The organism is Anaeromassilibacillus sp. SJQ-1, from assembly GCF_046693725.1.
In the GTDB taxonomy this organism is placed as follows: Bacteria; Bacillota; Clostridia; order Oscillospirales; family Acutalibacteraceae; genus Anaeromassilibacillus.
The window spans coordinates 47501-105171 of sequence record NZ_JBKEIV010000009.1; the positions used below are offsets into that span (position 1 = coordinate 47501).

At 48.4% G+C, this 57671-nt stretch carries 42 protein-coding genes, 4 tRNA genes, 3 pseudogenes and 1 riboswitch (1 of these 50 cut by a window edge); of the genes and pseudogenes, 15 read left to right on the top strand and 34 right to left on the bottom strand.

Annotation, left to right across the window (positions count from 1 at the left end):
* Nucleotides 1-474 precede the first annotated feature (474 nt).
* Nucleotides 475-1284, top strand: a complete 810-nt coding sequence (locus tag ACGCCZ_RS02010; protein WP_054324910.1) for an alpha/beta fold hydrolase — start codon at nucleotides 475-477, stop codon at nucleotides 1282-1284.
* A 131-nt stretch (nucleotides 1285-1415) separates the two neighbouring features.
* Here the strand turns inward: ACGCCZ_RS02010 and ACGCCZ_RS02015 are convergent, their stop codons facing one another.
* On the bottom strand, nucleotides 1416-2570 hold the full coding sequence (locus ACGCCZ_RS02015) for a DUF4317 domain-containing protein (protein ID WP_054324909.1): 1155 nt from the start codon (nucleotides 2568-2570) through the stop codon (nucleotides 1416-1418).
* Nucleotides 2571-2938: 368 nt separating this feature from the next.
* Here ACGCCZ_RS02015 and ACGCCZ_RS02020 point away from each other — a divergent pair, with 368 nt between their 5' ends.
* Together ACGCCZ_RS02020 and ACGCCZ_RS02025 are read left to right on the top strand one after the other, a co-directional pair.
* Nucleotides 2939-4306 carry a Na+/H+ antiporter NhaC family protein gene (locus tag ACGCCZ_RS02020; RefSeq protein WP_054324908.1) on the top strand — a complete coding sequence of 456 codons (1368 nt, stop codon included), beginning with the start codon at nucleotides 2939-2941 and terminating at the stop codon, nucleotides 4304-4306.
* A gap of 14 nt (nucleotides 4307-4320) precedes the next feature.
* The gene (locus tag ACGCCZ_RS02025) at nucleotides 4321-4833 is read left to right on the top strand and encodes a macro domain-containing protein (protein WP_085533805.1); all 513 of its coding nucleotides are present in this window, start codon (nucleotides 4321-4323) and stop codon (nucleotides 4831-4833) included.
* 165 nt (nucleotides 4834-4998) lie between these two features.
* Here the strand turns inward: ACGCCZ_RS02025 and ACGCCZ_RS02030 are convergent, their stop codons facing one another.
* From ACGCCZ_RS02030 to ACGCCZ_RS02045, 4 genes are all read right to left on the bottom strand, one after another.
* The gene (locus tag ACGCCZ_RS02030; protein WP_054324907.1) at nucleotides 4999-6300 is read right to left on the bottom strand and encodes a DUF5677 domain-containing protein; all 1302 of its coding nucleotides are present in this window, start codon (nucleotides 6298-6300) and stop codon (nucleotides 4999-5001) included.
* A 194-nt stretch (nucleotides 6301-6494) separates the two neighbouring features.
* A tRNA-Tyr gene (locus ACGCCZ_RS02035) sits at nucleotides 6495-6580 on the bottom strand.
* Nucleotides 6581-6677: 97 nt separating this feature from the next.
* Nucleotides 6678-6753: transfer RNA gene (locus ACGCCZ_RS02040), tRNA-Thr, on the bottom strand.
* Nucleotides 6754-6843: 90 nt separating this feature from the next.
* Nucleotides 6844-7509: an HAD hydrolase-like protein gene (locus tag ACGCCZ_RS02045; RefSeq protein WP_054324906.1), complete on the bottom strand. Its 666-nt coding sequence runs from the start codon at nucleotides 7507-7509 to the stop codon at nucleotides 6844-6846.
* Nucleotides 7510-7965: 456 nt separating this feature from the next.
* Between ACGCCZ_RS02045 and ACGCCZ_RS02050 the strand changes: the two genes are divergently transcribed.
* Nucleotides 7966-8799, top strand: a complete 834-nt coding sequence (locus ACGCCZ_RS02050) for a MerR family transcriptional regulator (protein ID WP_054324905.1) — start codon at nucleotides 7966-7968, stop codon at nucleotides 8797-8799.
* Between the two features lie 105 nt (nucleotides 8800-8904).
* Entirely contained in the window at nucleotides 8905-9324 is a 420-nt protein-coding gene (locus tag ACGCCZ_RS02055; protein WP_054324904.1) for a YjdF family protein, read from the top strand.
* A 560-nt stretch (nucleotides 9325-9884) separates the two neighbouring features.
* On the opposite strand, the gene ACGCCZ_RS02060 is transcribed toward ACGCCZ_RS02055, so the two are convergent.
* The 19 genes and pseudogenes from ACGCCZ_RS02060 to ACGCCZ_RS02150 form a co-directional block, all read right to left on the bottom strand.
* Entirely contained in the window at nucleotides 9885-10610 is a 726-nt protein-coding gene (locus tag ACGCCZ_RS02060; protein WP_054324902.1) for a DNA alkylation repair protein, read from the bottom strand.
* The gene (locus tag ACGCCZ_RS02065) at nucleotides 10597-11070 is read right to left on the bottom strand and encodes a methylated-DNA--[protein]-cysteine S-methyltransferase (protein WP_085533817.1); all 474 of its coding nucleotides are present in this window, start codon (nucleotides 11068-11070) and stop codon (nucleotides 10597-10599) included. The genes ACGCCZ_RS02060 and ACGCCZ_RS02065 overlap by 14 nt, the downstream gene beginning before the upstream one ends.
* Before the next feature lie 285 nt (nucleotides 11071-11355).
* Entirely contained in the window at nucleotides 11356-11778 is a 423-nt protein-coding gene (locus ACGCCZ_RS02070; RefSeq protein WP_054324900.1) for a DUF2000 domain-containing protein, read from the bottom strand.
* Between the two features lie 18 nt (nucleotides 11779-11796).
* Nucleotides 11797-12672, bottom strand: a pseudogene (locus tag ACGCCZ_RS02075) (DMT family transporter); the annotation flags it as partial.
* A complete protein-coding gene (locus ACGCCZ_RS02080; protein WP_152918423.1) occupies nucleotides 12659-13498 on the bottom strand; it encodes a helix-turn-helix domain-containing protein in 840 nt (279 codons plus the stop codon). The gene ACGCCZ_RS02080 and the pseudogene ACGCCZ_RS02075, both read right to left, overlap by 14 nt.
* A 146-nt stretch (nucleotides 13499-13644) precedes the next feature.
* Nucleotides 13645-14406, bottom strand: coding sequence for an ABC transporter ATP-binding protein (locus ACGCCZ_RS02085; RefSeq protein WP_054324897.1), 762 nt, complete (start codon nucleotides 14404-14406; stop codon nucleotides 13645-13647).
* Nucleotides 14403-15560 (bottom strand): FecCD family ABC transporter permease, encoded by a 1158-nt coding sequence (locus tag ACGCCZ_RS02090; protein ID WP_411655163.1) that lies wholly within the window; start codon nucleotides 15558-15560, stop codon nucleotides 14403-14405. Before ACGCCZ_RS02090 ends, ACGCCZ_RS02085 begins: the two co-directional genes overlap by 4 nt.
* The gene (locus ACGCCZ_RS02095) at nucleotides 15560-16612 is read right to left on the bottom strand and encodes an ABC transporter substrate-binding protein (protein ID WP_161803718.1); all 1053 of its coding nucleotides are present in this window, start codon (nucleotides 16610-16612) and stop codon (nucleotides 15560-15562) included. Before ACGCCZ_RS02095 ends, ACGCCZ_RS02090 begins: the two co-directional genes overlap by 1 nt.
* Complete coding sequence (locus ACGCCZ_RS02100) at nucleotides 16609-16782, bottom strand: hypothetical protein (RefSeq protein ID WP_161803717.1); 174 nt, start codon at nucleotides 16780-16782, stop codon at nucleotides 16609-16611. The genes ACGCCZ_RS02095 and ACGCCZ_RS02100 overlap by 4 nt, the downstream gene beginning before the upstream one ends.
* Nucleotides 16766-16957: riboswitch (cobalamin riboswitch) on the bottom strand. It overlaps the preceding gene by 17 nt.
* A gap of 890 nt (nucleotides 16958-17847) precedes the next feature.
* The gene (locus tag ACGCCZ_RS02105) at nucleotides 17848-22113 is read right to left on the bottom strand and encodes a family 43 glycosylhydrolase (RefSeq protein WP_411655164.1); all 4266 of its coding nucleotides are present in this window, start codon (nucleotides 22111-22113) and stop codon (nucleotides 17848-17850) included.
* Between the two features lie 87 nt (nucleotides 22114-22200).
* Nucleotides 22201-23517, bottom strand: a complete 1317-nt coding sequence (locus ACGCCZ_RS02110) for an ABC transporter substrate-binding protein (RefSeq protein ID WP_085534636.1) — start codon at nucleotides 23515-23517, stop codon at nucleotides 22201-22203.
* A 209-nt stretch (nucleotides 23518-23726) separates the two neighbouring features.
* Complete coding sequence (locus ACGCCZ_RS02115; RefSeq protein WP_411655165.1) at nucleotides 23727-25463, bottom strand: cache domain-containing sensor histidine kinase; 1737 nt, start codon at nucleotides 25461-25463, stop codon at nucleotides 23727-23729.
* 23 nt (nucleotides 25464-25486) lie between these two features.
* On the bottom strand, nucleotides 25487-27058 hold the full coding sequence (locus ACGCCZ_RS02120; RefSeq protein ID WP_158089034.1) for a response regulator transcription factor: 1572 nt from the start codon (nucleotides 27056-27058) through the stop codon (nucleotides 25487-25489).
* A gap of 1142 nt (nucleotides 27059-28200) precedes the next feature.
* The gene (locus ACGCCZ_RS02125) at nucleotides 28201-29454 is read right to left on the bottom strand and encodes a hypothetical protein (protein ID WP_411655166.1); all 1254 of its coding nucleotides are present in this window, start codon (nucleotides 29452-29454) and stop codon (nucleotides 28201-28203) included.
* The gene (locus ACGCCZ_RS02130; protein WP_411655167.1) at nucleotides 29408-31771 is read right to left on the bottom strand and encodes a hypothetical protein; all 2364 of its coding nucleotides are present in this window, start codon (nucleotides 31769-31771) and stop codon (nucleotides 29408-29410) included. Before ACGCCZ_RS02130 ends, ACGCCZ_RS02125 begins: the two co-directional genes overlap by 47 nt.
* Before the next feature lie 337 nt (nucleotides 31772-32108).
* Nucleotides 32109-33746, bottom strand: coding sequence for a class I adenylate-forming enzyme family protein (locus ACGCCZ_RS02135; protein ID WP_411655168.1), 1638 nt, complete (start codon nucleotides 33744-33746; stop codon nucleotides 32109-32111).
* Between the two features lie 12 nt (nucleotides 33747-33758).
* A complete protein-coding gene (gene fabF, locus ACGCCZ_RS02140; RefSeq protein ID WP_054323183.1) occupies nucleotides 33759-34994 on the bottom strand; it encodes a beta-ketoacyl-ACP synthase II in 1236 nt (411 codons plus the stop codon).
* A 463-nt stretch (nucleotides 34995-35457) separates the two neighbouring features.
* Entirely contained in the window at nucleotides 35458-35664 is a 207-nt protein-coding gene (locus ACGCCZ_RS02145; protein ID WP_411655257.1) for a tyrosine-type recombinase/integrase, read from the bottom strand.
* A gap of 865 nt (nucleotides 35665-36529) precedes the next feature.
* Entirely contained in the window at nucleotides 36530-37807 is a 1278-nt protein-coding gene (locus tag ACGCCZ_RS02150; protein ID WP_054323184.1) for a PepSY1/2 domain-containing protein, read from the bottom strand.
* A 171-nt stretch (nucleotides 37808-37978) separates the two neighbouring features.
* Between ACGCCZ_RS02150 and murD the strand changes: the two are divergent.
* The 5 genes and pseudogenes from murD to ACGCCZ_RS02175 all read left to right on the top strand — a co-directional run bounded on the left by murD (nucleotide 37979) and on the right by ACGCCZ_RS02175 (nucleotide 42525).
* Nucleotides 37979-39371 (top strand): annotated as a pseudogene (gene murD / locus ACGCCZ_RS02155) (UDP-N-acetylmuramoyl-L-alanine--D-glutamate ligase).
* 179 nt (nucleotides 39372-39550) lie between these two features.
* Entirely contained in the window at nucleotides 39551-40570 is a 1020-nt protein-coding gene (locus tag ACGCCZ_RS02160) for a M42 family metallopeptidase (protein ID WP_411655169.1), read from the top strand.
* Nucleotide 40571: 1 nt separating this feature from the next.
* Complete coding sequence (locus ACGCCZ_RS02165; RefSeq protein WP_411655170.1) at nucleotides 40572-41597, top strand: M42 family metallopeptidase; 1026 nt, start codon at nucleotides 40572-40574, stop codon at nucleotides 41595-41597.
* Nucleotides 41598-41605: 8 nt separating this feature from the next.
* Nucleotides 41606-42343 (top strand): GNAT family N-acetyltransferase, encoded by a 738-nt coding sequence (locus tag ACGCCZ_RS02170; protein WP_411655171.1) that lies wholly within the window; start codon nucleotides 41606-41608, stop codon nucleotides 42341-42343.
* On the top strand, nucleotides 42340-42525 hold the full coding sequence (locus ACGCCZ_RS02175) for a DUF6440 family protein (RefSeq protein ID WP_085533840.1): 186 nt from the start codon (nucleotides 42340-42342) through the stop codon (nucleotides 42523-42525). The genes ACGCCZ_RS02170 and ACGCCZ_RS02175 overlap by 4 nt, the downstream gene beginning before the upstream one ends.
* Here the strand turns inward: ACGCCZ_RS02175 and ACGCCZ_RS02180 are convergent.
* Nucleotides 42494-42895 (bottom strand): hypothetical protein, encoded by a 402-nt coding sequence (locus ACGCCZ_RS02180; RefSeq protein ID WP_411655172.1) that lies wholly within the window; start codon nucleotides 42893-42895, stop codon nucleotides 42494-42496. The genes ACGCCZ_RS02175 and ACGCCZ_RS02180 overlap by 32 nt on opposite strands.
* Nucleotides 42896-43387: 492 nt before the next feature.
* Between ACGCCZ_RS02180 and ACGCCZ_RS02185 the strand changes: the two genes are divergently transcribed.
* On the top strand, nucleotides 43388-44665 hold the full coding sequence (locus ACGCCZ_RS02185) for an aminotransferase class I/II-fold pyridoxal phosphate-dependent enzyme (protein ID WP_411655173.1): 1278 nt from the start codon (nucleotides 43388-43390) through the stop codon (nucleotides 44663-44665).
* A gap of 455 nt (nucleotides 44666-45120) precedes the next feature.
* On the opposite strand, the gene ACGCCZ_RS02190 is transcribed toward ACGCCZ_RS02185, so the two are convergent.
* The 3 genes from ACGCCZ_RS02190 to ACGCCZ_RS02200 all read right to left on the bottom strand — a co-directional run bounded on the left by ACGCCZ_RS02190 (nucleotide 45121) and on the right by ACGCCZ_RS02200 (nucleotide 47907).
* Nucleotides 45121-46407: a collagen-like protein gene (locus ACGCCZ_RS02190; protein ID WP_411655174.1), complete on the bottom strand. Its 1287-nt coding sequence runs from the start codon at nucleotides 46405-46407 to the stop codon at nucleotides 45121-45123.
* Nucleotides 46408-47152: 745 nt separating this feature from the next.
* On the bottom strand, nucleotides 47153-47506 hold the full coding sequence (locus ACGCCZ_RS02195; RefSeq protein ID WP_054323190.1) for a helix-turn-helix domain-containing protein: 354 nt from the start codon (nucleotides 47504-47506) through the stop codon (nucleotides 47153-47155).
* 143 nt (nucleotides 47507-47649) lie between these two features.
* Nucleotides 47650-47907, bottom strand: a complete 258-nt coding sequence (locus ACGCCZ_RS02200) for a helix-turn-helix domain-containing protein (RefSeq protein ID WP_054323191.1) — start codon at nucleotides 47905-47907, stop codon at nucleotides 47650-47652.
* 201 nt (nucleotides 47908-48108) lie between these two features.
* On the opposite strand from ACGCCZ_RS02200, the gene ACGCCZ_RS02205 reads away from it, so the two are divergent.
* Nucleotides 48109-49311, top strand: coding sequence for a hypothetical protein (locus tag ACGCCZ_RS02205; protein WP_054323192.1), 1203 nt, complete (start codon nucleotides 48109-48111; stop codon nucleotides 49309-49311).
* Nucleotides 49312-49600: 289 nt separating this feature from the next.
* Complete coding sequence (locus ACGCCZ_RS02210) at nucleotides 49601-49741, top strand: hypothetical protein (RefSeq protein ID WP_411655175.1); 141 nt, start codon at nucleotides 49601-49603, stop codon at nucleotides 49739-49741.
* A 65-nt stretch (nucleotides 49742-49806) separates the two neighbouring features.
* Here the strand turns inward: ACGCCZ_RS02210 and ACGCCZ_RS02215 are convergent.
* A tRNA-Leu gene (locus ACGCCZ_RS02215) sits at nucleotides 49807-49891 on the bottom strand.
* A gap of 270 nt (nucleotides 49892-50161) precedes the next feature.
* On the opposite strand from ACGCCZ_RS02215, the gene ACGCCZ_RS02220 reads away from it, so the two are divergent.
* Together ACGCCZ_RS02220 and ACGCCZ_RS02225 are read left to right on the top strand one after the other, a co-directional pair.
* Nucleotides 50162-50237, top strand: a tRNA-Pro gene (locus ACGCCZ_RS02220).
* A gap of 112 nt (nucleotides 50238-50349) precedes the next feature.
* Entirely contained in the window at nucleotides 50350-52038 is a 1689-nt protein-coding gene (locus ACGCCZ_RS02225; RefSeq protein ID WP_082402068.1) for a cyclic-di-AMP receptor, read from the top strand.
* 1479 nt (nucleotides 52039-53517) lie between these two features.
* Here ACGCCZ_RS02225 and ACGCCZ_RS02230 read toward each other — a convergent pair.
* The 5 genes and pseudogenes from ACGCCZ_RS02230 to ACGCCZ_RS02250 form a co-directional block, all read right to left on the bottom strand.
* On the bottom strand, nucleotides 53518-54126 hold the full coding sequence (locus ACGCCZ_RS02230) for a recombinase family protein (protein WP_085533964.1): 609 nt from the start codon (nucleotides 54124-54126) through the stop codon (nucleotides 53518-53520).
* 340 nt (nucleotides 54127-54466) lie between these two features.
* Nucleotides 54467-55069: a hypothetical protein gene (locus ACGCCZ_RS02235; RefSeq protein ID WP_054323193.1), complete on the bottom strand. Its 603-nt coding sequence runs from the start codon at nucleotides 55067-55069 to the stop codon at nucleotides 54467-54469.
* 261 nt (nucleotides 55070-55330) lie between these two features.
* Nucleotides 55331-56241, bottom strand: a pseudogene (gene argF / locus ACGCCZ_RS02240) (ornithine carbamoyltransferase).
* Nucleotides 56242-56282: 41 nt separating this feature from the next.
* Nucleotides 56283-57458 carry an aspartate aminotransferase family protein gene (locus ACGCCZ_RS02245; protein ID WP_411655176.1) on the bottom strand — a complete coding sequence of 392 codons (1176 nt, stop codon included), beginning with the start codon at nucleotides 57456-57458 and terminating at the stop codon, nucleotides 56283-56285.
* A gap of 38 nt (nucleotides 57459-57496) precedes the next feature.
* Nucleotides 57497-57671, bottom strand: the 3' portion of a protein-coding gene (locus ACGCCZ_RS02250) for an MGMT family protein (RefSeq protein ID WP_411655177.1). Its footprint extends 5 nt past the window's final position; only the last 175 of its 180 coding nucleotides appear in the window; its start codon lies off the right edge, out of view — the gene reads right to left on this strand; its stop codon occupies nucleotides 57497-57499.

Consider the following 57671-nt stretch of genomic DNA (forward strand, 5'->3'; position numbering starts at 1 on the left):
AATCGCTCCGTAGAGCGTTTAAATCAACTTAGAGTTTTTGAATAGCTCTTTTCGATACACTAACGTGTATTCCAGTTTCTCGAGTCTGGATTCTCGTTTCGTCCGAAAGTTCCGTTCCCATCCTCTCGGATGTTCCCGTCCCTCTCAAAGTCATTACGGGTCCTTTTCATTTCGTAACGTTGTTTAATTTTCAAGGTCCTTCGCAACCTTCAAACCGGCTTCCTCTCTAGGTTTATGGCCTCTCGCCTTGTCCCTTTCGTTTGGGCCGTTTCGTAAGGTGCTCGAATATAATACCAAACCCTACCCCTTTTGTCAACACCTTTTTTGAAAAAATTTCAATCTTTTTTGAAATCCTTTTTATCTCCCGATTTTTCCTATGAAAAAGGCCGGTATAGCGCCTTTTCCGAATCGCTCCTTCCAGAGAACACAAGGCATGTCCAAACAATATTATGAATAGAAAAAGGAGTTTTTACCATGTTTTTTATCCGCACTCGTGATTGTGTGAAGCTTGCAGTCTACGATCCCAATCCTTTGGGAAAGGAAACCATTCTGATGATTCACGGTTGGCCGCTATCGGCCAAGATGTTCGAATACCAGCAGGAACTTCTCATCAAATGCGGCTATCGAGTGATCACAATGGACTTGCGGGGCTTCGGTCATTCCGATGCCCCTGCCTGTTGCTATCATTACGACCAAATGGCATCCGATATCGACCAAGTCGTTCGTGCTTTGCACCTCCATCGATTTACCCTCGTTGGATTCTCCATGGGAGGAGCGATTGTCCTTCGCTATATGAATCGCTGTCGTGGCTATGGTGTAAAAAAGCTTGTCCTTTTGGCAGCAGCAGCTCCCCGCTTTACACAGGCGCCGGACTTCCCTTATGGAATGACACAGGATGCTGTAGATCAAATGATTGAGCAAATTCAAACAGATCGCGCTCAATTCAGCGAAGATTTCAGCCGGAAACTGCTTTATAGCCCCCATAGCGAAGCGATCAAAGACTGGTTCTGCGATCTTTCCCTTTCGGCCTCCAGCATCGGAACGATCGCCACGGGCTACGCCCTCAGGGATGAGGACGGCTGTGCCGACTTGTACAGTGTGCATGTTCCAACGGGAATCTTTCACGGTAAACAAGACCAAATTGTGCCGTTTGAACTGGGGGAACTGCAAAACCAGCGGATCGCCGGCTCTCAGCTCTTCGCCTTCGAAAACAGTGGTCATGGCATCTTCTACGATGAATTGGAACGTTTTAATCAATGTTTCCTTCAATTCCTAAAAAGTTAAGCGAAATATCAAAACCGGCCGCAGTATTTTAGTGCTTTTTTACAACACGAATCTACACTGCATTGCCAGGCATGTTAGCTTATATATTATTAACAAACAAAACGATCGGTTTCTCAACAAGGGCAAGACGACTAAACGTTTTCTTGCCCTTTCCTTTCGGAAATATGGATGGGTACGCCATTGACCTCTACCCCTTCCTCCGCACGGATGAGGATGTATTTCTTTCCATCGATTACGCGGGTTTCCAATAGGTCGCTCCGCTCTGGATTTACGCGGATGGTCACATCCGGGGTACACACTTCAAACTGCCTACTATTGACGATATTGCGCGGCCGGATGGCCATATCCGAACCGAACTCTGTATCATATTTTTCGGAAAAGGCAACCGTTCTCTCCTGCGGAACCCCACAGGATTCCAAAACCTGTTCGACGGTTCCCTTGGAAATGACTAAGGGTTCCACTTCCTTATTTGCCTTATGTTCTTCAATCATCCCGCTCAACTGGTCGTGCACAGACTGTATTACATCATAGCTGCAATCATCTGCCAGTGTCTCTCCCAATATCGATTCAAAGGTTTCTTTTTGCGCAGCAGCTGACATCGGAATGTCACAACGGAACACAGCGTCCACGAATTCCGGATGGATTTCTGCAATATCGCGTGAATAATACAATACACTGTAGATATTGGTACTGCGATCCTCAAAAGCAGGAAACAGGAATCCCAGCTCTGGCGCAGCAACAATCCAATCCTCCCTGCGGTTGTGGAAGGCGTTTTCATTGATATAGTAACTCAAGGCTGGTTTGGTCAGTTTGACCGGGCAAATACTACATAAGAAGTACGAGTATACCTCTGAAGAGGCATCCCCCTGCTGTTCTCCATCCTTAGAACGGTAGGGGACATCGTATGTATCGTGGGCCAATAGGATGACGTAATGCCCTTCGATGGAAAGCGACTGGACAATCCGCTGAAAAAGCTCCTGGATAGCCTCGTCGTTTTCAAGGGCAGAGTTTCGGAGCTCCATCAGCAAACGGTGTTCTTCACTGTCCACCACCTGTTGTGTGGCGAAATCAATGTCGATCAAATTCTTTCCTAGGGTTCCGGACAATGTGCGCTTGAGAATGGTCAACAGTTTTTCAGCTTCCTCCTGCGGGGTCAAAGCCAACGACTGGCGAAATTCCGATACAATCTCATGTTTATCATTTACATAACAGCCTCGGACACAAGTGATATTGCTTTTATCTGGTCGAAAACGCCGGCGAATTTCAGCGACTTCTTTTTCGTTCATGGCAATCTCCTCTCTATTAGTAGTCTATCTGTTGTACCAAACTTTGGGTTCTATTATACCATACGGAGAGGTTTATTGAAAATGTTTCGCCCGATCTCTCCTCTTTCTTCTCTTTAGTAGCACAATCATACGTACTCTGCAAAAAGCACTTTTCATAAAACGACCATACACGCTTTTTCGCTCGCCATTTCGCCCCGTTTCTCAATCGGCTCCACGTCATTTTCTCTTTATATCCATCATGCTAATATGGTCAAATACAAATTTTAACGTGGCCTTAATATGCCCGCGATTTTCTTAATCTCATGTTATTTTGATCCGTGTTATACTCTTGGCACATGGACGCAAGCATATCATGAGGAGGCCTTTGAATGGATGGCTATGGCATATTGACGTTGGTCCCTGTTTTATTGGTTATTGTATTTGCATTAAAGACGAAACGAACTCTGGAATCCCTGATTCTCGGCACCCTATGTACATACATCATTACCGACGGTTGGGGGTTCGCTCAAGGTTGGATGGATGCTTTTTTCCGCGTTGCAACCGATTATAGCCACGAATGGGTATTCATGGTTTGTGGGCTGTTTGGATCGCTGATCGCTTTGGTAGGCGCTTCTCGTGGCACACTCGGATTTTCCCGTCTATTGGAAAGGCTCTGCAAAGGTCCCCGCTCCAGTATGCTGCTGACCTGGGTTATGGGGATTCTCATTTTTGTTGACGACTATTTGAACATTATGACATTAAGCACCTGCATGCGGCAAATCTCCGATCGCAAAAAGGTTCCGCGTGAAGCATTGTCCTATATCATCGACTCTACCGGCGCCCCTGTATGCGCATTGCTTCCTTTCTCCACATGGGCGATCTTTTTCTCCGCTCTATTCTTCTCTGAACCCGGTGTAGCAGAACTGGGCTATGGCAACGCCCTGCAAACCTTCTACCACATTATTCCCTTTATCTTCTACGCGATTGCTGCCGTTCTCATTGTCCCGCTCTTTATCAGTGGAATCATCCCCAAAATAGGGCGGATGCGTAAGGCGTATGACCGCGTAAAAGCAACCGGACAAGTGTATTCATCGGAGAGCGAATCTCTGAATTTTGAGGATGACGAAGGGGCTGAGGGAACCGAGGGCAGTTTGCTGGACTTTGTACTGCCGATCGGTGTGCTGATTTTTCTTGCCATCTTCACCGGGGAATTATTTCTCGCTGTAACCGCAGCTATCGGCGTTTGCTTTATATTGTACCTTCCCCGCCGCCGTATGACTTTTTCCGGCTTCTGCGATTTGGCCATGCATGGATTTTGTAATATGATTCCTACCGTTGCAATTATTTTCTTCGCTTTTGTGATGCAGGAGGCCATGTCTGACATCGGCATCGCAGAATACGTCATTCACGCCATCAGCCCCTATATGACTGCTTCGATTTTACCGGCAGTGGTGTTTGTCGCTGTGGCCATCCTCAATTTCAGCACGGGCAGCGTGTGGGGAGTGCCTGCGATTATTGTCCCAATTATTATGCCTCTGGCCAACATGCTGGGAGCTAATCTCGTATTGGTCATGGCAGCGGTCGTCTCCGGCGCAACATTGGGGAGTCATGCTTGTTTCTATTCGGATGCCACCGTATTGACTTCCAGCTGCTGCAAAATGCAGAATATGGACCACGCCTTTTCACAAATGCCTTACGCCGCCATGGCCGCCGGTGTCAGTTTCTTTGGCTATCTGGCCTGTGGATTTCTGATGTAAAAGGAGAGGATTCTATGCCGTTCCACATCGTATACGGAGATATTACACAAATGCAGGTGGATGCGATCGTCAACGCCGCCAGCGTATCTTTGAAAAAGCGGCCGGGCATCTGTGCAGCCATTTTCCATGCGGCGGGAGAACACCTGTTACAAAAAGCCTGCCGCGACGTGGGATATTGTCCGCCGGGGAAAGCAGTGATTACGCCAGGGTTTCATCTGCCTGCTCGTTTTATCATCCATACGGCTAGTCCGGGCTGGTTCGGTTCCATTCACAATGCACGTCGAATTCTAAAGCTTTGTTATTTCCATTCTATGGGATTAGCAGCGGCCTATCGCTGTAAAAGTTTAGCTTTTCCTTTGATTTTCTCCGGCGATTACGCCATTCCAAGACAGGAAGCTTTAAAGACCGCTGTAGCCAGTATTCAGCTTTTTTTGCAGCAGCACCCTTCCATGGAAATCTATCTGGTGTTGTACCGACGCAGCATTTATGAGTACGCCATTCGGACGTATGGCTGTGGAGAACCATAAGTATCTAAAAAACCGTTCTTTCAAGAGAAAAAGAGAGCCCATTCTCCGATAGGTTGAGAATGGGCTCTCTTTTTATTTTATATCAAAAAGTCACCTCCGCAATCCGTATAAAGCGGAAGGGATTCAAGCAGAAATGTAGCCTTTAATTTGGAAAGAACGAACGCTTTAGATGCCCGTTATCTCCTCTAAAACACTATCAGACAGTTCACTATATAAAGTTTGTAATCTTTTAAGCAGAGTAGAAAAAATAGGTTGCTTATGTTTGGAATCGCAATTTACTAATTCTATTGCCGCAAGGAGATCTTTTGTTAATTGCCTAATGAGATAGGAACCATCTTGATAAAATCGAGAACTAACAAGTCGATTATGAATAAGTGCATTATATAGCAATATGGAAATTGATGCTGTAGTAATTGCCGCTTGGAAAGAGGGATTCAATTCGTCATAAGGATCATAGGTAGAAAAATAATTTGTTGCACTCAGTACATCAACATGAATATATTGGCAGGAATTACTATAATACAAATCATACAAAACTTGGTCCTCGAAATTTTTAAATGACTTTTTTAATTCAGCTATAACAACATGAATATTATATATATCGCCTGTCTCAATATGGAAAACCTTATTATGGTCTATCGTTTTATCTTTTTTTGTTACAAACTGAAAATGCTCCTTATCAACCTTTGGAAGCAATTTCATCTTAAAAAAGCTTGGATCGCAGTTAATTTTATTTAGGTACATATAGTTTTCAAAAAGGCTTCTACCCAGAGAGTGTATACATTCTGGGATCTGCTCATTGATTAGCAACGCGATACCCTTCATTGTCTTAATGGTCTTTATAGCAGAAAATAAAAGGTAGTCTGCCTCACTTTGCATTTCATAATTATAAATGCCATTGGGTTCGGTGCTATGACGATGAATAAAATCATTTAAAGATCCTATCAGCCTCTCCTGCACTTTATCAAAAGTAGAACTCAAAAGCTCATTACCATATGCCGTAAGTTGTATGGTGTTAATTGTATCAGCAAGCGGTTCATTAATAGCTTTACAATATTCATCCCGATAGTTCATATAATCTTTTTTGTCTTTCTCAGATATGAACTGATCGTTGACACTACATGCAAGTAATCCATCTGTTTTATAATAAGCGTAAATGTCTTCAGGAGGAATCCCGGACAATTGCAATGCTTCCATAACTTTAAAAAGCAATTCGTCCTGATAAATAGGAGTAAAGGAAAAAACATAATCCTCTTTATCTGGCTTTCTTCCGTAATATTGCTCAAACAGATGATCGGCTGCCTTCAGCTCCTCTTCGGTTTCAAGAGACATGGGCAGCTGTTTGACCAATGCGCCGCTCTCATCGAATCCCCATCTAATCGACTTTAACTTGCAGCATATATTATATGTTTTTTGACTTCCACATGGACATGGCTTAACATCGTCATATTCGATAAACGTCTTCATAGATTCTCCTTTCGCTAGATTAAATAGTGTTGTTGTATTGTAACATAGAAAACCCGACATGTTTTGCATGTCGGGTTCTCGTTTGAGAGATGTGGAGGACTAGATGCCACCTTTATTTCATAGCGAAGCTATTTCATTTGTCCGAAGGGCAAATTTTATTAAAAAAGCGACTTGTCGAAACAAGTCGCTTTTTCTGGTGGAGGAGGATGGATTCGGACCATCGAAGCTGAAAAGCAACAGATTTACAGTCTGCCCCCTTTGGCCACTCGGGAACTCCTCCATATGTGCCGCTTCTTTTGGAAGCAAGCTTGTTTCTGGTTCTGACAGGGAATTCTTCCCAAAATAAACTCCGCGTCAGCAGAAAGCAGGAATCCTGCTGGAGCTGGTGAACGGACTTGAACCCCTGACCTGCTGATTACAAATCAGCTGCTCTACCAACTGAGCTACACCAGCATTTGTATCACTCAAGAGTGCTTGATTAATATACCATACACTTTACGGGTTTGTCAAGCCCGAAAAGAAAAGATTTTTGAAAAATTTGGTTTAATTTTCATCGATAAACAGATATGGGCGCAAAGCCTCCACGGAATCCGCAAAGTGTGCTGCTCCTGCAGCTGCAAGTTCCTCCTTGGTTCCATAGCCATATGACGCGGCTAAAAAATCCACTCCGGCCTCCACTGCTCCATTTGCATCAAAATGTGTATCTCCAATCATGACAACTTCCTGCTTTTGCGCACCTCCACAATCCCGGATTGCCTGTTCAATCATTTCCGGCTTGCTGGAATGGAATCCATCCGGCCCTGCTGCTACCAATGCATCAAAATATTCGAGAATCCCAAAATGCTGTACAATCCGCTCCAAAGCGGGCTTGGGTTTGGAAGAAGCGGTAGACAGCTTGGCCCCCGAAGCTTTTAAATCCTTCAAAAGCTCTTGAATTCCAGGATACAAACGATTTTCTATCCAGCCGATACGGTTATACCGTTCCCGATAAATCGCTACCGCCTTTTCGGCCAGCTCCTTGTCCATTCCACAGAAATTTTGAAGACTTTGTCCCATGGGTGGACCGATAAACTTGCGCATAATTTCCGGCGGAGGAACGGGAAAACCCACGGCCTGAATCGCATGCTTAGCACTATTGAGAATGCCTTCTCCGGATTCGCACAGAGTTCCATCCAAATCGAAGAGAACAATTTTATATCTGCTTATCATCGCCTAGCCCTCCACTGTTTCCATATCCTGTGGTACCGATATTTCTTGACAATCGTCTGAATCGCATCCGGCAAGACACATGCCCCTAGTATGTCCATTTACGCAAAAAAACCGTTCTTTTACCCGGTACTTTATATAAAAAGAATTGATAAAAAATATTGCATCATAGTCAAAATAAATGACCATATATAGAGGTATGATTAAAATTTTTTAATATAAGATTTTCTAAGAAGAACATCCATTTTCAAGACAACTTCCAAGTATAATATTCGATGTTCCCAGCTCTTTCGCTTTTTGCACGCCATTTTTATTTTTTACATACTTTAATCCATTGTGCCAAATGTTGTCAAGTGAAACCAACAAAATATCAAGAAAATACTTGACTTTATCACTATGACAAGGTGTATGCTCATTTCAGAACCGGTTCTTAATTTCTACAAAAAGGAGCATGGCTATATGTTATCCATTGGCGAATTTTCAAAGCTGGCGCATATTTCCACCCGTATGCTGCGCCACTATGACCGCATTGGTTTACTACATCCTTCACATGTTGGAAATGAAAATGGTTACCGGTACTATGAGCAAACACAACTGGATACATTGGCAAAAATTGAGACATTAAAAGGATTTGGGTTTACGCTTGCGGAGATCGCTGCTCTGCTTCCCCTTCCACAGGAAGTCCTCGCCCTACACATACGGGCACAAATAACGCATACTAGCCAGGCGATGGAAAAGATGCGCAAGTCCATTCGCCTTATGGAACAAGCCATTGCTCAAATGGAGGGAATCGAACCCATGAATGAGCCCTATTCCGTTCGGATCATGCATTGTCCGGAACAAAATGTCATTTCTATTCGCAAAACCATTCCACCCGAACAGATACACGCACTCTTTGCCGAACTTCACGCCGAGATGAACCGTCGTGGCCTTCAGCGCACGGGGCCAACACAACTGCGCTTTTTGGGGGAGGAATTTTCCTATGAGGCGATGGAGGTAGAAGCACAGGCCGTTGTATCCGCCCACGGACCCAATATTACCACCATTCCCGCATGTCTCTGCGCGGCTGTCGTGCACACCGGCCCCTATGAGACCATCCGATCCGCTTATGACGCTCTAGGAACGTGGCTAGCAAAGCATCTGGAATATCAAGTCTGTGGTCCTGTTATCGAACGGTTTCTCTGTGATGAGGAAATGGTGCAAAATCCCGAAGAGCAGAAAACCGCGGTTCTTTTTCCAGTCACACCCTTGCAAGGAACTGGAAAAGGCGATATGATGAAACAGCAAGGATAAAAACACAGTGCGGTTGGTAGTCCGTGCGCTGGAATTTCCAGTCAGTAACCCTCCCTCCCATGGGTCGTCCGTTCTTTGCAGGATTCAACAATGGGAGGAATTCAAATGGACACAACAGCAGCCACATTCACCATCTATTTTGAGGGACCATTCTGGGTGGGCATCTATGAGCGCACGCAAAATGGCAGCCTGGAAGTATGTCGCGTCGTCTTTGGTGCAGAACCAAAGGATTATGAGGTATACGACTTTCTTCTCAAATACTGGGGATGCATGCAGTTTAGTCCGCCCGTGGCAGCAGGACAAGCCCCAGCAGAGATTCGGAACCCCAAGCGGGCACGGCGTACGGCAAAACAATCGATGACCCACAAGGGAACCGGCACGAAAGCACAGCAGGCCTTGCAGATGCAGCGGGAATTGGGCAAACAGGAGCGGAAAGAAAATCGGAAAAAGAAATCCGAAGAGGAAAAGGCTCGACGGTTTGCCCTGCGTCAACAACGTAAGAAGGAAAAGCACAGGGGCAGGTAAGGGGCTTACCTGCCCCTGTGTTCTTTTTGTGCGCCGTCTCTATGCTGGTCCTTTCGCAAAATCCGCCCTCCAGAATGGGGGGCGGATTGAAATTCTTGTGGTGGGGTGTTCGTAAGCTGCTTTCGACGTGCCACTCTCCATGCGAAGGGTGTGGATTGAAATCTACATATTTAAAGTTATTATATCCCAACAAGTTAGTCACCCTCCATACGGAGGGTATGGATTGAAATTCTTGAGACGCCTCGTTGTTGGCCTCATAGAGGTAATAGCCACCCCCATACAGAGGACGTGGATTGAAATCACCAGATCATGGCCAGATTTTGTCAGGGGCTCAATCCCCCTCCATGCGGAAGGTGCGGGTTGGAATGTGCCCATTATCATCATGCCCATTCATTCGATATGCCGCCCTCCGCCGAAAAGATATGGGTTGAAATATGCGTCCGAATTTGTTAGACGGAACAAATCCTGAATCAGTTTCTCCTTCGAAACAGGATTCCAGCAAACGGCTTACATTGACCTGGGGGCCCCGAAGATCCGGATATCAGGCGTTTTGCTGCACCTTATTCTGTTTCCTTCGGTCGCCGCATCGCGCGAAGGCGTTCTTTGTCCGCCGCTGGCACGCGGAAAGATTCTGTCATTTTCTGAATCGCCTTGTTGAATGTAAAGGCATCCAAACGGCTTTCTTTCAGATACCCCATGGTTTGCTGCGGGTCATGCGCATAACATTCCGCGAGTGCCCAGGCAACTGCCATCTGCGCATAGTACCCCGGGTGCTGAATACGATCCAAAATATCCAAGACTCGGTCAAAATATGCCTCTTGGATAAAATGATCCAAAAGCATCACCACGCCAAAACGCACCTCAAATTCCCGCTCCGAGGAAAAATAGGGTTGCAAAAAATCCCACGCCTGTTCGGGAACCTTCCGGACAAATTTTAACGTATTGCAAAAACTATCGCAAGTGGACCAGTCGTTGATTTCCGGCACAAAATGCGCCACATGGACGAACAATTCCCCGGCATCTGCCTTTGCATAACCGATCACCATCCCTCGTAGGAGAGTCTCTTCAAAGGATTCATCCATCTGTAGGGAAAGAAATGCGCGCCAGTCACTGCGTGCAATCCGTTTCGCCAGGCTTCGCAATGCAGGCAAACGCACTCCTAGCATCGGTTTCCCGCCGGGAATGAGACCGGAGGCAAACGTTTGATAGTCCGGTTCGGCCATCTCCAGCAATGCCCGCTGAACCGTCTTCCTGTCCCAGTGGACAGACTCTTCAGCACATCGCATGGTTATGCTCCAATCGTAATAGGACTTTTTTGCAGTCTAAACCGCCGCCGTATCCGGTCAAGCTGCCGTCGGCGCCAATCACGCGATGGCAGGGGATAAAAATCGGAATGGGGTTGCGGTGATTTGCCATTCCAACCGCACGGCATGCCTTTGCGTTCCCTACCTGAGCAGCGATCTGTCCATAGCTCCGTGTTTCCCCGTAAGGGATTTTTTCGAGTTCTGCCCAAACAGCCTTCTGAAAAGCAGTGCCTTCGGGAGCAAGAGGAAGGTCAAATGTCCTCCGTTCACCGCTCAGATACTCCCGAAGTTGTTCCGACGCTCGCCGGAGCAATTCGGTTTCACAAACCGGTACATCCTTCGGAACTTCCTCCCCAGGAAGCCCCAAGAATACGATTGCCCCTTTCTTTTCGCCGATGGAAACCCGGCCTAGTTCCGTATCGTAAAAAAACAGACAGTCCATCTTGTTTCTACTCCTTTTTCCAGTTTTGTTTGTACATCGCAAATCAGCTAACACTCTTTCGCTGATGTTGGTGACTGATTTTCAATCGATCACAGCATGAGAAGGGTGTCTTCTCTTTTATTATAGGGGTAGTTCCTCTTATTCGCAAATCCTTTTGTGATTTGTCAAAATCTTGCATCACTGCTACAAAAAACGGACGGATGTTCATATCCGTCCGTTTTTTCGATTTCGTAAGGTTTTTCCGACTATTGCATAATGGGGGTATAGGATCAAGCTGGCAGTGTACTACCGGAGTAGGGGTAGATTTCCTGTAAGACGGTTCACCTGCTTGACCGGCCCGCAAATCGCCAATCCTAAGTAACGCAGGTCCTCCTCTGGAATCGTGGCAGCCTTGTCCATCCATTCAGAGTAGGTACGGCAACCCTGTGCTACATCGGAAAAATCCACCATAATGACATCCGCGTATTCTGAGCAATTGAACTTCTCTCGCAGTTTTCGCAACGATTCCGGGTTTCCCTGCAATACGGGTACAGGCTTTTCAATGATTCCACGGTGTTGTGTTCCAGAGGCGTCCTTCACATCTTTTCCCACCTGTTCTGGAAGTTCCTTTCCCACGGTGATCCCAAGAATGCCTGCTGTATTGGCGATCACCCCAACTGGTAGCTCTTTATCAATCACCATGACGCATTTCCATTCATCTGCCTGCATGTTTTTCGCCCCCTTTCCCCGATATTCCGATAGAAACAAGCCTGCCAACGTCAATCCCATCCCTATCAAAGCCATCCAGGTGACCGGCTCCTTCAGAACAAGAGCAGAGGTCACCACTGTAACCACCGGAACCAAATAAATATATACGCTTGTCTTAACCGCACCGAGCACTTTGACAGCCACATTCCATGTGACAAAGCAGAGAGCAGACGCCCCCAAACCCAGGTAAAGTAAATTCAGTGTATGGACCGGTTGGAGCAATTGTTCCCACTCCGGATGGAAGTCCAAAAAGAATAGGGCTGGAATCATAAATAATAAGCCGTAAAAGAATACGCGGCGGGTAGTCTGGATCGTGGGATAATGAAATTGGCTGATCTTTCTCGTCAGTACGGAATAAAGCGCCCATACCACAGCCGCTAAGACGGCCAAAAGATCCCCGGTAGGATTGAGCTTCAACACAGTACTTCCATTAAACGTAATCAAACAAATTCCTGCGATTGCCGCAAAAAATCCGATGAAAAATGGCGCTTGTAATGGTTCTCCGTCCAAAAACCAATGGGCAAATAGAGCGGTAAAAAACGGCGCCACGGAAATAATAATGCCAACGTTGGAGGCCAAGGTATAGGTAAGCGCTATGTTTTCCAACAAAAAATATAGTGTTACTCCACAGATGCCCGCGCCTATAAAATATTTTTCTTGTTTGCGGTCCGTCACTTTGAGGCGGTGCGGGCAAGCGATACAGAGAGCAATTGTCCCCAGTAGGAACCGGAATACCAATATTTCCACCGGACTGAATGCACGCAAAAGTACCTTTGTAGAAATAAAGGTGGTTCCCCATATCAAGATCGTCAATACGGAAAGCAGATGCCCCGCCGCTATTTTAGTTTCCTTCATCTTTGATGCTCCCTTTTAAAAAGATATTGCCGTATTGGCGAGGAGTCAAACCAATCAGGGTTTTAAAAAAATTGGTAAAATGACTCTGATCGGAGAATCCTGTCCGAAAAGCCGCTTCCGCCGGAGACGTTCCCTCTTCCAACAGTTTTTTAGCCTTTCCGATGCGAACGGTTTCCAGGTAGCGATACGGGGAAATCCCTTTCTGTCTTGTAAAAGTGCGCAACAAATGATATTTGCTTCGGTTGGCAATCGCGGCCAATTCATTGAGTGCGATCGTTTCCGCATAGTGCTCCTCCAAATAGGCGCAAACTGCCTCAATCGCTCCGTCAAATGCCTGTTCTTCCGGCGATATGGAGGGTTCTGCATATGTGTGGATCAGCTGCTCCATCAGGAAGAAGAACAATTCCTCTTTTCGAAAACTCGCATCCCCCTGAGCAATCCGGTCGTGTAGCTCACATAAAACCGCTGTGTGTTCACTTTGCAACAATACATTCGGTTGGAAATAGGGCAGATACTCTCGTCCTGTAATTTCCCCCGCCATTTGGCTCATCACTTCTGGTCGGATATTCAGACAGCGCCAATCCAAAGGTACCTCCGACACCTGCGTGCAGGCGTGCGTGTCTCGTGGATTGAATACCAGAAGGTCACCCGCCTGAACAAGATATTCACGGTTGTTGCACCGTAGCTGCCGGAGGCCGCTTTCCAAGAATCCAATCACGTACTCCTCATGGAAATGGTTGGGAAAATCTTGGACAATTCCCTGCAAAAAGTATGCCTCAATATGTAATTGGGTGTCAAAACAAATCGTTCGATTTTCAATAGACAATGATGTTCCCTTCTCTCCCCTGTCTCTGCACATCAGTTTACCATGAATGCTTGTGGTTTGTCTTGTAGGATATTGCTCTTTTTGGATGGAATCAATAGGAAAACCCGCTGCCGAAAGAACTTCTCTCAGCAGCGGGTTTGTATCGACTATTGAGCCCGATAGATAATGGACAACTGCCCATGCTCATCGGTGCGAACTTCTGCCCGTACACCGTAGACCTCGGCAATCATCTGCTCTGTAAGAACCTCACGGGGCCTTCCATAGCCATAGATTGCGCCATCCTTGACAACATAAAGGATATCGCTGTACATTGCAGCTAAGTTCAAATCGTGAAAGGCAGACAAGACCGTCTTATGCATCGACTTGACGATGTTTAATAGCTGAAGCTGATATTTAATGTCCAGATGATTGGTCGGCTCATCCAAAATTAACGCTTCTGTATCCTGTGCCAGAGCACGAGCCAAAATAACACGCTGTTGTTCTCCTCCAGAAAGGCTGGAAAAAGAACGGTTTTCAAACCTCTCCATACCTACTTGCCGTAGTGCATCCCGCATCATTGCGTAATCTTCCGCCGTATCGCGATCCATCGTACGTTTATGAGGGGAACGCCCCATCAGCACGATATCCTTTACAAGAAAATCAAAATCATAGGCATTGTGCTGCGCAACCACTCCTAGGCGGCGTGCGGTTTCCTTATAACCCATGTGCGTAATTTCTTTTCCATCCAGTAAAATGCATCCCATCTTAGGCTGTAATACCCGGTAAACACATTTTAAAAAAGTGCTCTTGCCGCTACCATTTGGGCCAATGAGCCCCACAAAACAGCCGTCCTCTGCATGTAGGGATACATCCTTTAAAATCTGTGTGCTGCCCCAAGAAAAGGAAAGGTTCTCTGCGTCAATCCTCATGCTGCCTTCCCTCCGAACGAATACGTCTTTTTGATTAACAGTAGGACAAACGCCGGAGCGCCCACAATGGAAATCAAGATTCCGATCGGTAATTCTGCATTCGGAATGATCGTGCGGGCCACCACGTCCGCCCACACCAAGAAAATTCCACCTGCCAGTGCAGAGAGTGGCAAGAGTTTTCGGTGATCCACCCCGAACAACACGCGAATTACATGTGGAATAATGAGCCCGACAAAACCGATCACGCCGGAAGCATATACAACAAACCCAACAACCAGCGACGCGGCCACAAGATAAACCTGCCTGTATCGGTGCAAATTTGTCCCCAACGTAATCGCTGTATCGTCTCCCAACAACATAAGATTTAGCGTCCGGCTTTGTGTCAGGAAAAAAGCCAAGGCCAACAGCACCACCAAGAAGATCACACCATTGCTCTCCCATTCGGCGCCCGCTAAGCTCCCCATCAACCAAAAGGTCACCGTCATAAAGCGTCCGGGATCATCCGCTACATAGACAATAAAGTTTGAAACGGCAGAACAAACGGAACTGAGTGCGACACCGGCTAACACCAGTTTGACCGAGGTGGCACGCCCTCCCAGGTGTGAAATCCAAATGACCGCAAAAGAAACCCCCAATGCCCCCAAAAAAGCACATGCCCCCACACTGTTGGAACCAAACGCCCCGATTCCCAGGAGAATGGCTGCTGTCGCACCAAGGGATGCTCCCGAAGAAATTCCTAGAATATATGGATCTGCCAATGGATTCTGCACCACCGCCTGCATGACAACGCCAACCGTCGCCAGTCCCATGCCCACAGCGACTCCCAACACAATGCGCGGCAGACGAATGAACCAGACGATGTCATGGACAGCACCCTGGGCCAGTACGGCAGGATCACCAATATGAAACCATTCAAACAGGATGATGTCGTACACCTCCTGAACCGTCAGATCGGCCGAACCTACCGTCACGGCAAAAAGTACAGAAAGCACCAGTACTGCCAATAGAACGACGATGGCGCAAACATATGCCGGGATTCCACGGAACACGCCGGTGGCAAGCCGAGAAGCTTCACCCGCAACCGATTGTGGTTTTCCATGCGAAGATATAACTTCCGTTGCCTCTGAATCCTTACGCCGCATGTTCATTCCCATTATTCATCGATCCCATAGAGGCACTTGAGGAACAACTTTACGGTGTCCTTCGTACGGACTCCCGGCGCATAGGCGAGGCTGTATTCCACCGGATAGATGCGTCCGTTCTTTACTGCATCTACGCTGGCCAAGGCAGGATTCTCCGTATAAAGGGCAATCGCTTCCTCATCAGAAACAGAACCAACATGTACCGCAAAGATGGCCTCTGGGTTAGCCTCTACGATCTCTTCATCGGTCCAGCCTGCCTGACCAAGCGGCTCCGCCCCCATCTGTGCCGCAATATCGCCGGCCGCAGTCTTTGCATGGTAGATGTCATACTCGCCTTCCCATTTTTCAGCAATCAAGATTCTCTGTGGTTCCCCGCCTTCTGCAGCCTGCTTGCCCTGATCGACAAATTTTTCGATATCTGCAATGATCTCTTCCGCCTTGTCCTGCCGGTTATAGATCTTTGCCAAATTGCGAATATCCTGATACTCATTTTCCAGGGATTCATCGCCGCGCAACACACTGTTGATGGTCGTATAGGTGCCAATTCCACGGTCATGCCAGAAATCCACATCTCCCATACGGTCCTCCATATTGAACAGGGAATACCAGCCAATCACCATATCCGGCTCCAAGCTTAAAGCATACTCTTTGACAAAATATCCGACGTCTTGATGATTTTTCAGAAGGTCCAACTTGGCAAACTCCTCTGCGTATTCGGGCATGACACTGCTACAATCGGCCACCATCTCAATCTTATCGCCTAAGCCAAGCGCCAAAAGAATTTCTACATTGTTCCGTCCATAAACCAGCGTTTTTTCTGGACATTTTTCAAACGTATAAGGGACCAATTCCCTTGCATTATTATAAACTTCAACCGTCACCGGATAGTAATCGGTATCCTCCGGGGAAGCTTCCTGTGAAGAAGCTTCCGAAGAAACTGTCTGGCCCACATCCGATGACGTATTTTCCGACTCGGAGGATACCTGCGAGGCATTTCTACAGGCCGCCAAGCTCAGTAGCATCGAAATCGCCAATAGGGCTGCGAGAATTCTTGTTTTCATCATTCTTCCACTCCTTTTCGATCTGTAAAGCATGCTTTTGCGACAAAAGACAACAAAAACGCCCGCAACAATTGTTGCGGGCGGGGCTTCCAGATCGTCAAAAGGGCGCACGTCCCCCTTGGACGTTTTCTGGCAACCGGCTCCGTCGTCCGCAGAATGGTTACCGAGTTCATGGCAGGTCTTCTGACTCATGCATCATCGCCATATTCCGCCTTCTCAACAGAAAATTCTGTCAATGGCATTGGGAACTGGCTCCGCAAACACAGCAACGGGATTGTACAAGATTCGCACTTGTTTCCCTTTTCATCAAACCACTCTATGGTTTGAACCATAAACCCTATTCGATTCTTTTGTCGTTTTAAAGTATAGAACATCCTTTAAAGAATGTCAATCGACCGCTGCCTATTCCACCACCCCTGCTAATGCCTCTCTCCCCTTTCAAACTATATCCCACAAAAACGAAGCCCCTGCACCGGATTACTCGGTACAGGGGCTTTTGTCTGATATGGAGGACCTGCTGTAAAGAGGATTGCCTCCTCAACTTCTGTTATGGGAATCTTTCTCCTTACAGATTTTCACGGATTCGCCAAAAGTTTTTTCACCCTCTATCACAAGAGGTTCTCCCCCTACTCTTTCGATTTCTGCCTGAGATAACGTTGTCCGGCCTATGGTTATCGTGCAATGCGGGCATTACATTCTGAAAGATCTGGTAATGTCGTATAGATACTCCTATTCCATCCCAATTCGTGCGTACTTTCGCCCGGCGATGTATAACGTCTCGTTCCCCTACAGTGTGTCCTTTGGAAATTTTCTACTGTTGGCCGCCAGGCATGTAGCGCCTGCATATCTACGTCTTTCTCTGCGCTAATGTTTTGCTGTTGACCGTCCAACTTTTGCCAAATACGGACGGATGTCTTTCCCGAGTTATACAGTATTAAGTCAACCACCCGGACTCATAACGTCTTTCTCATCTAAGGTGTTTCCTTCGGAAGTTTCCTACTATTAAAGCCGCAAAACCCCCGCTCCGGGAAACCGGAGCGGGGATTCTGCTTTTTGCGAAAGGGGCTCCCCTTCGCTCAATTTACTAAGATGTCCGCCAAGGATGGCTGGGCCATGCTCCTGTGGACGCACAGCGTCTTCCGCGCCTGCGGCGTCTCCTACGCAAACTTTCTGCTATCGGCTGCCGGGTGCTTGATCGAATATGTACACGTTTATACCTTATACAAATTGCCCGGCGTTCAGCCAATGGTTACCGTGCAATGCAGTTTCGCATTCTGGCCCGGCAGGGTAGTGTAAACGCCTGTGCTCTGGCCCGGTGTGCCAACTGCATAAACTCTGTAGTAGTAGTCATTGCCGATCTGGGACACAAACTGCGTCTTCAGAACGCTTCCGTTGCCCACTGTGAAGCTCGGCGCCAGTCCGTTTCCATTGACCACAGTCATCTTGAAGGTGTACATGCTTCCTCTGTTCAGCGTGATGGCATTTGCCGCATCGCTGCGCACGCTTGCCACTGCACTCTGGCTTGCGGAAACTACACCCGCTGCTCCATATGTGTTGCTTACATTTCTCGATGTGGAGCCGCTCTTCTTCGCTGTCGCCGTCTTTGTCTCCAGGTTCTGGATGCTTGCTTCCAGTGCTTCTACGGCACTCTTGACCTCTTCTTCGGTCGCTGCTTCATTGTTCAACACAACCTTTGCGTTGCTCAATGCCTTCTGCATCGCTGCCACGCTCTTTGCTGTGTATTTGCTGGTGTTCACTGCCTCTGCTTTTCCAATCAGGTCTTTCAAAGCGTCCTTGTTCGGGATCATACGCAGTGCTGTAATCGCATTGAGCAGTTCTTCGGCCTTCTCGTCCACTGCCTCCTGGGTTGCATTGTCATTTTCCAACAGAGTTTCTGCATCGCCCAGGATGGTTTTAAAAGTAGCCCATGTTTCATCCTGGATGTACTTCGAAGCATTCTCTACTATTTTCTTGCCTTCTGCTACCAAAGCTTCCAGATCCGTCCTATCTGCACGGAAGACCAGGTTGTCAAGCGCTTCATACAGTGCTTCTGCCGCTGCCTGAATGTCTGCTTCCAGTACTTCCTCGTCGTCCATCAGGTCCTCTGCCGCCTTGTAGGCGTCGTCCAGCGCCTGTACGCTCTCCGGCGTGAAGTTCTCTCGATTGATGCTCTCTGCAATCTCCATCGGGATTTCCAGCTGGCTCTTGTCGCCCGCTGTAAAGCTCAGATACTGCAATGCCTCGATCAGCTCAAACATCGCGTTGTTGATCTCGTCCTGGCTTGCGGTCTTCTTTTCTTCGATCGCTTTCGCTGCCTGCAACGCTTCCTTGTACTTCTTCTGTACCGACGGGACTGCCGCCTCTACCTGCGCTTTCACGTCCTCGCTCTCTGCGATTGTGATCACTTCGCGCAGATTTTCCTTATCCACGATCGTGAAGCCCAGTTCAATCGTGGTGTCTGCATTCGGCATTGCCAGGCTGTATACATACTCATTGACATCAAACGCCTCTACCGGCTCGCCATTGACTGTCACGCCTGCGATCTCTCTTCCTTCGACTCTCGGCTCAAAAGTCAGGTCGAGATTCGTGTTTGCCATTACGACGTCTTTATATGCACCGATCAGGTTTGCAATCGTCTGCTCTTCCCCATCGATCGACAGCTTCACCGTTGTCGGGTAGCTTACCGTCAGCATGTGTTCCGCTGGTTCTTCTTCAACTTCGCCAGTCACAGCAATCCAACTTAAAACCGGATCCGGATTGTTCGAATTCTGTCTCTGTACACTGATGGTGACATCGGCGTCATTTTCTACCGTAAACGGGAACAAATAGGCTTTTTCTCCGGAATTGGTAAACTGGCCGATGGTCGTTTCAATCTTCTGACCATCTTCCCCCTCATAGGAGACAACAATTTTCATCGGGCGGGATGTGCTCCACCACTCCTGGAAGCCAGCGGAAAGTTGATACTCGCCAGCCTTTAACGGCAGCTTATAATCAATATTCTTTCCGCTCTTTGCCCAGAAACCGCTCGTATATGCATCGAGACTTGTAGGATTCTTCGGCGCAATATCCTCATCCGTTCCGGTGTAGCCCCAGCTTCCTTCCATATAAGCCTGATCGTAGGCCTCTGTATTGACCAGATTCGGGGCCATTTCCTTAATTACGTCATATAGCTCGGAACCGCTAGATGCACCGCTGTCAATAAAATACAGCAAGTTGTCGGGAATGTCTACTACATTAGCGGTCACTGTCAAATCGTCCAATCCTTCCAGTGTACCGACTACATCTCTTTCTGCACCGGGAATCAGCGTGCTGAAGTCCCATGTGACGTTGACATCTTTCGTCTCCCAATGATCGTTCTCACGAATGCTGACATTTACCTTTTCGGGTAGGTTTTCAACGCCGTAGTAAACATCGTCCATTTCTGTGTTCAGCTTGATATTGTTGATGGAATCAAATACGCTCAGATCCCAATCATTGTATTCTTCGAGGCTGATATTTCCTCTGGCGTCGATCTGTACCGGCAGCCAAACGTAGCGGGAATCTGCAAGGGCTTCTGCACTAAAGTCCTGCGTTTTACCATAGCCCCAACGGTCGCCCATATAGATGAACTTGCCGTTCTCCGGGTCTACCGGAATCACATTGGTGCTCTGGGTCCAGAAGGTTTTTCCATCGGTATCTCCGATACACGGATCGCCCATATCCGTCCACTCGCCCAGGATCTCATCCGCCTTCCAATAACGGGCCGGGTTCGGGCTCCAACCGGTTGCTCCGGAGGTAATCATATAGTAGGTTCCGTCATACTTGAACAGCGCAGGCGCCTCACGCTGGCCGCCTGGGAATAGACGGACAAAGTCCACGCCATTTTTGGCGAGGCCGACTGGCTCCTGCGGAACATCGAGATCCGTGTATTCGTCGTTCAAACGGGAGATAAACATCGTGCGGTTCTCTTCGCTGGAATAGATGATGTAAGCCGTGCCGTCATCGTCAATAAACAAATTCATGTCGCGGGCAAAACCGCGGTTCTGCGGCTCCTCATACCAATCGAGTACGCCGTTGTCCTCTAAGTACTCTTCATCTGTCAGCTGGTGCAGGCGGGAACGGCGGATAAAGGTAAACGGTCCATTCGGCGTATCACTGATCGCCATACCTGCGGCAGCAGCAGCATAGCTACTATCGGATTCTTCGGTAGGTCCGTCCGCATGGAACCAGATGATATACTTCTTGGTTTCCTCATTGTAGATCATCTTCGGACGTTCAATGATGGCATTGGTCTTGTTGATACAGAGGTAGACATAGTCCTTCTCTTCCTCTGTCAGATCGCCGTACAGAGCGGTGAAATAAGGATCGGTGTCCAGCGCCTCGCGGCTCGGGACAGAACGCATCACATAGCCTTCAAAAGTCCAGTTGTACAGGTCGTCCGAAGAATAGGCGCTAATGCCGTTGCTGTGGCTTCCAGTCGTCTTATCTTCGCCGACCCACCACCATTTTTCCGTTCCATCCGGCATGGGCAGCTTCTGCACCTGGCCGCCATGCGCCTGAATCGGCTTGCCGTTGGTGTCCTTCCATACATCGCCATTGACGCCAGAGAAGGAATCATAGGTTTCAAGGGAGCGCAGGTCGGAATATACCGTATCCAAATGCTCACATGTTTCCTTTACTTTCGAAGGGCTCAGCTGATCCTGCTCCGCCAGCTCTTTGGCAGAAGCAAGGGCGGCATTCAGCGCTGTAAGATTGTCTTCTTTGTTTTCTTCGCCCACATAGAGCTCTCCCAGAGGCTCTTCTGCATAGACAACGCCTGCGGCTTGGTCAGCAGTCACTTTCTCTTCGATTTCCGCAATTTTATCCGTCAAGGTCGTCTTATCGTACGTCTGGCCGCGTTTGACCAGAATGTAACTGAGAATCGGGTCGCCATTTTGATCTGCGCGTTGTGAATTGTGAATAAACACATTCAGCTCGCCATCTTCTACGATGACCTCAGACTTGCTCTCAAAGGTGGCATTGCTTGCAGCTCCACCCGGCACGCTGGCCTGACTGGTGGTACGAACTCCTTCCAGATCAATGTCAACCTTTCTCGCGCTCCACCAACCAGGGATCTTGATTCCGACGGTCACTTCATAGCTACCATCTTCTACAGCAAAATTGTAACGGAATCCACTGGTTTCCGAGTCATAATCGATACCATCTCTGGTATACCAATAGGTATCGGTCTTGACCACACTGTCCGCATTACCGCCGCGAACCATGTCGTCATCTTGGACATACCCCCAGGTATATCCGGTTTCGGCATCCTCCCCATAGGGCTGGTCTGTCACAGACTGATACTCGCCCATGGCATCTCCAGACGCCACTTCCTTCGTTTTGGTCGCGGCGCAGTTGACGAAGTAGAGTAAGTCTCCGGGGGCTCCATCCTTCGTTGCGGCCAGTGCCGGTGCTGCCATAAATGTTTGCAACAGCAGGCACAGGCAGAGCATTAAAGAAAGCCCTCTGCGTTTGGTTTTCTTCATGGTTTACGTTTCTCCTTCCTATAATCTCTCTTCTATCCTGGCTTTTCGCCTTCTACAGACCGCTTTGTAAGCGGTTGTATCCAAAAGTTATGAGTGGAGAACCGATGCACGCGCTTGTGTCTGCGCGTTTTTCAGCGTCTCATCCATATCTGCCCCCTGCATGATGGATTGCAGGCTCTGGGCGATGATGTCCTCCATCGTATAGGTATACAAACCATAGTTCACAGGAGGCGTTTGCTCCGCCCATGTAGCAAAGTCCTCGTAAATACGCTGGCCACCAAAAAAGGCATTTGGTTCTCCGCAATGCTTTAAGTCCTTTGCTGATTTCATCGTGCTTACCAGACTGATTTCCTTCACAAGGTCGTCAATCAGCTGTTCATTGGAAGCAAATGTTTTTCCCAAAAAGTCCACTGCCAAATCCGCGCCAGGAACCTTATCAATGACATACCAGCTTCCACCGCCGATGCTCGAAGCATTGATCGACTGTGGAATATCATCCAGCCGCGGGATTGGCGCCACTGCCCATTTTCCACTCTGTTCCTCCGCCTTGACAATGTTGGACATTGCCCAACAGCCGGTGGGAACGCTGGCTACTTCTCCCTCCTGAAACGCCTTTACAAATGGGTCCCAACCGGAAACCTGTAGCGCAATGCCTGCGTTGACCATCCGTTCGTAAGTGGACAACGCCGCTTTGAGTACCTCATTTTCAGCGATGTCAACGGTTTCTCCATCTTCTTTCATATACCAAGCGCCCGCGGACTGCATCATGATTCGGATCTGTCCCAAGTCGCTGGGATCGAGCGTCAGCATATATTTTCCGGTAGCCTCTTTGACGTCTTTTCCAATTTCTATGTATTCATTCCAAGTCAGATTCTGCATGTCCTGCTCGGTATATCCCGCTTCCCGCAGATAATCCCTGCGATAAAACAAGGCGGCTGCACCACTGTCGAACGGCACTCCGTAGATCTTTCCTTCCTCCGTCATGACACGGAGTTTATACTCCATAAATCTGTCGGGATCTACAATGGAGGAAAGGTCCCGAAGCTCGCCCGGATACGATTTCAAAAAATTCTGAATACGGTAATCCTCAATCAAAACAATGTTGGGAAGCCCTTCATAATTAGACGAAGAAAATGCCGTATTGAGCTTTGTGATAATATCCGTTTGCGCCATGCTGACTACATTGACCTGAATTTCCGGGTTGATATTCGCATAATACGCCTTGGCCAAGTTGGCCGCTTTTACATTGAAGGTGTCGTCCCATGCCCATATGGTCAGAACATTGTCACTTGTTTCTACGGTTGCCTGTGTATGCGGCTGCTCTTCGGTTTGATTCGAGCAAGCGGTTAGCCCCCATAACAAACAAATACTCAACAGCAGGGCCAACACCCGAAGACTACGCACGCCCATCCCTCCTAAGTCGATTTCACCTGCATCTTACGATGCTCATTTGGGTCCGTGCAGTTTTAAGTGAATTTTTCTCTCCTGTCCACTTTATTTTACTAAAAACGCAGGCCAAAGTATTAGCAATTTCTTTCTCTCATTTTGTACTTTTTTTGGATGTTTTTTCACCGATAATGGTACTTTTTTTATAAATTGGTAGGATTTTTAGGTCAATCCATCCTTTGTATGGGAATGGTCACAGTGACCGCGGTTCCTTTCCCTGGCGCGCTGGAAATGGTAACTCCATACGGCGCCCCGTAAAGAAGTTTGATTCGGTCGTCCACGTTATTGATGCCAATTCCGGTAAAATGATCTGCTTTTCCCCCTTTGGAAAGGGTACGTCCCACTTCTTCCTTCTTCATTCCAGAACCGTTATCAATGATTTCACTCACCAGATCATTTCCCCTGCGCCGAATGCAGACAAAAATACTTCCCTCCTCAGCCCCGCTGAAAGCATGGAAAAAAGCATTTTCGACAAACGGCTGTAGGGTCAATTTCGGCATCAAACAATCCTGGCAATCTTCCGCCAGTGAAAAGCGAACCTGAATCTGTTCTCCAAACCGTAGATGTTGTAAAAAGACATAGTCTTTTAAATTATCGATCTCCTCTGCTGCGGTAATCCGTTCCTCCCGTTTGCTAATCGTCCCTCGCAACAGACGGCTAAACGAATCGATCGCCTGCACAGCGCTCTCTGAATTCCCCTGCCAGATCATCCACTTCAAGGATGCAAGCGTATTATAGATAAAATGTGGATTAATCTGCATTTGTAACGCCCGAATCTCTGCTTCCCGCTTCTCGTCCTCCATGGTCATAATCTGTTCCATATAGCTGTCGAGTCCATCCAACATATAATTAAACGCGGTTGCAAGTTCCCGCACTTCATAGTTGCCCTTTACAGGAATATGGCGGCTAAAATCGCCCTGCGTCACTTTTTTCATCTCATTGACGAGGGAATTGATCGGCCGTGTCGTCTTTCTTACCACAAAAAACATGATGGCAAATACGCACAACACGACTAAAAGGGTCATAATTTCAATGGATTTATGGCGGTCGACTGCACGCAGGATACTCTCCCGATCGATCAAACCTACGAGATGGAACTCCCAATGGGGAATTTTCTGCGCCACCACCGCCATCTGACGATCCGACTGGACCGTCTCGCCGTAGGGCAAATCCTCCTGTTCTACCTGTTGTGCGATGCTCAAAAGATCCAAATCCTTAAATCCAATGATTTCCTTTTGCGTGGAGGAAATAATGCGTCCATCGCTGTCCAATAGCATCAAACTATTGGCATCACTGCTGAAACTGCTGTAAAAATTGCGCAGAACCTCCTGCGGGATGATGACATATGCGTAACCATAGTTGGATTGCCCACCCGCATAATTTAAACCCGTACTGGCAACGATGGCGCTATCCCCCTGAGTCAGCGTAGTGAATCCATCGTCGACAAACTGATATAGGATGCGATTGGGCTGGCGTCGTGTCTCTTCTGTGACGCGGCTGTTCAAAAGCTCTTCCACCGGGATCGTCAAACCCGCATCACTGCTCAGGTAGGTACTTCCATTGACTCCTACCAATACAATGCTCATTTTTTCAAAGTAATCCGGTGGCAACGCATGTTCCAAGTTCCACACCATGCTGTATTGCGTATAAGAAGCCGTCGCGGAACTGCGGTCATCACTGGTGAGGTAACTTCGGAACGCCCAGTTGTTTTTGACCACGCTCATGATCTCTGAAATTTCGTCGTTAAACCGGCTCATGTTTTCCCGAATCTGTCCAATAATCTGGGAATTTGACTGCGTAAAGGTATCCACATAGACATCCTCAGACGCCCGAATAGAAATACTGAGCGTCAACGTAGCAACGCATACGACGCTCAGCAGCATAACGGATAATATCTTTATCAATAAACTATTGGACCGCAGTTTATCTAGGAATTTTTCCATCGTTTCCCTCCGATCGGCGAAACAGCGCCGTACTGCCGGCGGAATTCGCTCGGCGTCTTCCCGGTAAATTTCTTAAATACTTTACAGAAATAGCTATGATCGCCATAACCAACCATTCCACATACCTCGGAGACCGGAATATCTCCCTTTCGCAGAAGTTCCTCTGCCCGGCGAATCCGTGCGCGGTTCAAGTATTCGCTAAATCCTTCGCGACTGTTTGCACTGAAATACGAGGATAAATAGGAATAATTAAAGTTAAAGGTCTTTGCAACATCGTTCAAGGTCAGGGGTTCCGCACAGTGTTCCTCCACATAATCGAGAATCTCCTGGACCGAACGCCGGCCCTGTCGCGGCGTCTGCTCCTCGAAGAGCTTGACAAATTCTACTTGAATACAATGAAACGCCTCTAAAAGATCCTGGGCAAACTTCGCCTCGCTGATCTGGATAAAACAGTCTCGCTTGAGGGAACTGATTCGTTCTGCATCCATGCCATTTTCTTCCCAAGAAGAAAGAACTTGATACAACGCATCTTGAACCAAAGATTTTAACTCAAATTCGCCGGGCGCTTGCCGCTCAACCGCCCGCTGTAACCACGCTTCCAACTGTGTCAAAGCGCCTGTGATGTCAGAGCTATGCACTTGTGTATTAAACGATGCAAGGTCGAAGGGTTCCGCGGGGACTGGGGTAAACGCATCCTCGCCCTGAATAAATTCATCGCGGCAATAAAAGCGCTGCCGGGAGAGCGCAGTCAGCCGGTTGTATGTCTCTTTCAGCATCCCCAACCCCTGAAATTCATTGCTATACACATAAAAAATACGCGGTGTCTTTACCCGGAGAGAAGCAACCAGTTTTTTGGCACGCTCTGTCAAAGAGCGGTAAGGTTCTGCAGCATAGTTGACAATCATCAAAAGAAATTTCCGATCAACCGTCACCACTCGTGCTGTTACCCCGGGTAAAAATTCCTCTGCACCCGCGGCCAAGGCGCCTGCCTCACGGTTTAAGTTGGCTGCATTGCCCAATACATAGGGGACGTTCATCCCCATCAAGAAAAAGCGCGGATAGGGAAACACCTTGTGCAGCTTATCCAGGGCATCCGGCGCAGGAAACCCCGACAGGGCCTGATTGAGGATACTTTCGAAGGAATCCCCGCCTCCGCGGGTAAGCACAAAATCCGGGATCTGCCCGGCGGCCTTTCGAAGCGTTGCCAACAGCTCGTCTTGGTTTAAGGTAGGCTTCAAAATGTAATCCACAGCGCCATGTTGAAAGGTAGATTTTACATACTCAAAGTCGCTGTACCCACTCAATACGATCACGCGTGTTTCGGGATAGCGCTCCTGAATTGCCTGCGTCAAAGCGATTCCATCCATCACAGGCATCACCACGTCTGTCAATACAATATGTGGTTTCAATTCCTCAATCTGTGCCAAAGCTTCCGCACCATTGGATGCTTCCCCAACAATCTGGAACCCTTCCTGCTCCCAATGAATCAGCCCCTTGACCCCCTGACGGGTAAGATATTCGTCCTCCACAATCAGGATGCGGCAATAGGTACACATAATGTTCCCCCTCCCCACCATCCGGCGGTTTTTCTGTCCCTATTATAGCGTATTCGCGCTTTTCCAACAAGCGCCGAAGTTTCTCCACTTTTATCAAAAGATCTATACAAATCTTCCGGATGGCAACGTATCAGATGTCTTGGCGCCAATCATGTGCCTGTACGAGATCCTCTCTGTCTGGAATATTGCTTACATACCATTCCACACAATGATTTTCTGTAAACAAGTATAAATGTACCATGTTTTAACATTTTCCTATTAATTAAAATAGAAGGACTTTCCTTACAAAATCTGAGCCAATTTAAAAATCATTAGAGTTCCAATGGCCACACAGCATTTTTATACCTACGGCATGGGCCATATAAAGAATCCGTACAAATTTTGCTTTTCGTTCCACATGGAAATTCTGGATAGGCAAATGAAGAGCGCTCAAAAAGCAGAACCCCCCGGCTCTGTCTCACACATTCAGAAATAGAAGGGCAAAACACAGAAGACCCAACCTTGGGGAAATCCCCAGGGTTGGGTCTTTACTGTTTATCGGGCAAAATCCTTCCCTTTTATCTTGGCTTCCATGAGTCAATCATCACTGGACACGCAGTGTCTTCCCTCCCTACAGTATTTTCTACGGAAGCAAAGCGCAAAAATTTTTTGTTTTGATCCATAAGGGAGAGGCCCTAGGTGGTTTAGATAATCGTTCCTGTATAGTGCTCCACTAAATGTGCAACGCCTTACATGCCTATGGCGGACGTACAGTGTCTTTTCGCGCCTACGGTGTTCCCTAAGAAAACAAACTGCTAGGAATTTGCTTTCCACTCCACGGGAGAAGTCTTACAGAAGCAGGCAAAAATTTTCATGAAGAAAAAAGCACAACCTTATCACATGCAAAAAGCGGGTGAATAACACATAGAAGGACCTGATCCTGGAGATCTCCAGGATCAGGTCCTTCGTTTATTGAGAAGAAGAGAAGCCTTTTCTTTTATTTTGCCATTTCCGACTTAGCCAACCTTCCCTGTACAGTGCTTTACCGGACGTGCAATGTCTTACGCGGACCTCCGGTCCGGGCGCGCCTACGGCGGCAACCACGGAAGCAAACCGCGATTGGTTTGCTTCCGTGCTCCACGTAGGAAGTCCTCCGAAAACACTCAGCCAATCGTCACTACACTATGTTTGACTGGAGCATTGCCCGGCAGGGTGGTGTACACGCCCGTACTCTGGCCCGGCGTGCCAATCGCATAGACTCTATAGTAGTAGTCGTTGCCAATCTTCGCCACAAACTGTGTCTTTAACACATCTCCATTGCCGACGGTGAAGCTTGGCATCTGGTTCGCGCCATCGACCACCGTCATCTTAAAGCAGTATGCCTGGCCGTGTTTCAGCGCAAAGTTCACTGTCGTGTCGGAAACCACATGCGCCTGCTGGCTGGTCACGCCCTGAGTTGCAGAGACAATACCCGATTTGCCGTATGCGTTGCCCACGTTGGCAGACGTGCTGCCCTTGCTGCTTCCGCTGCTGCCCGCGCCCGGCTTCTCCTCCTTGACCAGGCCGTTTGCAGCCTCTTCCAGATTGACATATGCCTTTGTAACCGCCTGTTTGTCTGCATTCGTGTCCACCGCAACCGCCTTCGCAACGCTCAATGCTGCCTTAAAGGCTGCCACACTGCGGTCGGTATAGCCAACCAGATCCTTTTGCTCCATCTCAGCGATCAACTTGTTCAACTCGTCCTTGTTCGGAATCTTCCGCAGGGCTGTCATTGCTTTCATCAGCTCTAACGCCTTCGCATCCACATCCGCTTGGTCTGCGTTTGTGTTTAGAAGCAGCTCTTCCGCTTCTGCCAATACCTTGGTAAAGGTATTGAATGCCTCATCCTGTATGTAGCTATCCAGATCGAAGGTGTTCGCCTCGTCTACCACCCCCTGCAGTTCGCTTGCATCCGCACGGTTTTCCAACTTCTCAATCGCTGCCTGTAAGTTGCCATATGCCTCATCGACATCCACCTTCAGCGGATTCTCCTCGCCATAGACCTCCTTCGCCGCCTCGAGTGCTTCCTCGAAGCCCGCCGTTGTACTTGGCTTGAACTCGTCCAGGCGCTCCGCCAGCTGCTCTGCAATGTTGATCAACGGCAGCAGTATTTCCTGATCGCCTGCTTCGAATTTCAGCAAATGCATCGCGTCCAGCAGATCACTCCATGCCTTGTTGACCTCTTCCTGGGTAGCGCCCACATTGTCATAAACCGTCTGTGCATCTGTCCGGGCCTTCGTAAAGAATTCCTTCACCTCGGGCACCAGGCGGTCAATCACATTCTGTGGCACGGCGTTGGCCTGCTCCAGAACCACTTCCAGGATGCTCTTGTTAACTTTGGCAAATATAAAACGCAGGCTCGTACTCTCGTTTGGCATTGTAAAGGTATATGTGCAACCATCCGCTCCAAACTCGATGTCCTCGCCGTTGAGCTGTGCGCTTGAAAATACACCTTCGGTCGGGGTAAAGGTGAAGGTCAGCTCTTCGCCCGGCTGCACTTTTGCGCCGTAGATCGCGTCCGTGGATCAGGATCTCTTCCGCATTACCCTCGATTCTCATCGATGCGTTACCGCTCCACTGCACCGTCAGAAGCTGGGATTCCACCTCTTCGCCCGCGTCGAGATAAATTTCAAGCGCTTGGAGCGCCGCCTGAATGCGCTCTAAAGAACCGCCGTCCACACGCAATTCCGTCTGCAAAGCGGTTACCTTTTCCTGCAAACCTTGATACCATGCTTCCGAACAATCCTCTGGAGAAATTGCCTGCGCACGCTGCAAAGCACTCAAGTCGATGGACGTATCCAGCGCAATCAAACGACCCTCGCTCCCCACTGCATTGTAATAATGGTAGACAACCCCATTCTTTTTCACAACACAGGGCTTATGGGCATAGGTAGAGCTGTAGGTATTGTTGCGCTCCGTCAACGGAATATACGATTTTTCCCAATGAACCATGTCCTTTGAAACAGCGAACGAGTCGATAATACCGCCGGGAGAGCTGGTAAAGTAGAACATCACCCAGTAATCCCCAATTTTTACAACATCCGCGTCGGCATTGTGGCTGTCTCCCCAAATCGCGCCGCTGGGAGAAATATCCTGATTCAGCACGGGATTGGTTGCCTCACGTTCCCAGTGAAGCAAATCTTGGGAATACGCTTGGCACATAACCTCAGGACCGCCCGCTGCGTTGTAAAATCCCACATAGCGGCTGTTTTCTGCGTCCCAAATGGCTTGTAACTTCCAAATAATTCCCTTTTCATAAGGATAAGCGCCGTCATTCGCATCCAGCACTGGATCTGGAGCGCGTTCCCACTGGGAGAGCGACCCATCCGGCTGGAAAATGCTGTCTGCAAACGCCACGCCAGCGCGTTTGATGCCCGCCTCATAACCAGGGGTATCCGATGCCAAATAGGTCATCGCCAGCCGGCCATCCTCTGTCACATGTGGAGTGGGAAGTTCGCCCCATTCGTGGTCGCGGACGATATAACCCGCTGCATTGTATTCGTCCCAAGCGCCGGGTTCACCATTCTCCAAAATCTTCCCGACTTTCTCCCAATGAAGCATGTCCATACTGCGGGCCAGGCCCGTGCGGTATCCGGTCCCATCGTGCCCAACATATGTCATATAGACATAAGTGTCGTCGCCCGGAATGGCAAAGACATTGGGATTGTCGATCAGGTCGCTGTCAAAAGTGTCCGTCCCGACTCCCGAATAGGAGAGCACAATTCCATATTCGTACGGCGTTTTGACTTCCTCATAGATCGATTGGAAAAGATCCTCGGACAAACGTTTTGTCAAGAAAACGGTCCTTCCTTCCGAAAAATCCTCCTGCAAAGAAACCGTCAGTTGGATGCGGCCCTCCACGGCCTCTGTCAGATCCAAGGAAAAATCCGCAGTCTGCTTATTTGCCGGGATCTCCTCCATAAAGACCTGTTCGGCACCCGCGCTGTCCACCATCTTGATGTAGACCGGTTGGCTCTGCTCTTTAGCCTCCTCCAGCATGACGGAAAGCGGCAACTGGTTGTCTCCCGGTACCATTTCCGGCACAGTTATTTCAAAACCATGCAGCATCTCTCGGACGCCCCATACACGCAGTTCGGATGCACCGACCGACTTTCCGTCCTGGGGGATCATAGTCACCCGTACATTGGCGGTACGGAACACATCGAAGTTGATCGTGAAAGGCACAATCCAGGTGTCGTTCTCATAGGTCCCCACCGTGACCTCTTGATTTGCTGCTTCCTGCCACTGGCTCCCGTCCCAATATTGAACGCTCACAGCTTTGGGGGTCGGCACGCCTCCAAAATCGTTGTATGCGAACAGTTCTACCTGGTGGACATCCTGTTCGGTTTCAAACTGCACCTCGACAAACGCTGTCTCCTGTCTGTCATAATTGGTCCAGCGGTTCCGCGGCCCTTCGTCAATCGGCGGCCCCTGTTTACTAGAAATGATCCCATCTGCTAAATCTTTAAGATTGTCGCCTGCGTTGGTGTACTCGGTAAACAGTTTTGGAAAGCCCACCCCTGTCGGATTCAGTGCCAGATTGACAAGCCCTTTCGATGCTGTCCGGTCAAGAATATGTTCGGAAAAAGCCAAGGCAGACCTTTCGTGTTCTACGGGGACGGCAGCCCATGCCGTCGTGACCCCTGAACATAAAATAGTAGCACTGAGTAAATACGCAGCCAGTTTCTTTTTCATATCGCTCCTCCTTTTACTTGGTTTTCAAAATCCGCCGCTTAAAAACGTTCCCCCTTTCCTGGACCTATCCCTCTGCTTCTGTCGAGTTCATTGTATCACTCCGGTTACTCAGTGTATTTATAAAAATTCGTGTAAATAATACAATTTTTTAACCAAAATAGCGCATATTTCTAGCGGTTTAAATACCAATATGGAACAAAAAAATCGCCGCCCAACTTGGACGGCGATAAACTTCTAAATGGTTATTCAGAATCCATACATATCCAAAAGATGCGTATAAATTCCTTTTTTGACTGGACTCCTTTTTTAAAAGGAAAGGAGTCCATCCATTCCAAAACTACTTTTGGGCCTGCTGGCGCAACTTGTAATGCATCAGCTTTCCCGTCGCAGTATGCGGTAGTTCGTTCACGATATGGTACTCGCGAGGCCATTTGTACGAAGATAACATGGGACTATGCATACAGTAGTCCTTTAACTCTGCCACGCTCAGGCTGTCATCCGACGGGACAACATAAGCCGCTACAACTTCGCCGCGCAGTTTATCCGGAATTCCAATTACCGCACTCTCAGCAACCTTAGGATGCTCGTTCAGTACAGCTTCGATCTGCGTCGGATAGATGTTCTCCCCCGCCGACACAATCATATCGTCCTTGCGCCCGGACACGGTAACAAATTCATTTTCATCCCAAGTTCCCACATCGCCGGTGTACAACCACCCCTTATAGAATTTTTGGGCAGTCATTTCCGGATTGTTAAAGTAACAGAACGCACTCTTTGCAGGCGAGGAAATAATGATCTCCCCAGCGGTCATTCCGTCGCGCGGAACCATTTCATCCGGTTCCGCATGGGTGCCGTCCTCATGCAGGGCAACAAGACGTACGTCGTCGTCCGTGCAGGAACGGCCGGCAGACCCCGCCATATCCGGCAAATCGAACGGCCGCAGGAAGGTGTTCCAGAAGGTCTCCGTCGTGCCATAACCGTTGAAAATATTGGGAGTTAAGAGCTGCAGGTATCTTTCGCACGCGGCCTTTTCAAAGGGCGCCCCCATCGTAACGATGCCGCGCAGAGCGGACAAGTCCGCATGCGCGCGCTCTTGGGCGCGGGCAAGCATCGCGATAATCGTCGGGACACCGATCAAAAAGGAGATCTTATATTTTTCCGCATATTCCAAGCATCTCTTCGGGCTGAAATCGCGCAGGATCACCACTTCGCCGCCCGCATACAGCGTGGGGCAGGGTCCTCCCGAGTGAATACCGCCGCGATGGAACCACGGGGTCATATTCATGGTTCGGTCTGTCGGACCGAGCGGGAAGTGCATCATCACATCGTGCGCTGAAAGCACCTCGTTTACATTGTTGACCGGAACCCCTTTGGGGCGGCTGGTTGTCCCCGATGTATACAACCGGGTCGTTTCATCGTAAATATGCGGATGAAAATCGACCGGGGGATCGTCTTCGGATTGGCCGGATACATAATCCTTGTAAAGGATGTGCCCCTTTGGCACCTGTGCGCCGCCCTTATAATCCACCATCACGACTGCACCCGGCTTATGCTGGCACATATTCAATGCACCGGCGGAAAGCTCGCCAAACTCTGCATCGTATAAAAACGCTTTCGGACAACTATCATCAATAACAAGCGCAATTTCACCTGCTCCCTGCCGGTAATTGACCGGGCAGGCGATGGCTCCGACCTTGTGCGCTGCAAGGTAACAAAATACGAATTCAGGGGAGTTCAGCAGCGTGAACATCACAACATCATTTTTTCCCACACCGCTTGCCCGCAGGGCGTGAGCCAAGCGGTTGGCCTCAATGTTTAGCTCCTCATAGGTCCAGCGGCGTCCAGAAAGCGGATCGGTCATCGCTGGACGGGTTTTAAAGCGCGATACATTGCGCATAAAACCATTCAAATAAGTAAACCGCGTCTCAAATGTATCGCGGAACATGGCGACGTCATACGTATAATTGTTCTGCAATAGGTTCTCGCCTCATTTCTCATATCTGGAAAGAATAATACTGGAATTTTGCCCGCCAAAACCAAGCGAATTGGACATGGCCGCATGGATCTCCACCTTGCGGGCTACATTTGGCACATAGTCGAGATCACAGTCGGGGTCAGGAACATCCAAATGTAGGGTGGGTGGCAAAATCCCCTCTTGTATTGCCTTGATACAGGCAATCGCTTCCGTCAAGCCACCCGCCCCCATCAGATGGCCCGTCGCAGATTTCGTGGAAGAAACCGGAGGAGCTGCTTCACGCCCTCCGAATACCGATTTGACCGCAAGCGTTTCAGCCTTATCGCCGAGTAAGGTCGAGGTTCCGTGGGCATTGATGTAACCGATGTCGGATGGCTGCATTCCAGCACGCTTCAGCGCGCGCTGCATGCAGACAGCCGCGCCTGCACCATCCGGGCAAGGGGCGGTAACGTGATGCGCGTCCGACGTATTCGCCCATCCCGCCAGCACCGCATGAATCATCGCGCCGCGTGCTTGCGCATGTTCCTCCGTTTCAAGCAACAGGGCCCCTCCGCCTTCACCGATGACAAACCCATCCCGGTTCTGGTCAAAGGGGCGGCACGCATGGATCGGATCATCGTTACAGCGGGAGAGCGCCTTTGCCTGCGATAGGCCGGACACCACAATCGGGCAGAGGATGCTCTCGCCGCCAACAGCCAAAATAGCGTCCGCCTCACCGGAACGCAACAGCATAGCAGCCGTCATCAGCGCGTCCCCACCCGCCGAGCAAGCGGTATTGAGCGTCATACTGGGACCACGAATCCCCTCTGCAATCGCAATCTGTGCGGCTGCAATATTCCCGATCGCCATGGGTACAAAGCGCGGTCCTACGCGGTGGCCCGCATCGAAAGACGCCTGTGTCTGCGCCACCGTGGTCACTCCAGCCATCGCCGTTCCCATCACAATGCCGACCCGGTCGGGTTCGGTCTCCACGCGCAGGCCACTGTCTCGCAACGCCTCTTGTGCAGCGACAAAAGCAAACTGCATGAATGGGTCCATTGTACGGGCAAGCGTTTTGGGCATGTAATCTGCGGGGGCAAAATCCTTGAGTTCTGCCGCGATCCGCACGGGGAGGTTGGATGCATCGAAGCGCGTGATCGGGCCAACGCCGCAACGGCCGGCGACCAGCGCATCCCAGTAGGCAGGTACACCCACTCCAACCGGTGTTACCGCCCCCATACCGGTGATTACCAATTTCTTCTCTTTCATGCCGGTTCCCCATTCTTTGAAAGTTTCCGCAGCCCGCCTCAAAGGCAGATGTCCCGCCGTTCACCAGCAGTACTGCGATCGAAGAAGCATATTGCAGCCTTCCTGCGGTTCATCCCCCCTCAACGGTATGTATGAATAAAGAAAGCACCCCGCATAGGGCGCCGCAGGCAGTAAGCTGATAAATAATACTCTTTGGTTATTATACCAGAAAAGTATAAAAAAGGAAAGGATGAATGTCGAATAGCCTCCACAAAACAAAAAACCTTCCCGGAAACCAAAAAACTACTTCACTTTTTATAGGAAAGATAAAATAAATATTTGATAAATATTTGAGAAATTTCTAAAATTCTCTTAAAAGTCCTTAAACCCTTATTTTATGCGACCTTAAGACTTTTGCGTACGGTAGATAGTATTTTAAACAGCCTTAAACTTCCTTAATCTTTCCTCATCTAAAGTAGTATGATTATACCATCAATCTTTGCATTTCTGCTTGTGCCGACTGATAACTGCGATGTGCATAATAGCCAAGTGTCATCGTGACATTTTTATGCCCCATTCCGTATCGAAGGTTGTTCGATGTTATTTCCCTGTTTGCCATGTTCGTGCAAAAGGTGTGTCTTAAAAGATTGCGGTGTGATGTTCGGCAATTCCTTTTGCATAACTTTTCTATATTTCTTCACAAGATTTCTGAATGAAGTTGTATAACAAGCGTTATATATGGGTCGTCTTGCTTATTGAGAAAATAAAATTCTATTTCCAGAGATTTTTTACTCCTTCCTTAAGAACGCGGCTCCACTCCCCGACGGTTGTGAAATCCAGCGCCACTTCATTTGTAATGATACATTGTCACACCAAAATTGCAGCATTCGGGTATCCGCTTCTATTGCTTTCTGAATGTTGAATCCCCGGCCGGCTTGACCTTCCTACAGCAGACTGGATAAATAACACCGAATTTCCGGCTGAATCCAGCCATATCAAAAATGAAATGGAAAATATCTTAGGCAGAAAATTCTCACACGGTTTTGGCGCACTTGCCAAAACCATTTCGAACGATTGACCTGGAAAAACAGCCAAGCTTTTTGTTGATTGGTTGGGGTGTACCCTTTTATAGAAGGAATATCCCCGCTGTCATCCCCAAAGGACCTATAAATTGTTTCTTGTATCGGGGTTGGTCTATTGTGGTTGTCCTAGTATTGTGTCTCAAAAATTTCTTACAGCCAAATTGGGCAGTCCTACCTTCTCCTTTCCTTTATATTCCTTGACATACGTTTATCCGTGGGCCGGTGAATCCACTTCTCTGCGTGCTGTAATGGTTCTATTTTTAAATGTGTCGTCAAATAGCTCTAAGCGGGGCTTCCAAATGTATCCTCCATAAACCTCTGGCTGTTTGTCTAAACACAAGAACACAATGGGAGTGATCAAACCGGATCGGGCAAGCAACACACTTATTCATAACCTGTCACGTTCCATCTTTTGGAAGATCGAATCCAGAAAAGAGAAGGAGCGCGTACAAGGTCTTGCACGCGCTCCTCCACTCATTTTACCAAGACTCCAGAATCCGATTGTAGCAAGATGAAAATCTGCTCCTCCATCCCTGTGGAGGCGTTGATATAGACCAATACGCGGTCGCCGTTTTCCCCGGTGCACTGAAACTCATAGCACAACACTTCATTGAGCCCCGGTGTCGGGATCAACGCCAAAGAACCGCCCTCCACTTTCAGACGGGGGCTGACGGACTTCTGCGCTTCTTCCTGTGTAATCTTCGGCGTTAGGGTTCCACGATCGGTATGGTTCATAATATAGCCGGTTGCGTTGTATTCCACAACCCCTCCTGTGTCCAAAGCCACGGCGACTTTCACCAGGTCGGGATAACAGGTCACACCATCCTGTGAATATGCGTAGTTGATGGTACAAATGCCATCGTTGATGACATAGTAGCTCTCCTTCATATTGTAAATGCCCTTTGCTTCCAAAAAGCCTTGCGCCGCAGTGCGGGCGCCATCTGCATCCAAGCGCGTACCGCCGATTTCCCGGCCATCCGTCATGGCGCTTACAATCCCGCCCGCTTTGGTCACAGAAATTCGTATGGTTCCGCAGTCAAAGTTGTAGGTGGGAAGGCCGCCCTCGCTATCCTGGGTGTGGGTCAGTTTGTCCTGGGTAACCCCCAAAAACGACGCTGCATTGTTCTGTGCGTTTCCTTGGGGTACTTCGGCCTGTCCCTGCAAAAGTTTCGGTTCCTGTTGCCCAATATGATCGGAAAACGGGCCGTCATAGATCAAGGACGGATAATCCGTAAAATCGTCCGCCGCCTGCTGGAAACTGGCATTCACCGGTCCAGCATCAAAATCCGGTTGAATTCCGTTCAGCCCCTCTTTGAGTTTTTTGGCATACTGTTCCAGATTTGCCATAGAGGCATACTCCTCCTCGCTGATGCTGCCGCCTGCGGAAATTTTATTCGACAGCGCCATTGAGAAATCGCCCACCTGCGAGATAAACTTATTTACGTTGGCAAGGTCGCCGCCCTCCAGCGGCAATACGCCCAGCGCTGCTTTTGCCATACTGGTTTCGCGCATCAACTTCGCCGCCAGGCCGTTCTGTTGAGTAGGCGTATTGGCATAGATACTCTTGTTCAGCGTACTTTCAATATTGTCCACACAATCGCCCAAATCTGTCACGGCACGCTGATAATTGTAATTCAGGTTCATCTTGTATTTCGACGCCTGTACATAGCCGCTGACCGTGGTTCCTCCGAGCACCAGGATCACTGCAACCAACGCCAGGGACAAAAATAGCACTTTTCGGTTCTTTGTCATAAAATTCGACCGCCCTTCCTGTTTTGTGGTCATGGGATGTGGTTATTTTTAGCAACGTCTCGCCCGATTATACGGAATTTGGATTGCGAAACGATTTGCCGCGCGCTATAATACTACTGCTGAACGATTTCTGGATAAAACGGTGCAAAATGATAAGACGGGGGCGGTTTGATGGACAGCAGAGTGGAAGCATTTTTTCAATCGGTCAAAGGAAAACGTGTGACGTTTTGCGGTATTGGCGGCAGCAATCTGCCGTTGATCGCATTATTTCAGGAAAAAGGGGCGGTCGTATCCGCGCGGGACCGGCGTACCAGAGAAGCGCTCGGCAAGACGGGCGACAGCTGGAGGCCCGCGGTGTGACGCTGCATCTGGGCGAAACCTACCTGCAAAACCTGGATGAAGACGTCATCTTCCGAACACCGGGCATGAAATTCACCTTGCCAGAGCTGGAAGCAGCGCGTGCACGCGGAGCAGCTGTCACTTCTGAAATGGAGATCTTTTTTGATCTGTGCCCCTGTATAATTTATGCCGTGACAGGCAGCGACGGCAAGACCACCACTACCACCATTATTTCGGAATTTTTAAAAGCGGCGGGGAAAAACGTCCATTTGGGGGGAATATCGGCCGGCCGCTTCTTCCGGAAATTGAGCGCGTTGCCGCAGACGATGTGGCGGTTGTAGAACTCTCCAGCTTCCAATTGATTTCAATGCGCAAAAGCCCAGACGTGGCGGTTGTGACCAATCTGTCCCCCAACCATCTGGATATCCACAAGGATATGCAGGAATACATTGATGCAAAGAAGAATATCTTCTTGCACCAGAATGCCTTTGGGCGCACAATCCTGAATATGGACAACGCCATTACCGCGGGATTTTCCTCCGAAGTCCGCGGGCAGCTCTATACATTTAGCCGCCGCGGGCGCTGCGCTTATGGCGCTTGGGTTGACGAATCTGGACGTATTATGCTTTCCAGAGGAGCGGAGGACACCTATGTGATGGATACGTCAGAAATTAAGATTCCAGGCGCCATTAATGTAGAAAATTATCTGGCGGCTATCTGTGCTGTCTGGGGAGACGTGGATGTTGAAACCATCCGCATCGTGGCCCGCAACTTTGGCGGTGTAGAACACCGTGCAGAACTGGTGCGCGAGTTGGACGGCGTTAAGTGGTACAACGATTCCATCGGAACGAGCCCGACACGCACGGCGCGCGGCACCCTGTCCCTATATGACCACAAGATCATTCTGATCGCCGGCGGTTATGACAAAAAGATTCCATACGATGACCTCGGCCCGGTGATCGTGGGGAAGGTCAAAACTCTGGTCCTTATGGGAGCAACCGGTCCAAAAATTGAAGCGGCGGTGAAGGCTGCCCCTGCCTATGAAGAAGGCTGCCCAAAAATTCTTCACGCGCGCTCGATGGAACAAGCGGTGGAGATCTGCCGTGCTGAAGCCCAAGAAGGCGATATTGTATCGTTATCTCCGGCGAGCGCAAGTTTTGATCTATACGCCAATTTCGCAGAGCGAGGGAACCATTTCAAACGCCTTGTGAACGCTTTAAAATAATACTTGTTGGATTATTTTTTTATTTTATACAATTCGTTGTCAATCAATATAACAATTCGAACTTTGTCTTCTTGTGACAAACCGAATCGATTTCGCTGTATATATTGTCAATATATACAAATCGTTGTTTTGTTTTTAAATTATACTAATCGTGTTTTGATAATTTGAGGAGGAACGCTATGATAGAGGATTTTCAAGAATTACTCTTTGCGCTCTGTGCAGAACCGGGTACGCCGGGCGATGAATCGGAGGCAGCCCGACGCGCGGCGCGGGAGCTTTCGGATTGCGGCGAAACCGAAATCGATCGAATGGGAAACGTCATATGCCGTATGGGAAACCGCGGCGCTCAACGGCAGATACTTCTGGATGCTCATTTAGATCAGGTGGGTTTGATTGTTACCCAAATCGAAAAGGATGGTTTTCTCCGCATCGACCGTTGTGGCGGAACGGACCGGCGGGTTCTTCCCGGTAGCCCTGTCACTGTATATGGCAGAGAACCGTTGACAGGCGTTATGTGCTGTATGCCTCCGCACCTCGTCGAGGGAGGAGAGGACAAAGTGGAATCCATCGATCGGATGGCTGTGGATGTTGGCCTCTCAAAAGAGGAAGCGGAAGCGCTCGTTTCTCCCGGAGACCGAGCCTTGATCCGTGCGCCACAAAAACGTCTGTTAGGAAGCCGCATTGCATCCCCTGCATTGGATGACCGTGCCGGATGCGCAGCCTTAATCCGTTGTGCGCAACTTCTGCACGGTGAGAATCTCTCCTGTGGACTTACCGTTCTGTTGAGCAGCCGTGAAGAGGTGGGCGGACAAGGGGCGCAGACGGGAACTTTCTCTTTGGAACCCACAGAGGCCATCGTGGTGGATGTCAGTTTTGCTGCACAGCCTGGGGTTGACCCGGCAAAATGCGGTAAACTCGGCGGTGGGCCGATGATCGGCATGGCGCCCATTCTCAACCGTCCGATGGTTCATCGCCTGAAAGAGCTCGCCAAGAAGAACGAGATTCCTTTTACAATGGAGATCATGGGCGGAGAGACTGGTACGAATGCGGATGGAATCGCTGTGTCACGCGCCGGCGTACACACAGCGATGGTTTCGATCCCTCTGCGTTATATGCATACGCCTGTCGAGGTCATCGATGTCCAGGACGTGGAATACACTGCACGCCTCCTGGCGGAATATGTGAAAGGGGTGGAATGAGATGGCGGATATTGAATTGTTAGAGCGCCTCTGTTGTGCCCGTGGAATTTCTGGCTTTGAGGAAGCGGTCCGTGAGATTATCCTGAAAGAAATCCGTCCATACGCCGACTGTGTGGAAATCACGCCGCTCGGCAACATCCTGGCCTTTAAAAAGGGGAAAAGGCGCGCCAAAACAAAGCTGATGCTCAATGCCCATATGGACGAGGTGGGGATGACGGTCACATACATCGAAGAAAACGGTTTGCTCCGCTTCTCTACGGTCGGCGGAATTGACCGCCGGGTTTTGTGTGGAAAACCGGTCACTGTGGGGGAACATATCCCCGGCGTGATCGGAGCAAAACCGATTCACCTGCTCACAAGTGAAGAGCGCGAGAAAGCTGTACCGGTCAAAGACCTCTACATCGATATTGGCGCGCTAACCCGTCAAGAGGCGGAAGCGGTTGTGTCGCCGGGAGATCCTGTGACATTTGACTCTCTCTTTGATACTACTCACGGTATTATAAAAAGTCGTGCTCTGGATGATCGCGCCGGATGTGTCATCCTGATCGATCTGATCAAAAAGTCTTTGCCCTATGACATGCTGTTTGCATTTGTCGTACAAGAGGAAACCGGACTAAACGGCTCCAAAACAGCTGCCTATATTGCAGACCCGGAAGCCGCTATTGTGGTGGAAAGTACGACCGCTGCGGACATAGCGGGCGTTCCCGAGGACAAGCGGGTTTGCCATGTCGGCGCCGGACCGGTGATCTCCTTCATGGATCGCCGGACCATCTATGACCGTGCATACTACCAGATGGCTTTTGACGCTGCTCAGGAGACTGGCGTCTCCTGCCAGACCAAACAGGCCGTGGCCGGCGGCAACGATGCAGGTGCAATCCATGTTGCGCGGGGAGGGGTGCGTACTGTAGCGGTGTCCTTGCCCTGCCGGTATCTACACTCCGCTGTCAGTATCATTTCCCAAAAGGATTTCCACGAGGCGGAGACGCTGATTGAGCGTCTAGCGGAAAAGATTGCAGGCGGCGAATGATCCGGTCTGTGGAATGTAAAGATGCGCTCGTTCCCTTCACAGGAAACGCTTTTGCCTGTCGGATTCGTGCTACAGCCAATGCCTATGGCTTCATACATCCTTTCGCGCGTTTCTGGGTCCAAGCAAGACAAGCGGCAATGTGCCTCTTGGACGATGCCATGATCCTGGATGCGCATCCGGATGCAGACTTTGACGAGCTGGCCGAATTCTTTCCCGCTGTGGGCGCACGAATTCTTCTCTGTTCTGAGGCTGCTGCACACTCGCTGCCCTTTCCGTGGAAACAGACCGGAGAGGTCATGACGCTCCATGCACCACAGCCTTTCAAAGGTGAAGGGATTGTCTGGAATCCCAGCCCGCGCCTGCTGTATCCTTTGTTGTGTGCATGTCAGGCAGCGCAGTTCCAGCCCCCCGCGTTTGAACCCTTTTATCTCGACCTGTCCCATCGCACCCGCCATGGTACCGCCTGTTCCGCTGCTATCCAGGAGGGGAACTCCCTCGTTGCATGTGCAATCTGTTCTGCTTGGACCGAAGATGCGGCTGTGTTGTCTGCTGTCGCCGTCCAACCAGAAGCTAGGCGCCGCGGATTGGGAACGAATATTGTACGTACATTGGCTACAAGCCTTCCGGCCAAAACCTTTTATATTTTCCGGGCTGCTGGCGAAAACGAAGAATTTTATCAATCGCTCGGCTTTACAAGGCACTGTGGGTTTGCCGAATTATCTTTACAAGAAAGGGATGCTCTATGAAAGAAAAACGTTTCGAAGTCATTTATTCACAAGGAACGATGGATATTGTCCGCATCCTTGTGGACCAAAGGACCGGTGTGAACTATTTGCAGGTCTGTGACGGATATGCAGGCGGCCTGACACCCCTGCTCGACCGCGAAGGAAAACCCGTCATTTCGCCGGTAAAGCCATTTCCGGGTTGATTGAAAGGGTATTGCGAACGAAGTCAAAATTTTGGGAAGGCCCGGTTTCATCCCCATCCAACGATCGTGTCCCTCTGATTTTCAGGACAATGGATTGGTAATCCAAAAAGGCAAGTTTCTCCCGTGCCTTTTGGGGATATGGCAGGATGTTTGAGCGGCAGCTGTCTAAAATCTTCTTGGGCAGCCCCCTGACGCAGAGCGTATGAATCAAAGCGCTTAGGATTTCGAACGAGTTAATGGTGCTGATATGCCCCTGCATGAAGTGCTCTCCCAATAGATGCAAAAGCATCCCTACACAGGCACTTCTGCGCTTATCCACACTGGTGGCCGCATGAACCCATTCTACGCTGTATAGGGACAAGCGCCCCATCGATGGGACTTGGCGGCGCCTTGTTTTCTCGACCGTGTATTCCATCCAAAATTCGCAGATGGTGAGGTTCTAAAATCATCCAATCGCGGCGAAGTGTTTTTTGTGTGAAACAATCAGATGGCTACCCGCCATTGCAACCTATAAAAAGTGAATGAGCATTTTCCCCGTTTGTACGTTCTTCATCGGAACGCATTCCGTCCTATTATTCGCGATGTCTAAACGGTCTGTAACTTATGTTGTTTCAAGTAAAGCGGCAGTCCGTCTTATCTTTACGTCCCAGGTAACGGATGGGCCCTGGTAATGGGCCATACGAGTCCACCTATAGCCTGTTATTTGGCGCACAAAGGTCCATAAAAATGCAAAGCTTACAGTCGATTATAGAATCTTTTTCAATCAACGATCGACTATACATCTATAAAAGGTGCACTTACAACGGAATTCACGAAAACAACTTGTAGTGTGCCGGGAACTGGAAAAAGGAGAACAAATCCCATGATATACCCCGCATTTCAAATTGATGAACGAATCCAAAGAGCAGCTCGGCATGCTATGGAGGAGATCGCTCCTGTGCTCAAGCACATTGACGAAATCACCGATTACAACCAGCAAAAGATGTTGGCTGCATTTATTGATTCCGGTGTAAGCGAGAGTCACTTTGCCGCTTCTACCGGCTATGGTTATGGAGACCGCGGGCGCGAGGTGCTCGACCAGGTGTATGCGAAAGCGCTTGGTGCGGAAGATGCGTTGGTGCGCTACAACTTTGTGAGTGGTACCCACGCGCTTACTGTCGCGCTTTTTGGCGTTTTGCGCCCGGGAGATACCATGCTCAGTGTTACCGGTTTGCCTTATGATACTCTACGCGGGGTGATCGGGCTGACCGGAGATGGAAATGGTTCCTTAAAGGAGTTTGGGATACAATACCAGCAAGTGGATCTATTGCCGGATGGGACGCCAGACTACGAAACGATTGCCCAACGTATAACTCCTGCGATCAAAATGGTTTACATTCAACGTTCGCGCGGATACAGTTTGCGTCCCTCCCTTTTCGTAGAGGACATTGAGCGCATAGCCAAAATCGCAAAGGAAAAGGCGCCCGATTGTATCGTTATGGTGGACAACTGCTATGGGGAATTTGTTCAGCGCGACGAGCCGACCAGCCATGGTGCTGATCTGATGGCGGGATCTCTGATTAAGAATCCCGGAGGCGGTGTGGCCCCGACAGGTGGTTACATTGCAGGGCGTAAGAATTTGGTCGAAAGCTGTTCTTACCGCCTGACCACGCCGGGAACTGGAAAGGAGATCGGTTGTACACTTGGAAACAATCGGGAACTATTCATGGGCGCGTTCCATGCCCCCCATGTCACAGGGGAAGCGCTCAAAACGGCGGCATTTACAGCGGCACTTTTCCATTCGTTTGGCTATGATGTGACGCCTAAGCCAGATGAACCGCGTGCGGACATCATTCAAGCGGTTCTGCTCCGCCAGGAGGAAGCATTGGTTGCCTTTTGCCAAGGCGTCCAAAAGGGAGCTCCGGTGGACGCATTTGTCACTCCGGAACCTTGGGATATGCCCGGTTATGACTGTAAAGTCATTATGGCTGCCGGTGCTTTCACTTTGGGTGCTAGCATTGAGCTGTCTGCTGATGCGCCTCTGCGTGAACCATATGCTGCCTGGATGCAGGGAGGGTTAAACTTCCATAGCGGCCGGTTAGGCGCCATGTTGGCTGCACAATCCATGCTAGAACGTGGCATTTTGGACATCACGCTTTGATACATTTTAAATACCACCAATGAGTTCTTTCCTGTCCAACGGAATAATGGATGGGATCTGTAACTGCCGTAAGGAAAGCTTTCTGACCGATCAAAGGCCATTCTCAACAAAAGTGGTACGTTAAAACAAAGAAGACCATCTTTTGATCGAATTATAAGAGGCATAGTAGACGGATTCTTACGGTGATGTACGAAGAAAAAGCCAAGGATTTCATATCCTTGGCTTTTTCTATGATAGTCTTTTAAGAGTAAATCTAAAACTCTTTTCATGAAAAGGCGTCCTTACAAGGAAAAAATACAACCTAGTTGATTCCCATTTCTGGACTCGAAACGATTCGAAGCATGCCAACTCTTTCAATAAAGTCTTTCGAATGAATGATCTTACAGTATAAGTTTGTCTTAAAATATACAAGAGTCTTTTTCATACATGCGTTCGCGCGTGATTTAATGGTTGAATCATGCGTCGTTTGGTATAGAATCCAGCTTTTTAACCGTCAATGTTGCATTTGCATTTCCATTGATTATTGCATCCAAATTATCGGGCAAGGTACGCAAAACCGAAATCACCAGGTCCAGTGTATCTCCGGCATTTAGGTGTACAATGGTCGAACAAACTAGGCGCCCATCGTAGGATATCCCGGTTGTATCATCGGTAGCTAATGTCTGTGATCCTCTAGTTTGTTGCACCATAGTACCGTTTTGACGCACTCCAATCGAGACAGTGACCGGCTTGGATGTATTTAATAGAATATTATAGTTGATTTCGTAGTCCCCCTCGGTTTCTACGACCAGCGTATTGGCCGCTGGATAAGAAACACCTTTTGCAGGCATTGCTGTATTGAGGGACACAGGAATATACATATCTGCCTGAGTAAAGAAAAGCAGCTGTGTATTGGTATTATACAGGCCACCATATGCTGCTAAGCCACTGGATGTAGAGCCAGCTGGACCCGTCGCCCCCTGGGGACCGGTCGGGCCTGTGCCTCCTGTCGCCCCCTGGGGACCAGTCGGGCCTGTGCCTCCTGTCGCTCCCTGGGGGCCGGTCGGACCTGTGCCTCCTGTCGCTCCCTGGGGACCAGTCGGGCCTGTACCTCCTGTTGCCCCCTGGGGGCCGGTCGGACCTGTACCTCCTGTTGCACCCTGGGGGCCGGTCGGGCCTGTGCTACCTGGTACTCCCTGTGGACCAGTCGGACCTGTGCCTCCTGTCGCTCCCTGGGGACCGGTCGGACCTGTACCTCCTGTCGCACCCTGAGGGCCAGTCGGGCCTGTGCCTCCTGTCGCTCCCTGGGGACCGGTCGGACCTGTGCCTCCTGTCGCTCCCTGGGGACCGGCCGGACCTGTGCCTCCTGTCGCTCCCTGGGGACCGGTCGGACCTGTACCTCCTGTTGCACCCTGGGGGCCGGTCGGACCTGTGCCTCCTGTTGCACCCTGGGGACCGGCCGGACCTGCACTACCTGGTACCCCTTGTGGGCCGACTGGACCAGTACTCCCCGGTAATCCCTGAATACCCGTTTGTCCTCTTGGGATAACAAAATCTAACACATGCTGTGGGCCCCCAGTAATATCATACACCCGTGCTTCTGTTCCAGGTTCCCCTGTAATGGTATTTCGGATAGCAATGGTTTCACCCATACCAGTAGGACCTTGTGGTCCCCGCGGTCCAGGAATACAACAGTAATACGGAAGTGGCACAGGACAGCCACAATCCTGGTGTTGTAAATCTTGATTCGGATATATTTTCATGAGTCTCTCTCCATCAATTGTAATTAGGCGGAAAGGCCTATCCCAATCTATGTTTTATTACGTCGGCCCGTGCGTAGCTCTGAGCCTAAATCACTCGACTTGGACATCGATTGAAAACTACCCACTTCCTATACTTCAAAAAAGACTTTGGCAGGCTGCAAAAGATTTTCTCTATTTAATTTAAAAATTTTTGTAACACCTTCCGTTCACGCATATACAGTCTATCTTGTTTGGCTGTTCCCGTTACATTTGTTATCTTAGGCATCTGCTTTTCAATGACCTCTTCCTGCATTCCTTAAAATAGTTTCTCAAATTATTTCTTTCAAGTAAACATGCCAAAGCCAAATGGTGTCTCAAATCGAACCAAACGAACTCTTACAAGGTCTATCCTCTTATATTTGAATATCTCTCCTTATTTGTCCTCTGATGGGTACTGATCCGGTATGGGCTGTCCTTTCGAAATTTTGTCTCATAACCCTTTTCTCTCTTCACCTCTGCTTAATCTTCTCCATTACAGCAGCGTCTCCATAATTGTGCCTAAAAGTCGATGCAACAGAGATTAGGACATAAAAAAGCTACGTTCAGGCATGTATAACAGGCCTAAAACGTAGCTTTCTTGGTTGGTGCAGTTGAGCAATCCAAATCCGAACCTGTTTTTCCTTTATCCAGCGCCGCTTTCAAGTCGTCAAAGGTGATGGTGTCCGTCCCGTCCTTAATTCTATATTCCGCAACCGATTAGACGCTATTACAAAACATCTGGTCCGTCTTGAGATACAGCACAATCAATAGCCGCCTCAATAACTTTAATAACATATTTTCTTTTTTCCTGCGGTACAGCGTTCAATTTATCGAAAAGAAATTCAAAGCTTTCTGATACACCGCCAAAAAGTAAGCTATCAGATGAAACTTTAAGTGCGATGGCGAAAGCACGCATAGATTCAGAAGATAACCCAGAGCGGCCACGCTCTATTTCCTGAATAAAGTTAGCGCTATATCCTGAAAGCTGTGCCAACTGCTCACGAGTTAAATTCTGAGCAAGCCTTTGTTGCTTGATTCTGTTACCAACTTCAATGTTTATATTTTTCAATATTCTTGGCATAGCATTACACCGCCTCTATATAAGAGTGTAGCCCCCAACACTCTCACGAAGAATATATACAAGCCGCTGATAAAAGCCGTAGTAATACACCTAGATTTATGGTAAAAAAGAAAGACAGGCAACATCAACCAATGTGCCCGTCCTCAATCATCAGATAAATCTTCAAAAGAATAGTCATTTAAGGTTTGAAAATCCAAAAATTCGGCTACCGTCATGCTGAATGCAAGAGCAATTCGGTGAAGTGTCCGAATTCTGGGATTAAATGTCTTACCATTTACCAAATTATCAAGAGTTGACTGACTAACTCCACTCATTTCCGACAGTTTATTAATCGATATTTCTTTGGACTTACAGAGTGACAAAATTCGGTCAACAAGAATTCGTGCATACCCATAATCCATTACTGCTATCTGAAGTCCCTCCTTAGCCTAAGGATAGTGTCTTCATGATAGCAATAATCATACCCTCAATTACCCGAATTCGGGTAATTGAGGGAGAGAAAATTCATCTGTTAGTACCAATCGATATTCCCTATTTCATCTACTGAAGTACCAAAAGAAGAAATGATTTTATTGACAGGCGAAAAACGGAGGTGGACTGATGTGTGTGCAAAATCCAAACAGGGTATGACAGAACACGAGAAAGAAAAACAGCCAATAGCGGTTTGCTCATTCATAGGACATGAGGAAGTGTACGATGCAGACCTTGAACATAGGCTGCAAACGGTGGTCGAGCAAATCATAGAGTACCATGAGACGGTAGAATTTTTGATTTATCCGAGGGGTAGATTTTACTATCTTTGTATGTTGGCAGCATTGAGAGCCAGAACCTGCTTTCCTCAAAAAGTCACGATTACTCTGGTGCTTCTGGAGGATAATGCGAAATATACAAAAGTTCCTATTTTTATTCCCAATAAAGTAGTTACACTTCAATTTAGTCCCACAAAGAAATATGATGTTACCATACCTCGTAAGAAGCTATTGAAGTGGTCAGTGCAAAAATCCACGCACCTTATCAGTTACAACTATGGCAAGTTATACGATGCTGAAAGCCATATCCCCAAAGGACAAGCCGCACTGAACATCATCAGCTTGACAAGCCCCGAAACAGAGGAAGCCATTTTAGAGACTGCTCCGCTTATGACAGAAAAAGAACAAATTGTTTTTCAAAGCATGAACGAAGGCTGCTCACTGATAGAAGCTGGCACAGCACTGGAGGTTGGCCGGGAACGGGCACGGCAGCTCCTGCAACATGGATGCAGAACAATCCGTAAGCATCTGTCCCTGCGTTACAACAAAGCGATGGCCGCAGAACAGAAGCAAAGAGAGCATACCTGTGGCCTCTTTATTTTGGGTGAGGCTACATACGGCTCGCTAAGCCGCTTCAAAGGTATTTTTGATTTTCTGACCTCGGCATATGGGATAAAGTGCATCCATGTGGAACAGTCATATATTCACTCCAGTTTTATGTTTGTATTGACCACCTCATACCACAACACACTCCATATCACAGGAATGATAGTCGGCAAGTCACTGGCCGAAAGCAACGGCGATTTAGACCATATGCTGGAACGGTTTTGCCCACCCTGCCATGCTGTGGGATGTGTAAGCCATGCGGGTTTGGAAAATAATGCAGACAGTCTTGATGTAATTATCAATATGCTTGAGCAAACAGATTTTTGCATTTGTGATTTGTCTGCCACGCCACATGCGGAAAAGATACAAAAATATGCTTCGCAAGTGAAGCGAACAGTGCTGTTGGATTTGAGCAGAACCGATGCCGAAGTGGATAAATATCGTGAATAGGCTAAAATATAATTGAAGAAGTAAGCAATAGACTATCAAATCTAATTGTTTAACGCATATTTTTCATTATATTTGAACTAAATCGGAACATTTCGTATATATAGATTTTAAAAGGAGGTCCATCTGTCTACAAATTCCCCTACGGCATCAATCTCCGTTAGCTACCCCTTGTCTATCACCTACCGCCCGATCTCCTTGCTGGCTATCCCACCCTCCGCAGGCTGTCCCGGAGCATGGGGCGCCGAACGTCTCCCCGGAATGGGCCGAGGCAGGAGGCCGAAACGAAGGAATGGCAAAAAGGGCGGGCGCAGCCGTTTACACGGTGCGCCCGCCCTTTTGCGTTTATAGTGCTGCTTTCTTCTCCCGTGGGTCTCTCGGCTTGAAGGTGGGTTTGCGCCGCACTCTGTTGCGGAAATGGGTGGTTTCATAGCGGTCAAAGAAAAGCAATAATCCGAACCCATCTCCTATCGGAAACAAGTTCGGATTATATTGGTTTGGTGCGGGTGACAGGACTTGAACCTGCACGCTTTGCAGCGCAAGAACCTAAATCTTGTGCGTCTGCCAATTCCGCCACACCCGCATATACGGTATCCATCCTAATTACAGGGGGGCTTCCTATGTTAAGCAACCTCTTGAGGAGGATTTTCTGTAAGACAGTATCTTTGAGGAAACTGTGTTCCCTATTATAACGAATTTTACAGTCAATTGCAAGTCTTTCTCAGAGAGATCTTGACTTTCTATCTAAATTTTACTATAATAATAGAGCTATACGATTCTCTTTATTTTTGGAAGAGTTTTGTGTAGTTTTGGTTTATTGAATTCTTAGGATCGACGGACAATATTTATTTACCGGGGTGTAGCGCAGTTGGTAGCGCGCCTGCTTTGGGAGCAGGATGCCGCAGGTTCAAATCCTGTCACTCCGACCATATCTGCGGTGAGCTTTTTGCACACCGCAGATCTTTTTTTGTGGATAATACAGATGTATAGAAATTTTTATTACTCATGCAGGGAAAGATAGGGGGAGATTTGTAAAATAAAATGATGGATAGAAATGAAGCAAAAACCATTATATTCGAAGAAAAAAGTATCCCTAAAATCCTCTTGCATATAGCACCGCCAGTTATGTTGGCACAGTTGATCCAAGCTTTATATAATATTGTGGACAGCTTTTTTGTGGGCCAATACTCCGGGGATGGTCTGACGGCTTTATCCGTGATCTTTCCTATTCAGTTGATCGTTACCGCATTGGCTGTAGGCACTGGTGTTGGGGTAAACACATTGATGTCGCGTTATTATGCCCAGGGTCAAGAGGAAAAGGCAAACAAAGCGGCTGGGACTGGCATCTTGTTATCCCTTGTGAGTTGGATTTTATTCGCGATTGCCAGCACCATTTTGATGGAGCCCTATGTCTTGGTTTCCGTAAAATCTGCAAAAGCGGTGGAATTTGCCATGACTTATGGTACCATTGTTTGTGTTGGCAGTTTCGGCCTCTTTTTTGAGAGCATTTGGACCAAGGTACATCAAGCAAAGGGAAATATGAAATTGCCCATGTTTGCCCAGATAGCGGGTGCAGCCACCAACATTGTTCTGGACCCTGTCCTAATATTTGGATTTGGCTTTATTCCTTCTATGGGGGTTGCGGGTGCCGCCTATGCCACCATCATTGGGCAGATCGTTGCAGCGACGATTACGGCCTCCGGGTTTAAAAAGCCTCCGTGCTTGGCTGATGTCCGACATTTTGCAAAGCGGATCTATCAGTTGGGATACCCTTCTATCTTCATGCAAATGCTTTATACGGTTTATATCGTCATACTCAATATCATCCTTGCAGGTTTTTCTGACGCTGCTGTGACGGTACTGGGACTCTATTATAAAGTGCAATCCTTTTTCTTTATTCCCCTTTCTGGATTACAGACCTGTATTGTCCCCTTGTTGAGCTATACATATGCTAAGGGAGAATATCAACGGTGTAAGCATATTATGACCAATTCAGTCATAATGGCAGTCAGTTTTATGTTGTTTGGCGTTTTATGTTTTGAGTTCATCCCCACGCAGCTTCTAGGGATTTTTTCAACAGAAGCTACGGTGCTATCCATTGGAGAAAATGCTTTCCGAATCATCGGAATCAGTTTTATCCCTGCTGTATTTTCTCTAATCAGCCCGGTATTTTTCCAGGCCATTGGCTCTTCTGGACCAAGTGTATTGCTATCTCTAACACGGCAGATTTTTTGCCTGATTCCGATCTTTTGGGTTTTATCTTTTATGGGGTTGGAATATACATGGTTTGCCTTCCCCATCGCAGAAATCGTGACCGGCAGTGTTGGCTGGCTTCTATATAGGCGCAAACTCAAGCAGTGGAACTTCTATGATGAAAAACAGACCGAAATAAACAAGGGGGACATTCGTATGAAATTGATTACTGCTATCATAAACCGAAAGGACGTAGGCGAGGTTTGTACCTCTCTGACAGAGGCCGGGTACTATTTTACTAAGATGATGTCCTCCGGCGGTTTCCTGACATCTGGAAACACCACACTCATCATAGGGACCGAGAAAGACAAGGTAAAGGACGTCATGGAAATCATCCGCAGCCACTGTTCCAAGCGGACAGAAGAGGTCGCCACAAACCTTCAGACCGCTACGCCATCTGCTGCATATCCAGCACAAGTCACCGTCGGCGGCGCCACGGTTTTTGTTACAGACGTAGAGGAATTTGAAAAGATGTAAAGATCCCTCCGGAATTAGGCCATCCCGCCCATATATCCACCGCGTGCGTCCGCGATGAGCCTAGGCATTCCGGCTCCTACCCATCTCTATAAAACGCGCAGGGCCATTTCCCTCTAAAAATAAATTTAGCCGATACTGCAAGTATCTGTATCGGTTAAAAATGTGAATGATTTACACAAGCACAGTGGTCTTCTAGCACGGCGCAATAATCCCCATATGCCGATGGGACATCATTAAAACGAGAGGATACCGGCCGTTTTTCCTTTCACCGTTTTCTATTTTTTCACAAAAATTGGGGCATAACCAGTAACGAATCGGAGAGTTCATGTAAGACTCTCCGATCTTTTTGTCCATTTTATTTTTATGATAGAGACCGATGCCGCTGTGCTTTTCAGCGATAAGACGTTTGAACGTATTCTGCTATTTAAAACCTGCTTTTTTCTAATGGTTTCGCTTTTAACCGAAAGGTAAAAGCAACCTGATCCCCTACTTTTGCCCATCCTGCAGATGATACCTTATCAAAAAAGGACTGCCGCTCCTCGCAGCAGTCCTTCGGCTATTATCCTGTTTTCCAACAGGTACATTTTGCGTGAATCCTAATTGAGGCTATGGAGTTGTGCTTTTACCAGGCTTCCTGCACAATCTTTCGCTGTATTCTCTGCCGGGTCCTCTTCGTATTTTACGGCTGAACCGGCTTTCATGTAAAATATTGCCATAGCTGCTAAGAAGGACACAGCAGCACGGAGAGGCCGATGAAAAAACAACCTTTAGAATAATAACCGTTAACCGGCGTTTTTTCATCAGCTTCCCCCTACTGCCGCCCAACAGCGACTGATGTCCCCGTGCGCGGTAGAAGGTTCGCAGAGTCAATATATTGAGGATGTAACTTGTAATCGTTTTCTCTTGTATATACGCTCTTCCTAACCAGCAGGATGGCTAACCCCCTTACATACGGCGAAACCACACCCCATAGAAAAGAAGGCAGCATCAATACCATTAGCCTCTGGCTAACCGCCGCCGGTCTAATCCGTGATTATGAATCTCTTCGCCGACAGAATGCCGCTACCAATGAACCACAATCTGGATACCCTTTTCGTCCGTTCTTGATAAATATCCCTATGCCCAAACAACATCCATCTAGGTCGCAGTCTCCAGCCGCTCTCACGACTGAAAGACAACTATATTCTGGCAAATAGAAGCCACCCATTCATTTCATTTTTCGTTCTTTAAGCGCTTAATTTGTTGTAAATGGCTTGCCATCGATTTTCAACGCCCGAGTATTGGTGTCAAAAGTAGACTTTTAAAACCGAAAATGCTATAATAAACAAAAATATTGTGATATGATGTAAAGTGATGAGTTTTATCTGTGCAGAGATGGTTAAACTGCACAAAATTCAGGAAATGTAGGCGTTTGATCTAAAGTGTCTTTTATGTAAAAAATGTGGATTCCAAAGTCTACCATCAAAACCAACATAGATTTCACATATTTATTGTGATTAATTGGTTCCATTTTAAGAATGTGCTATGCGCTACACCAAGTTCCCGAGCGGCAGCACGCGCCGTGATACAACCGTCTCGGTATCGAGTTTGCAATTCATAAAACCGGTCTGGAATGGGCATCTTCTCCCGGCCAAACCGTACGCCTTTTGCTTTGGCTGCTGCAATCCCTTCCGCTTGCCTCTGCTTGATGTTTTCGCGTTCCATCTGCGCTACATAGCTCAAAATTTGGAGGACCAGATCAGCGATAAAGGTTCCAGTCAGATCTTTTCCCTTCTGTCGGGTGTCGAGTAATGGCATGTCCAAAACAACGATATGAGCCCGTTTCTCTTTGGTAATCAGGCGCCACTGTTCTTGAATTTCGCTGTAATTACGGCCAAGCCGGTCAATGGATTTTACCGCCAGCACATCGCCAGGTTTCAAGCGGCGCAAGAGCCTTTTGTACTGTGGCCGGTTAAAGTCCTTTCCGCTGAGCTTGTCCATAAAAATCTGTTTTTTGGGTACGCCAAATTCCTGCATTGCAAGAATTTGGCGGTCTTCATTTTGATCTTTTGTAGATACTCGTACATACCCCAAAACCATCTCTTCCATCTTTTACCTACATCTCCAATCATTGTAATTTGGTATACAATCATTGTATAGGATAGACATCTTTAGGTCTTTTATCAGTGAAACACATAAAAACAATCGAATAGTACGTGAATATTATCGACATTATTAAATAGAATTCACTATTTTTGATATTTATAGGTTAAAATTTGTCTTATATAAATTTCTAATTAGTAAAAATATTTTCTCATATGGCCTGCTCATCTGTATCTTAATAATATTTCTCAAATGGGCACACTTCCCCAAAAATAGTTATCTAAACAAAAAGGCCTCTTGTATCCGATCATTCGGATACAAGAGGCCTTTTATACGATTACCTAGTTTAAAATGCCATGGCGAAATTGTCAAAGCGCCATCCATTTTCAGTCCTTACCATATGGATGGGGTATTCTTGTGTCGTTTCCTTCGCAGAACCACCCTTCTCGCCGAAACCTGCATCTTCCCTATAATGTCCTATTAGATGAAATGTAAGCTCCTCTGCGCTTTGACTGACCAATTCGAAAGAAGTACTGACATAATCAATGTTTCCGCCGCGATCTCCGGGAGAACTAAACAACCGGTCATTTCCATCATCCATATACAATTGAGTGTCGTTCCGCAAGCGGTTTGCATAATCCTCTGTAAATACGCTCTCCAGCGCCTTTTGAAATGCTGAATAGCTTTCAAACCCTTTATCTAGGTAAAAAGTGCGCTCATTATCTCCTTGGATACTCACGCTCCTGTCGAGGGCAAAACCCCCTGACATGGAAAAATGATAATACATGCGATAGGCTGCCCGATACAACTGCTGCTGATCTTCCGTTAGAAAATCCGGTACCGGCAGATCGGCTGACAACTCCGGGTCCGGAATCCATGCATCCGCCAAAGCCCCTTCCCCACTGCTTTCCGCCTCCACAGAGGAACCATTCTCCGCTAAACCGGACATCTGAGAGGATGGTAACCCTGGGGTACAGCACTGGAAGTGGATAAAGACGTGCTAGCCGTCGGATTCGGCGGCGAACAACTGGTGCATACCCCAATGACCACCAACATAATAACAAACAGGGCAATCCTTTGTTTCATATTCATTCACCTATCCATTCAATTGGAAAACATTTGCCGTGAAAAATCAAAAGGGACAGCGCGGCCACTCCGCCGGTTATCCCACCGGCAGCCATATGCCGTTGCTGTCCCTTGAGAACTTTGTTTATTTTCTGCCCAAAAGCTTGACCAAAACAGCCTTTTGAGCATGCAGGCGGTTCTCCGCCTCATCAAAGATCTCCGTGGAATGCTTCTCCAGAATCTCCGCTGTGATCTCTTCTCCGCGGTGTGCTGGCAGGCAATGCTGTACCATTGCATCCGGCTTTGCAACGGACATGACCTCATCATTGATCTGGAAGCCTTGGAATGCCTTGCGGCGCTTCTGCGCCTCTTCCTCTTGCCCCATGGAGGCCCAAACGTCCGTAATCACCACATCGGCGCCGCGCGCGGCCTCCTTTGGATCGTTTGTAATGCTGAATGCCGGATGCTGCACTGCGAAATCCAAAACCATCGGATTCGGTTTGTAATCATTCGGGCAGGCAACCGCCACTTCCATCTTCATCTTCAAGCATCCAACAATTAAAGAATTCATCATATTGTTGCCATCGCCAATGAAGCACATCTTCAGCCCATCCAGGCTGCCCTTGTGCTCCCGGATAGTCATCAAGTCAGCCAAAACCTGGCACGGATGGGCAAAATCCGTCAATCCGTTGATGATCGGGATGGTGCCGTATTTGCGCCAAGGCATCCACTTCGGACTGCTTGTAGGTGCGGATCATAATTCCATCGAGGTAACGCGGACAACACCCGAGCTGTATCCTCGACCGGTTCGCCGCGGCCGATCTGCAAATCACTGGCCGAAAGGAAAATCGGCAGGCCGCCGAGTTGGTACATACCGACTTCAAAGGATACACGGGTTCTTGTGGAAGCTTTCTCAAAAATCATACCCAGTGTTTTCCCCGCTAAGTAGCGGTGTTCAATGCCGTGCTTCTGCTCATACTTGAGCTGATCGGCCAAATTGAGGATTTCCGTAATATCCTCGGTGGAAAGGTCCAACATTTTTAAAAGGTGTTTCATCGGTCAATCCCTCCGTGTCCGCCATGAGGCGGTTCAATTGATTATAATTTCGAAATGGTTTCTTGCAAAATGGCGAGGCCCTTGTCAAGCTCTTCCCGTGATATGGTAAGCGGGGGTAGGAAACGCAGCAAATTTTGGGCGGTAAGTACCAACAGACCGTTTCCCACGCAGGCTGCAGCAACCTCCTTGGCATTGTCCGCCTTGAGCGTTGCCCCCAACATCATACCAATACCGCGGACCTCTGCAATCCCTTCCATCGCCGTCAACTTCTCCCGCAGATATGCGCCCTTTTCAGCAACTTGTTCCAAGAAGCCGGGCGCGGTAATCTTACGCAAAACCGCCAATGCGCCGGCACAAACCACCGGATTTCCTCCAAACGTGGAGCCGTGCATCCCTGCATCCATCACTTTTCCCAGACGCTCGGTACAAAGGCAGGCGCCGATCGGCAGCCCACCGCCGAGTCCCTTCGCACTGGTGATGACATCCGGCTGAATATCATAATGCTCGTAACAATAAAGCTTTCCTGTGCGCCCTACACCGGTCTGTACCTCATCGGCCAGCAACAGCACATCACGCTCCTGGCAAAAAGCTGCCAGTTCCTGGACAAACGCCTTTTCTAACGGGCGTACGCCGCCCTCTCCTTGGATCAATTCGATCATTACGCCACAGGTGTTTTCATCCACATGCGCCTTGATGCTCTCCATGTTTGGATCTGCGTAGGAAAACCCCTCTGTAAAAGGAGTAAAATAATGATGGAAACCATCCTGTCCCGTAGCCGACAATGTTGTGACCGTTCGGCCGTGGAAAGAATGATGCAAAGTAACAATCCGGTTGCAGTCCTTTCCATGCGTTTGGGTGCCATATTTGCGTGCAAGCTTGATGGCACACTCGTTGGCCTCCGCACCGGAATTTCCAAAAAAGACCTTCGAAAAACCCGTTAATTGACAGAGTACCTCTGCCAACTGGGTCATCACAGGGCTGTAATACAGGTTGGAGATATGCTGGAGCGTTGCCGCCTGTCCACTGACCGCTTCCACCCAATCCGGGTCGCAATACCCCAACGCATTGACACCGATCCCCGCCCCAAAATCAATATAGGCCCTTCCTTCGGTATCCACCGCTGTCGCGCCTTTACCACTCACCAGCGCGGTCTGAAACCGCCCATAGGTGGGCATCAGGTACGACTGTTCCTGTTGTTTCACCTCTTCAAAATGCATATCGAATCCCTTCTGTCCTGTAGGGCTACCATCCCACCCTAAAATTTCACACCATATGTTTTCATATCCACATACCCGTCTTCACTGACCTCTATGCCTTCTCCCTCCAGCAACCTGCGCTGTTCCTCAGGGCCGCCAAATGCAAACTCCGGCGCCAAGCGGCCCTCCCGGTTGACCACACGATGGCAGGGAACCGGCGTTCTCCTCCAGTCA

Excerpts from the sequence above, each read along its gene's own strand:
- ACGCCZ_RS02020 (WP_054324908.1), top strand. The coding sequence starts at position 2,939 with ATGGATGGCTATGGCATATTGACGTTGGTCCCTGTTTTATTGGTTATT.
- ACGCCZ_RS02225 (WP_082402068.1), top strand. The coding sequence starts at position 50,350 with ATGATGGATAGAAATGAAGCAAAAACCATTATATTCGAAGAAAAAAGT.
- ACGCCZ_RS02200 (WP_054323191.1), bottom strand. The coding sequence starts at position 47,907 with ATGGATTATGGGTATGCACGAATTCTTGTTGACCGAATTTTGTCACTC.
- ACGCCZ_RS02015 (WP_054324909.1), bottom strand. The coding sequence starts at position 2,570 with ATGAACGAAAAAGAAGTCGCTGAAATTCGCCGGCGTTTTCGACCAGAT.
- ACGCCZ_RS02010 (WP_054324910.1), top strand. The coding sequence starts at position 475 with ATGTTTTTTATCCGCACTCGTGATTGTGTGAAGCTTGCAGTCTACGAT.
- ACGCCZ_RS02150 (WP_054323184.1), bottom strand. The coding sequence starts at position 37,807 with ATGACAAAGAACCGAAAAGTGCTATTTTTGTCCCTGGCGTTGGTTGCA.
- ACGCCZ_RS02180 (WP_411655172.1), bottom strand. The coding sequence starts at position 42,895 with ATGGGGCGCTTGTCCCTATACAGCGTAGAATGGGTTCATGCGGCCACC.
- ACGCCZ_RS02065 (WP_085533817.1), bottom strand. The coding sequence starts at position 11,070 with ATGGACTGTCTGTTTTTTTACGATACGGAACTAGGCCGGGTTTCCATC.
- ACGCCZ_RS02070 (WP_054324900.1), bottom strand. The coding sequence starts at position 11,778 with ATGCAGGCAGATGAATGGAAATGCGTCATGGTGATTGATAAAGAGCTA.
- ACGCCZ_RS02185 (WP_411655173.1), top strand. The coding sequence starts at position 43,388 with ATGATATACCCCGCATTTCAAATTGATGAACGAATCCAAAGAGCAGCT.
- ACGCCZ_RS02160 (WP_411655169.1), top strand. The coding sequence starts at position 39,551 with ATGATAGAGGATTTTCAAGAATTACTCTTTGCGCTCTGTGCAGAACCG.
- ACGCCZ_RS02195 (WP_054323190.1), bottom strand. The coding sequence starts at position 47,506 with ATGCCAAGAATATTGAAAAATATAAACATTGAAGTTGGTAACAGAATC.
- ACGCCZ_RS02210 (WP_411655175.1), top strand. The coding sequence starts at position 49,601 with ATGGCAAAAAGGGCGGGCGCAGCCGTTTACACGGTGCGCCCGCCCTTT.
- ACGCCZ_RS02120 (WP_158089034.1), bottom strand. The coding sequence starts at position 27,058 with ATGTGTACCTATTGCCGCATCCTGATTGTGGAGGACGAATATCTTACC.
- ACGCCZ_RS02090 (WP_411655163.1), bottom strand. The coding sequence starts at position 15,560 with ATGGGAATGAACATGCGGCGTAAGGATTCAGAGGCAACGGAAGTTATA.
- ACGCCZ_RS02230 (WP_085533964.1), bottom strand. The coding sequence starts at position 54,126 with ATGGAAGAGATGGTTTTGGGGTATGTACGAGTATCTACAAAAGATCAA.
- ACGCCZ_RS02130 (WP_411655167.1), bottom strand. The coding sequence starts at position 31,771 with ATGAAAAAGAAACTGGCTGCGTATTTACTCAGTGCTACTATTTTATGT.
- ACGCCZ_RS02045 (WP_054324906.1), bottom strand. The coding sequence starts at position 7,509 with ATGATAAGCAGATATAAAATTGTTCTCTTCGATTTGGATGGAACTCTG.
- ACGCCZ_RS02085 (WP_054324897.1), bottom strand. The coding sequence starts at position 14,406 with ATGAGGATTGACGCAGAGAACCTTTCCTTTTCTTGGGGCAGCACACAG.
- ACGCCZ_RS02165 (WP_411655170.1), top strand. The coding sequence starts at position 40,572 with ATGGCGGATATTGAATTGTTAGAGCGCCTCTGTTGTGCCCGTGGAATT.
- ACGCCZ_RS02050 (WP_054324905.1), top strand. The coding sequence starts at position 7,966 with ATGTTATCCATTGGCGAATTTTCAAAGCTGGCGCATATTTCCACCCGT.
- fabF (WP_054323183.1), bottom strand. The coding sequence starts at position 34,994 with ATGAAAGAGAAGAAATTGGTAATCACCGGTATGGGGGCGGTAACACCG.
- ACGCCZ_RS02245 (WP_411655176.1), bottom strand. The coding sequence starts at position 57,458 with ATGCATTTTGAAGAGGTGAAACAACAGGAACAGTCGTACCTGATGCCC.
- ACGCCZ_RS02190 (WP_411655174.1), bottom strand. The coding sequence starts at position 46,407 with ATGAAAATATATCCGAATCAAGATTTACAACACCAGGATTGTGGCTGT.
- ACGCCZ_RS02175 (WP_085533840.1), top strand. The coding sequence starts at position 42,340 with ATGAAAGAAAAACGTTTCGAAGTCATTTATTCACAAGGAACGATGGAT.
- ACGCCZ_RS02105 (WP_411655164.1), bottom strand. The coding sequence starts at position 22,113 with ATGAAGAAAACCAAACGCAGAGGGCTTTCTTTAATGCTCTGCCTGTGC.
- ACGCCZ_RS02025 (WP_085533805.1), top strand. The coding sequence starts at position 4,321 with ATGCCGTTCCACATCGTATACGGAGATATTACACAAATGCAGGTGGAT.
- ACGCCZ_RS02125 (WP_411655166.1), bottom strand. The coding sequence starts at position 29,454 with ATGCCAAACGAGAGTACGAGCCTGCGTTTTATATTTGCCAAAGTTAAC.
- ACGCCZ_RS02235 (WP_054323193.1), bottom strand. The coding sequence starts at position 55,069 with ATGTCCGGTTTAGCGGAGAATGGTTCCTCTGTGGAGGCGGAAAGCAGT.
- ACGCCZ_RS02100 (WP_161803717.1), bottom strand. The coding sequence starts at position 16,782 with ATGAACTCGGTAACCATTCTGCGGACGACGGAGCCGGTTGCCAGAAAA.
- ACGCCZ_RS02030 (WP_054324907.1), bottom strand. The coding sequence starts at position 6,300 with ATGAAGACGTTTATCGAATATGACGATGTTAAGCCATGTCCATGTGGA.
- ACGCCZ_RS02060 (WP_054324902.1), bottom strand. The coding sequence starts at position 10,610 with ATGCGATGTGCTGAAGAGTCTGTCCACTGGGACAGGAAGACGGTTCAG.
- ACGCCZ_RS02095 (WP_161803718.1), bottom strand. The coding sequence starts at position 16,612 with ATGATGAAAACAAGAATTCTCGCAGCCCTATTGGCGATTTCGATGCTA.
- ACGCCZ_RS02055 (WP_054324904.1), top strand. The coding sequence starts at position 8,905 with ATGGACACAACAGCAGCCACATTCACCATCTATTTTGAGGGACCATTC.